We start from the raw sequence: 57,671 nt of genomic DNA, 5'->3' as shown, positions 1-57,671 counted from the left end.
AGATTAAGGTGAATGAAGTGGAGAAGAATACATCCAAGGATACGGTGTTTTTTTATTATAATAATGAATTGTATGCTCCTATTCGACTGGTAGCTGAAAGCTTAGAGGGTAAGGCAGAATATGATAAGGATAAAAACCTTCTAAATCTCGAAACAATCAAAACAGATACACATTTACCGCTTCCTCTCAGTCAAGTCACCTCCAACGGGGTGGTTGTAACTATAAAATCGTCAATGATCAGTAAGGACCAGCTTTTCCTTGATGTTCGAGTTAGTAATGGTAGTGACGTGCCAATCAATTTGGCTGCTGGTGAAGCCATTTTGGTTGCGGATAACGAACAAATCAAGGCTGATTTGTCTGGACCTAACCTTTCGTGGGTAACGACTATAGCAAAGGATGATAGCAAAGAAAACCACATTATGTTTTCAGACTTTCCCGAAGATGCACAGGACTTCACTCTATTCCTTAAAGTACGTAACAATGATGGGGTTTATAAAACGTATGATTTAAAGTACTATATAGAACTATCAAAGAGAGAGATATACTAATTAAACCTAAAACCTAGTCAGAACATCTTTTAAAGAACTCTCTTTGTAGAGTCTCTTTTTTTATGCAGATTATGTTGTTGACTTTCTGCTGAAGTGTACAAAGGAAGAAGAATCTAGTAGACTACTCTTAGATGAAGATCGATCTATTGGGGGTTCAGTATGTTACATAGGTACAGAAGGAGTATCCTTCATATACTCTGTATCAGTTTCATTTTTTCTTCATTTGAGACTTTTGCAGCTGAAGAAAAGGATCCGAATCGAAGTAAGCTCATTGAAGTCTATGATATGATTAGCCAATATCATATCAAGGAAATACCGAAGGATGAGGTCTCCACAGCGGCCATCTGGGGTATGATTGATGCATTGGGTGATCCGCATACGGCGTATTTTACGGACCGTGACTTTCAGGAATTTATAGCATCAATGGAGGGAACCTATAACGGCATTGGAGTGGTTGTAGGTCAGGAACATAATGGTTCAATTACCATCCGTCAGGTATATGAGAATTCACCTGCTAAAAGGGCAGGACTCCAGCCAGGGGATCGTTTGATGGAGATCGACGGAAAAAGGGTAATTGACCAGTCAATTGAAACGGTTTTGAATAAGTTGAGAGGAGACGCAGGCTCTAAAATTCAGATGAGATTCATGAGTACTGATCATCTCTATGAAGTAGAGCTCATTCGAGAAAGGATAGAGGTGCCAATTGTTCAATCTTCGATGTTGGAAGGACAGACCGGATACATCCAACTCTCCAGTTTTTCACAAGAATCAAGCCAGTTGTTTAAGGAGAGACTTGACAAGCTAATTCAAGAAGGAGCAAAGTCTTTTGTTATCGACCTGAGAGATAATCCAGGTGGATTTCTTGATTCCGCTGTCTCCATGTCTTCTTTCTTTATTAAAGAGGGGCCAGTACTTCATGTCAGAAATAAAAATGATAATCAAATGACTATTAGTGTTGAGAATGGTGTGGATTTCCCTTTCCCACTTGCGTTGCTGGTTAATGAGTATTCAGCAAGTGCCGCGGAGGTTTTGGCTGCGGTACTCAAGGAGTATGGCAAGGCAACCCTTATTGGAGCTCGAACATTTGGCAAGGGGACAGTGCAAGAGGTGATTCCGCTTAAATCAGGTGGCTTTCTTAAATTGACGTTGGAAGAATACTTTACGCCTAAGCGCAATAGAATGGATCACACCGGAGTATCCCCACACATTCAAGTTGGAGATACAGGAGAGCAATTTCAAGCGGCCTTGTACGTTTTAAGAGAAAGAAATGTATTAACACTTAAGTCTTCGGAGGACGTTTTGATTAATTATAAAGCAGATAGGAGTGGCACACCTGCCGCTATATATGAAGATGGCAAATGGTTTGTTTCTGCACGGAAATTAGCCTATCTGTTTCATGGTGAAATTTCTTATGATCAAGAGATACGGAAGGTACGCTTGAAAATAAGTGGAGATGAGTATTTATGGTCTTTGGAAGGACGTGCACTCGTTCGAAAAGGAACATTCTACTTGCCGATAGAGGTGGTATTAAACCACTATATTGGATTAGAAAAAATAAACGCTGGCGATCATATTACACTTCAACTAAGGAAATAAAAAGGTTTTTATGAATAGTTGAAAATTCTATTACTTGGTTTTTTAGAGTTCTACTGTGGATAAAGGCTGAGGAGAAAAGTAAGCGTGCCTAAGAAAAATTTGATTTTGAAATGATTGATAGTAAAGTGCAAATGGACATCCTAGTACATCCCTAATAACACACTTGAGCTAAATCAAAAAGCTAAGGTATGAAATGCTTTATTTTAAGCAGGTTAATAAACAATTAAATTCTGTAAATTCCCTAGATTTAATTAAAAGCTAGGGGTTTTTATTTTTAAAAGTATAGAAACACCGCTCTGTAGCTCCAAATAAACAGAACTGAAACTTTTCTTCTGTAAAGATACCAAAGGTTTGTATGTGTCTATTAAGTTTAATTTAATAAAATATTATTAGATTAGTATTGATCAGATGTCATACCACTTTTACTGTAATTATATTTTTAGTAAACTTAAGAGGAGGAAACTGAGGGAGGGCTAATGTGAGATATAATATGAAGTTTTTGTCTATTATACTTTCTCTTAATATAGGCTTTACGAGTCTAGCTTATTCTGAAGAAGGAGGAGATATGGACAAGAGGAGAATACTGGAAGTTTATGATCTTATCCAGGAGTTTCATGTCAACAATCCTTTCACTAGAGACACCGTAACTGGTGCAATTTCAGGAATGATTCAATCTATTGATGATCCTCATACTAGTTACTATACAGAGGAGAACTTACTGACTTTTATTAAATCATTAGAGGGTATTTATTCGGGTATTGGAGTTTCAATAAGGGAGAAAGATGGAGCCTTTTTTGTCCAGCAAGTTTATGGTGATTCACCAGCTATGATATCCCAACTCCAAAAAGATGATAAAATCCTTGAGATAAATGAAGAGAATGTTACAGGTCGAACATTAAATTGGTTAAAATGGAAAATTATAGATGGAGAAGGATCTGAGGTTAGATTAAAGTTGAAAAGAGGAGAAACGATTTTTAATGTGGATATTTTTAAGGGGAAGTTTCAATTGCCTACAGTTGAAGCAAGAATATTTGAAAACCAAACTGGATATATCCGTGTAGAAACGTTTTCCGAATCGTCTGTAGACCGATTTGCCAAAGAACTAGAACGCTTACGGAATATAGGGGTTAGGGCATTAATCATTGACCTGCGTGACAACCCAGGGGGGGAGTTAGAGTCTGCTAGGAAATTTGCATCCTACTTTATCTCAGAAGGGACACTCTACTACGTTCGAAATAAACATGCGTATGAACATTTTTACAAAATGGAGATGGGAAAGGATTTAGAATTACCTCTAGTTGTACTTGTTAACAAGAATTCAGCCAGCGCATCAGAGCTAGTAACTGCAGTTTTTAAGGATTACGATAAGGCGACTATAATAGGAACTCCTACTTCTGGAAAAGGAACGTTGCAGGAGTTGTTTCCCTTAAAAACTGGCGGCTATTTAAAACTAACAATTGAGGAATACTTTTCACCAAACCTCATGCCTGTTCACCGAGTAGGAGTAACACCCCATATCTTTGTCAAGGATCCGGAGGAGCAGCTCCAGGCAGCTTTATACGTTCTAAGATCAGAAAATTCCTTAAGATTTGGGTCTTCAGGTCAAATTCTAATAAACGAGAAGGAAGATCGTAGTTCCAATCCGGCTGCGATATTAGAAAACCATGAATGGTATCTCTCGATTCGCAAGTTAGCTTACCTCTTTAATGGAGAAGTTTCCTACGATAAAAGTATTAATTCAATTAGATTGAAGATTGGTGAGGATAGTCACCGTTGGAAGCCCATCGAGCATAAGGGATTGCTTATAAGGAATGGTGCCGCATATCTTTCCATTAAGGATATAGAAGAGAATTATCCTGAATTAGAGAAGAAAGAAATTGGAGAATTTATTGTGATCAAAACCAAGAAGGCTAAGAAAAAGGTAGTATTATAGGTTAAAGAAGCGGACTTTAAAACAAAAAAATGAGGGGTGTCCATTGAATGGCTTCCCCTCATGATTTGTTTTACTGTATAAAAATAGACTTATGCTCCACCGCCGCATTTATATCCCGATTAATCGCATGTCTGTCATTTTCAGTAAGCTGTCCATCTTTTCTCAACGAACCATAATATTGTTCTCCTGCCTCAACTGTTAATTTTCGAAGGTATTCGTTACTAGGCTGCTCAGATAAATTAAGCAAAAATTTGCGATAAACTTCCTTACTGTTCTCTTTCAACTTCCCTTTGCGGAAAAAGTCTTTTAATCCCATTCCTATTCCCCCTCAGTTTCTTTAGTTCTATACTAATGGAATTTCTTTTCGAGTTCCACCTGCGTTTTTTTCCACTAGTAAAAATCTTACTATTAATTGACAACCTTACCCAGAGCGAATAGGCTTAAGAGAAAGTTTATTGTTTCATATTCTGTTAAATAGGTTAAATAAGATAGAAATATAAAGGTGGTTCCCATGCTTCGAACATCCTGGCTTCTTGCCATCTGTAGCATCGTTACAATATCTACTGTCCATGCCAATCCATCTACTCTTCCATCTGATCCCTATGTTAATAGTCAACACTACCATCAACAGATTAATACGACGGCTGCTTGGCAGGAGATTCGAGAAAATACTGATATTACGATTGCTATTCTTGATACAGGGGTGGATGTGGATCATCCAGACCTTAAAGCTAACCTGGTTCAAGGCTACAATCTGGTTCAACCTGACAAGCCGCCTCATGACGATCACGGACATGGAACAGCTACCGCCGGGATCCTAGGCGCTGTGGGCGATAATGGCATTGGGGTTACAGGAGTACTGTGGAATGCGAAAATGATGCCGATTAAGATCCTAGACAATAAAGGTGGAGGAGACGCGGGTCGTGTGGCTAAGGGAATACGCTTGGCTGTGGATAAGGGGGCCAAGATCATCTTGCTATCCTTGGGTGATCCCATCTACTCTACAGAGATGGAGAAAGCGATCCAGTATGCAGAGGACAAGGGAGTTCTCCTGATTGCGGCAACGGGGAACGATTCGAGTACCGTGAGCTACCCTGCCGCTTTTCCGACCGTGTTAAGTGTGAGTGCGGTAGATGCTTACAACATTCCTCTTTCCTATGCCAATCGTGGTCCGGAAGTAGACGTGGTAGCTCCAGGCCATCATATTTACTCTACGGCTAAAGATGGGAAGTACGCCTATGTTTCAGGGACTTCTATGGCTGCTCCACAGGTAGCAGGAATGGCTGCCTTACTGTTAAAGAAGGCCCCCTCTCTAACCCCACTAGAGGTTCGCATGATCATTCGAGCTTCGACTGAGGGGGTTGACACTAAAGGCTGGAATCCTAACACTGGATATGGACTCGTGAATGTACAGAAGGCCCTATCTCTGGTGGATAGTGATCCTATTGATTTATATGAACCGAATCAAACGATAGAACAAGTGGCGTCCCTCCCCTTCGTCGGCCAGACTCAGGCGCTAATCGGAAAAACGGATCCAGTAGACTGGTATCAAATTGAGCTTCCCTATCAGGGAAAGTTCCAACTCCAGACCCGGTCATTGACAGGAAAAGAGAATGTGCTGCAAATCGAAATCTATAATGGGGAGAAGAAAAAAGTATCGTCAGGGTTAAATCGCTGGGAGGGAACTTTAAAAGGTGGGACCTATCATTTCAGAGTAATGGATACCGGCGAGACCCCTTCTTTTCCTTATCATATCGATACCTCTTTTTCCGTCGGAGCTGATCCCTACGAAGATAATGATACGAAAGCGAAAGCTTCAAAAGTACCCATAAGTCAACAACAACTTATTAGAGGGACTTTTCATAAAAGAGCGGATGTGGATTGGTTCGTTGCGGATTATCTTTGGCCTGGGAAGCTCGAGGTGGAAGTGAAGACCGATACCATTCGGATGGATTCGGTGCTCACCATTGAGCAAGTTGGGAAAACGATAGAAAAGGTCGATCATGGTTCTGTTTCAAATGGACAGTCTGAGAGATGGTCGAAGACGGTTGATCCGGGTAAATTTTATTTTGCTTTACAAGAGTATTATGGAAATGCCGTTAATGGGCAGTATGAGCTGCAGATTCGGTATGAGACGTCGGATACAAGTGCTTTCCGTGATATTCAGGACCATTGGGCTAGGACGTCTATAGAAGATTTAGTGTCTCGAAAAATGATCCAGGGTTACCCAGATTATACCTTTCGGCCTAATCATAACATTACGAGAGCGGGAGCCGCTGCTGTGCTGCAAAATGTCCTTCAGCTGCCCACTTCAAGAGCAACAAGCACTTACCAGGATCTGAAAAAAGACCATTGGGTCTATTCGGCTATTGCTTCGCTTGGAGAGAGGGGAATTTTCAAAGGCGTAGCGAGTGAACGAATCTTTCCGGACCAGCCCTTGACCCGTGCGGAGTTGGCCGTACTCTTATACCAAGCCAGATACGGAACAGAGCAACCTGAGCAGATCAAAAGTAAGCAAGAGTTTACGGATGTACTAAGAGGTCACTGGGCTTACCCTTATATCATGAAGATGGCAGAACTCCAGCATATTCAAGGATTTCAGGATGGTAGCTTTCAGCCTGAAAGACAGACGACACGTGCGGAATTCGCTGTGTTGGTCAGAAATATGTGGTACCCAGCGCAATAAAGAGTTTGAGTTTTTATACTTTGTCGTATTATGTGTTAACCCATTGACAATCTACCAAACTTTAGCTATTCTTATGCAGAACGGATTACTCTTATTCCGAGAAGGCGCGAGGGACTGGCCCGATGATGCCCGGCAACCCGCGGTAATGATTCATATTTTTTCCTTTATGGGAAAGAATAAGATCAACCGTGCAAGGTGCTAACCAGCAGGATGCTATTGTGTCCTGGAAGATAAGAGGTAAAGGAGCGGAATGCTGGCCTTTTCCTCATGGGAGAAGGTCTTTATTTTTTCACCACCTCTTGAGTTGTTCGGAAAATGTAAGACAATGAGTGCCGTATCTTATACGTTTGTGATTATTGAAGGAGGTACGTGAAACATGGCGTTGAAAAAAGGTCGTCATCTCTTCACATCTGAATCTGTAACCGAAGGACACCCGGATAAGATCTGCGATCAGATCTCCGATTCCATCTTGGATGCTATCCTTGAGCAAGATCCTAATGCTCGTGTAGCTTGCGAAACTTCAGTAACAACAGGACTTGTTCTTGTCGCTGGAGAAATTACTACTTCTTCTTATGTGGATATTCCAAAGATTGTCCGTGAAACCGTTCGTGAAATCGGGTATACCCGTGCGAAATTCGGATTCGATGCGGATACTTGTGCTGTACTTACTTCCATTGACGAACAGTCTCCTGACATTGCGATGGGGGTTGACCAAGCGTTAGAAGCTCGTGAAGGTCAAGTGACAGACGAGCAAATCGATGCGATCGGAGCAGGGGACCAAGGATTGATGTTTGGTTTCGCGACCAACGAGACTCCTGAGCTGATGCCGCTTCCGATCTCTATGGCTCATAAATTGGCTCGCCGTGTAGCAGAGGTTCGCAAGAACGGAACCCTTACCTACCTTCGTCCAGATGCGAAGACTCAGGTGACGGTTGAATATGATGGAGATAAGCCGGTTCGTATTGATACGATCGTTATTTCTACTCAGCATGACCCTGAAGCGACTCTAGAGCAAATTAAGAAAGACGTTCAAGAACATGTCATTAAGCCGATCGTACCGGCTGAATATCTTGATGCTCAAACGAAGTACTTCATTAACCCAACAGGCCGTTTCGTTATCGGAGGTCCTCAAGGGGATGCAGGATTAACAGGACGTAAGATCATTGTTGATACGTACGGTGGATATGCTCGTCATGGCGGCGGTGCTTTCTCCGGTAAGGATCCTACAAAGGTTGACCGTTCTGCTGCTTATGCTGCTCGCTATGTAGCGAAGAACATCGTAGCAGCTGGTTTGGCTGACAAGTGTGAAGTTCAAGTGGCTTATGCGATTGGGGTAGCTCAACCGGTTTCCATTAACGTAGATACGTATGGAACAGGAAAGATCGAAGAAGAGCAGATCGTAAATTTGATCCGCAAGCACTTTGATCTTCGCCCAGCGGGCATCATTAAGGAATTGGATCTTCGTCGTCCAATCTATAAAGGAACAGCTGCTTACGGTCACTTTGGACGTACTGACCTGGATTTACCATGGGAGCGTACAGATAAGGCTGAACTTTTGAAGCAAGACGCGGCAACTTTTGCTCAAGCATAGTAGGGTTATGAAAAAAGTCCTGATTTGGTCTAGAGACTAGGCTGAATTGGGGCTTTTTTTTCGTATTTGCTTGATTAGGTTTAGAATCCTTCCGATAATAGGAATAAAGACTTTAGCCTAGTGAGGGACTGACCCTTATCAGAAACTAAAGGGTTTTGCTTGAAACCAAAATGCAATGATATACGTCCAAATAGATAGATATTTTAAAATCCCATTACTTTCCGGTAGGAATTTTGCACTATTTGTCGAATTGTGTAGAAATGAGGAGATGAGGGTAAGAATGAGACTAATAATAATCCTCTTATTGGCTATTGTGATGGGTTGCAGCCAACAGGAGAATGAGTCTATAGACGCACAAGTACAACCGGAACCAGCGGTGGATGAACTAAGTTCATCAGATGCAAAAGCCTCGGATCCCATTACAGAAGAACACCCCTATCGCGTATGGTATAGAGAACAGGTGTTGGTGCTTAATTATCACCATTTGGCAGATGATTTGGAGACCCCTTTTACTATTAAGCCAGCTCACTTCGAAGAACATATGGAGTTTTTAAAAAATCATCACTTTCACCCCCTTAAAATAAAGGAGTTCTACGAATTCTTAGATACAGGACTATTGAACCAGGAGAATGCAGTGCTTATAACCTTTGACGATGGGTATGAGAGCGGTTTTACTGAGGCTTTTCCCATCCTTCAGAAGTATCAGTTTCCCGCAACGGTGTTCGTGATCTATGAAAATTTGCGGGATAGTCTAGAGAGGAAGCGTGAGGATAAAATTCCCCCGCTTACCTTCGTCCAGATGGATCAGATGAGACGAAGCGGACTCATTTCCTTTCAATCTCATACCTATGGGCTACACTTCTGGGATGAGTCGCAGCCCATAACGGCTCCAAGCTCTGCAGAAGGTGATCAAGCCTATCGGAGTAAGCTTTTTGTAGATTTTATGATGGCTCGTAAGGCGCTAGAGGATCTAGCCGAGGAACCTGTGATTGGGTTAGCCTATCCCTATGGGTATCACAATGATCGTTTAATAAAGGTTGCCAAAAAAGCCGGATACCGCTATGGATTCTTTACTCATCCAGGTGTGGTTACGGCAAATACAGACCCATTTCTCATTCCTAAGCATGACATGGGAACACCAGAAATGGATGGCCAAAGATTTGAACAGAAACTCCGGGAATTGATCTCCCAAAGCCAAAGGAAGTGAGAAGATGACAACCACCAATGCGCTTGACTTTACGCGATTGGATTCTGTGCTGAAGAAAACGATTCATGCTGTTGAAGGCAGTAAGGAACAGATTTTTGATATTGCGGAAAGTGCACGGATTGAGAGCGAAGAGATTCGAGATGAGTTGGAGAGCATTAAGAGGGAAGTAAGAGAAATTGTGGATCAGACAGATGAATTAGAGCATAAATTCAAGTCAAGTCGTCAACGGTTGGTGGAAGTCAGCCGGAACTTCCAGCGGTATGGGGAAGAGGATATCAAAAAGTCCTACGAATTGGCCAGTCAGATTCAAGTCGCGCTTTCTTTATCAAGAGAAAAGGAAGCGAACCTGAGAAATCGGCGCGATGAGCTCGAACGTCGTCTGAAGGGTCTTGCGGAGACGCTCGAAAAGGCAGATAATTTAATGACGCAAATCAGTGTCGTGTTAGGATTTTTGACTGGTGATCTAGGGAACCTTACCTCAGCCATGGAGACAGCACAACAGCGGCAGATGCTCGCACTGCAAGTCATTCAAGCCCAGGAGGAAGAGCGAAAAAGGGTGGCTCGGGATATCCATGACGGTCCGGCTCAGTCGATGGCGAATATTGTGATTCGCAGTGAGATTGCCGATCGCATTCTGGCCCAGGGAAGAGTAGATGACGCACGTGCTGAGTTGAAAGAGTTGAAGGTAACAGTGAGAAATACCTTGGCTGAAGTTCGAAAGATTATTTTTGATTTAAGGCCTATGGCTCTAGATGACCTTGGCATCGTCCCAACCCTTCGAAAGTATGTGGAAGACTTCGGACAAAGGCATCAAATTGCATCTGAACTCGTAACTCTTGGTACAGATGAAAGACTACCAACTACGGTCGAAGTCGTGATTTTTCGCTTAATACAAGAAGCATTAAATAATGCAGCGAAGCATTCGAAGGCCAGTCAGATTCAGGTCAAACTAGAATTCCTTAAAGATCAGGTGACGGTCCTGGTAAAGGATAACGGGGTAGGGTTCGACAGTTTGGAAAAGACAGAACAGCCGCAATTTGGTATTATGGGAATGAAAGAAAGAATTAACTTGCTTGACGGAAAGCTCGACCTTCAATCCGCTAAGGGACAGGGAACGCGCATCGTCTTCACGATACCAATTGAACGTTAATATATCGATATAGCTGAAGGAAGAGGGAGATTTAATATGGCGGATACGATACGCATTGCACTCATTGATGATCACCAATTATTTCGTGAAGGTATCAAGAGAATCTTGGAAATGGAGCCTAGCTTTGAAGTCGTTGGCATCGGCTCCAATGGGGAGGAAGCCTGCCACTTGGCAGAGGAATTAAAGCCAGAAATCATGCTGATGGATATTAATATGCCTAAGATGAGCGGTGTGGAGGCTACTGAGAAAATTAAAGCGTTGTCTCCGGAAACGAAGGTGATTATTCTATCGATCCATGATGACGAAAATTATGTTCACCAGGCCTTTTCCTCTGGTGCGAATGGCTATCTATTGAAAGAAATGGAATCCGATTCTCTCATTGAAGCGATTCAAGTGGTGGCGGGCGGGGAAGCTTATATTCATCCACGTGTCACAGGAAAGCTGATTACGGAGTTTCGTCGCTTAAGCTCGAAGCAAGACAACGATATCGCTCATGTAGAATTAGCGGACAATGTCAGTGCAGAACGATTCAATTCGCTTACTCCAAGGGAAAAAGAAGTATTGCAGCTGATGGCGGAAGGAAGAAGCAATAAGGCAATCGGCGATTATTTATATATTAGTGAGAAAACGGTTAAAAACCACGTGTCTAGTATCCTACAGAAACTCGACGTTCAAGACCGCACCCAAGCGGTAGTCATCTCCATCAAGAACGGCTGGGTAAAAATTAGTTAATCTTCTACTCACTTTCTCACACATCACGGAATATCCTATAGCAAAAAGGAGGGGTATCCGTGATTGCCATGTGGGTGATTTGGTTACTAGCTATTTACGGTTTATCCACAATCCTGGTCCATTTGTTCGTGAGATGGAATGAATACTTCGTACAGGGAGAGGACGAACTCCGTGTTCATCTCTTGCTTTACAATTCAGAGAAATGCTTGGAAGGCTCTATCCGTTCTCTTGTTCATCTTTCGCGTCTCAAGGGCCAGCCTCTCCAGTTAATCGTGTATGATTTCGGCTCGACGGACAACACGGTCAAAATGCTCGAAACCTTGCAGAAGGAAAATCCTTTTCTATTTGACCAAGTCGAAATCTTGAATCGAGGGCCCTTTCATTTGGTCTCGATGGAAGAAGAGCAGAGTCAAGCACGGTTGACGATCGATCTGCGCCAAGGGTTAAGAAGAGGAACGATACAACCAACATAGCTCATATTTTAATGTATGGTGCACCCTTGGGGGTGCATTTTGTGTTTTGGGACAGGGGCAGGGTAGGGGGTGGGCTGAACTTCACCTGAGTTAAGTTTTTTTCATTAAGGGTCGATTTTGAGTTGATTTTTAATAATTAATTTCAAGATCACTTCCGAGAAGAGTCGATGATGCTTCTCTATTCTTCGAAAGACTCAGTTTTTTTGTTGGGTTGGACAAATTTTTTACTCTCAACTAGCCATTCCGAAGTAAATAACGGCCATAAAGGAGAGCTTGATCTGGTACAAACTCACGAATTATCGCTAATACTCATGAAATTGATCCTTTTTCTCACGGAAAAGTTCTGATACTCCCGTAGCTGTATCCATTACAATTTAAATGCCAATTAAACTCCCAAAATAGGGCTAAGATGTCACGAAGGTGTAATGGTTGCAGATAAAACCACTGCCTAACGTCTACCACTAAGTTAAACAGGATACATACTCACAAAACTTGTTCCCATTCTCACGAACAATAGTAACGATATCACGAACCTATAATGATTACAAAATCCCCTCCAAAAACGCGATTTCAAGCTGAAAGCTCATTTGGTTAATTTCTACATCTTATGCTATCTTGGGAGAAAAGGAGGGAAGTCCATGAACATTCATATTCCGGATGGCCGAGCATTACTCGCGGAGGAGCTTCACACCTTCTGTCAGGCAGGCTGGGAGCAAGCCATGCATAGCCTTATTCGAGAAGGAAAAGCGCGAGTCCTTCCAGGGGTCTGTCTTCAAGAAAAACGGTGCAATCGCTGTGGCCAGCAGAACCTGATCTGGGCTGACTGTGCTTCATGCTGCAAGCCCTGTGCGTATTGTTCTCTTTGCCTGCAAATGGGAAGGAGTAAAGCCTGTACGCCACTCTATTATATTGGCAATTATGTAGAGCCTATGTCTTTATTGTCTGCTCCCCGCCTAAAGTGGACAGGCCAACTCACACCTGCCCAACAAGAAGCTTCTGACCAAGCGGTGAATCTTCTTCATCAAACAGGAAAAGAACTCTTAATCTGGGCGGTCTGTGGTGCCGGAAAAACGGAGGTTACCTTCCAACCGATCGAAGAGGCCTTCCAGCGAAAACAAAGAGTCCTCTTTGTCACGCCTCGAAAAGATGTCGTCCTAGAACTCTTGCCCCGTTTATCGAAGGCTTTCCCTGAAGCTAAAATCATTGCCCTCCATGGAAAAAGTAAAGAGAAGTGGGAGGAAGCCCATCTCACCTTATCCACGACCCACCAAGCCATTCGATTCTATGAAAAGTTTGATTTTATTATCATAGATGAGGTCGATGCCTTTCCTTACCATAACAACCCTATGCTCTACTATGCTGTCAACCGGGCAAAAAAGCTGCACGCAAATCTCCTTTATCTGAGTGCCACCCCACCCGAATACCTTCAAAAAAAGCCTCATGTCCGCATCCCAGCACGCTTCCATAGGCAACCACTAGCTATTCCTCAGTTGGTCATCGATGGATCCTTGTCCAAAATCCTGCAAGCTGATCAAGCCTACTCCTCTTTTCAACAAATTCTTCATTTCCTGCAGCTGCATCAGAGGCAAGCCTTTTTCTTTGTTCCTTATATTGAAGGGGTAGAGAAGCTGGTCAGCCATCTATCTCATAACTATCCTATCTCAATTCGTATGGAAGGGACTCATTCTCGTGATCCTGAGCGGGAAGAGAAAGTCAAACGATTTCGACAAGGAGATACACGCATACTGGTCACCACGACGATTATGGAAAGAGGCGTTACCGTTCCGAAGGCGGACGTCATTGTCGTTGGGGCAGATGCCCCTATTTTTGATGAGGCCTCTCTTGTGCAAATTGCAGGACGCGCGGGTCGTTCCATTGAGGATCCGATTGGACATGTGATCTTCTTTGCCTGTGAAAAAACGAGAGAGATGAAAAAGGCCGTTAAACATATCCAAGAGATGAATAAGATTGCGAAAAAGAAAGGACTACTAGATGGATGAGACTGTTAAATCTACTCTACCCGGTGTCAAAGAGGTGTGCCTTTTGTGAGCGAAGGGCTGTCAGCCATTTGATTTGTCGTTTATGCGACAAGGACATCCACAGAATCGGCGGTTTGATTTGCTCATGCTGCGGAAAAAGCGTGGAAACAGAAGGGGATTGTGAAGACTGTCAGCAGCGCCCGGAAACATTCTTTCTTAGCAACCGAAGTGCTGTTCAGTACAATGACAAGGTCAAGGAGATTATTGGACTGTATAAATACCGAGGGCGGGAATCTCTCAGTTCGGTTTTAGGAGAGTGGCTTGTAGAGGCCTATCGTAGTTACTATTCTAGCACTTCCTTCCAGGCCATAACCTTCGTCCCCATTCATGAATGGCGTCTCCAGGAAAGAGGGTTTAATCAAGCGCAGCAATTAGCCGTCTATTTGAGTTTACATACGAAAATTCCCCTCGTCTCCTTGCTCAGCCGAACCCGCTCAACAGAAAAACAGAGTAAGCAGCACCGAGCACAACGACTTCAAGCTCTTCAAGGCGCCTTCCAACTGCGGAATACTGTAAGCGCGGGGAGCAAAGTCCTTCTAGTAGATGATATTTATACGACAGGAAGCACCGTCAACGAATGTGCTAGAATCCTTGCAAAGGAAGGGGCGAAGGTGTACGCACTGACGGTGGCGAGGTAGATAAAGATGAATCTAAAATTTAACTAAAGTTTTCATGAAAACTAGTGATGAAGACATTTTGTTTAGTATAATATACCTAAAATTATATCTCTCAAAAAAGGGGATGGTTGGGAGAATAGTGCTAGGGTTAGCATCTGAGATCAATGGAGGGTTATTATGGGAAGAGGAGTCGGCAATCGAAGGTTTTTGGGAATTCATTTTAGTAAGTTTGCCATATTTCTATCTTTTTTTATTCTATTTCAAACAGTAAATATGAGTAAATTATTAGCTGCTGATTTACAGTGGTCTCCTTCTTATAGTTCATCTTCTATGAAAGGTATCAATTCAATTACCTATGGGAACAACATGTTTGTTGCCGTTGGTAGGCATGGAAGTATCATAACATCAACAGATAAAGGAGTAAATTGGATACAAAGAGCTTCAGGCATTTCTGGCGATCTTTTTGGAGTTACATATGGCGATGGAAAGTTTGTTGCTGTCGGTTCGTGGGGAACCTTGCTAACCTCAATAGATGGAATCACTTGGAGTGAAAGAAATTCGGAGACAACACGATACCTGACTAGAATTACATATGCTAATGGCATCTTTGTTGCTGGAGGGTATGGAGGTATACTTTTAACGTCCACAGATGGAATTACATGGTCCTCAAGGGATTCAGGAAGTGTAAAAGACATCGTGGGGATTACCTTTGGAAATGGTCAGTTTGTTGTTGGCTTAGCTGATGGGAATGTTATAACCTCCTCAGATGCGATCACATGGACCTCTCGAGCAACAGGTACTACGGAGTTATGGGCCATCACTTATGGCAATGGCAAATATGTTGCTAGCGGATTGTATAAAATGCTAACATCTACAGATGGTATTTCTTGGGATGTCATACCGAGTAACTCCATCCATTTTTCTCTATCTTTTGGAAATGGAACATTTGTTGCTACTAGTAATGGCAAGGTTTCAACCTCAGAGGATGGTGTCAATTGGAACGAACAGCCTTTAGGAAATGCTGAATTTTGGACTAGCTCCTATGGGGCAGGTGTATATTTAATAGGTGGATTCATTAGGACGGAGAACCCAGAGGAGCCTGGGATGGATGAGTCTTCTGCGGTCATTTATAAAACCTCTTTGCCAGAGAATGAAGCCCCCTACATTACTGAGCTTGAAGGGAATTCTTACCTTAACTTTGGAGCTAATCAATATGTTCAATACCCAGACCTAAACATCTATGCAAATTCCTTCACCTTTGAAACATGGGTTCATGCATCCAATCATCAACCATGGGCTAGGTTTTTTGATACGTCCTATGGTTCGGATAATTTTAATATGCATTTAGCCTATGAAGGCAATACAGGTAGAATGATTTTAGAGGCTTTGCCGCAAAAGGGTTTTCGAACTAATGTCTACCAGGCAAAAACAACGGAAATCTTTCCCACAAATAAATGGGTACATGTTGCAGCGGTTTATGACCATGCACAAAAGAAAGCGTTTATTTATTGGGATGGAGAACTAAAAGCAACAGGAGCGATGGATCTTACGAACATGGCTAATGCCAAAGCCCAAAATGGAGGAATTGCAAGGCCAAACAATTTTTTAGGCAAGAGTACATGGAACACTGACGGATATTTTACCGGTGATATGCGGGATGTACGCTTTTGGAATAAAGCCAAATCGCAATCTGAAATCCTAGAACAAATGAACGTGAACTTAACAAGTAATGAAGCTAATCTTGTTGCAAATTATAAATTCAACCATTCAGCAGATGGAACGATTGCCAAAGATAATTCTAGTAATCATTATCATGGTTCTATCATAGGATGTAGTTGGGTGGAAAATATGGGATTTACATCTAACCTTGTAACCACTGAAAATACTCCAGTATCCAAGACCTTTAAAGTGAATGATGATCAAGATGTTGATCAGTTAATTATTTCTGTAGAATCGGATAATCAGACACTTGTTCCTAACCAAAATATAAGTCTAGCAGGTAGTGGTCAAGACAGAACCATTACCATGAATCCAGTTAAAGGACAGTCAGGTACCGCAACGATTACTGCCACAGTAAGTGATGGCAGCCTAAGTAGTCAAAGTAGCTTTCTATTGACAGTTAATCCGAGAGTGATCATTCTACCAACTTTAACTACTGACTCATATACTGATTTAACCTCAACAACGGTAAGAATTAGTGGAAACCTAATCAGTGAAGGAAGTTCACCAGCAACTGAACGTGGAGTTGTATTTGCTACTATTGAAAATCCAACGATAGAAAGTGGAACTAAAGTAATAGGTGAGATGACTGGTGGATTAGGGGTATTTTCAACAGATATTTCAGGTCTAGAGCCAAATACAACTTATTACGCTCGTGCCTATGCAATCAGCGAGGATGGAATTGGCTACGGGGAAGATATTAGCTTTACCACACCATTGCCACTATCGGATTTAGTAGCAACCAGAGGAGACCAGGAAGTTATTCTTACTTTTAGTAAACCAATTGGTGCAGAGAGTGTTATAGTAGAGCAATCTCCGGACGGTTTAATATGGGATACTTCTGTAACGAAAGAAGGAATCACATCCAATTCTACTAGCGCCACTGTAACTGGTCTAACCAATGGAATCGAATATTCCTTCCGGATTGTGGTTTCTGAGGGAGAACGAGCAGGCATCTCCAATTTGGTGAAGGCTTCACCAAATGCCGTACCTGTTGCCCAAAATGATTATTACAACACAAATTTGAATACAACATTAACCGTAGATTCCCTAAAGGGTCTGCTGAAAAATGATAGCGATGCAGATCATGACTCATTAGCCAGCGAAATCTTAAATCAAACGGTAAATGGAAATGTCTATCTAGAGTCCGATGGCTCCTTTGCCTATTACCCCAATGAAAGGTTCCGTGGAGCAGATCAATTTACGTATCGGGTTTATGACGGATATGATTACTCGGCACCAGCTACGGTAAGCATATATGTTTATGACACACTGAGTGTTGACCGTGTGGTAGCGAAACCGAAGCAAACAGTGAATGTTCCAATCCGCTTAACGAGCCAAGGGAATGTGGCAGGATTACAGTTTGATATGAACTATGACCATACGTACTTGAAGTTTGAGAGTATGCATGCTGGTGAATTGCTTTTGACCCATCCGACGGGCTCTGTGGAGGAAAATGTGTATGTACCGTTTAATTCCCAAGTCCTTGGCGACGGACAGCTTCGGATCATCGTAGCCAACCTTAATAACGTGAGAATTGGCGGAGAAGCCGGTGTATTAGTCAATGCTCAATTTACCATAGATAAATCTGCGTATGCATTGGCTGATGGGCACCGTCTGGACATACATGTTCATGGTACAGTGATGAGTGATATGTATGGGGTAGAGCTAACCAGCCAGTTCACCAATGTTGATGGTTGGATTCAGTTGGATATTGACAAGGAAGAACCAGTGATTAATTACGAATTTGGATCTGATCAAGGTCAAGCATCTGTCCAAGTGTATGTTTATGGGGATGGAACTGGCTCAGAGATTAGCAGCCTCAAATTTGCGGAAGGGTTGCAGAATATATCATACTTTGCTGCATCGGGTAAGAATATCACTGAAGGAAAACAATTTGATCTCACATCCAATACCATCTACACCATGTATGCAAAAGATGAAGCAGGCAATGAAGCCGTTAGGCAGATTTATGTGATGGGTGATACCGATTTGAGTAAGGCTGTCGATGTGACGGATTGGGTCGCTTGTATAAATTACATTTTAGAGCGAGTCGAGCCGACTCCAATTCAACGCATGGTTGCGGATATGAATGATGACAAAAAGCTCAACGTGATCGACCCTGTCATCATAGCAAATGTGATTATGGCTGGGGGATATGAAAATTATATGAACAAGTAGTAACCTACAAACCCTTATAGGCGATTGCTTATAAGGGTTTTTTTCTATTATTAAAACTGATTCTGTTGTGACGACAGGAAGCACCGTCAACGAATGTGCTAGAATCCTTGCAAAGGAAGGGGCGAAGGTGTACGCACTGAAGGTGGCGAGATAGCTTGGGAATTAAAAAAAGAGCCGTTTCTACCCGAGAAACGACTCTTCTACCTTATGATGTTTTTCTAATAAAGCCTTGATACTGTCGCTTAATCAATTGACTATCAATTTGCTTCATGGTATCAAGTACCACCCCGATAACGATCAGAAGGGAAGTCCCTCCGATTTGAACCGATTGTGGAAGATTGCTCAGAGCCGTAAAGAAAACCGGCAAGATAGAAATGAGAGCTAGGAACACAGCCCCTACAAGGGTGAGGCGGTTCAGGGTACGAGTAAGATAATTCACCGTACTCTTCCCTGGGCGAATTCCAGGAATGTAACCGCCGTTATTTTTCATATTATCTGCCATTTGGATGGGATTGATCTGGACGAAAGTATAGAAATACGTAAATCCAATAATGAGAGCGACATAGAGGATCATCCCTAAAGGTGCCGTATAATTGAAGTTGGTCACGATCCAATCGGCTACCGTGTTGCCAGCCCAAAAGTTGGCGATCGTAGGCGGGAACATGATCAATGAAATAGCGAAAATGACGGGCATAACTCCGGCTGCATTGACCTTTAGTGGGATATGGGTTGAAGTTCCTCCGTACGATCTGCGTCCAACCACCTTCTTGGCGTACTGAACCGGAATCTTACGAATCCCTTGTTGGACAAAGATGACCCCAACGATAATGGCGATAAGAAGAGCGAAAATGACAGCTAGCTTCAAAATGTGTAAGAATAAGGCGTCTCCTGCGTTATAAAACTCAGCTGCATAGATGGCTCGAACTCCATCTGGAATGCTGGCAATAATTCCTGCAGAGATAATAATCGAGATTCCATTGCCAATTCCATATTCGGTGATCTGTTCACCGAGCCACATCAGGAAGGCTGTTCCTGCAGTCAGGGTTAAAGCGATCATCAAATAAGTAGTTACACTTGGGGCTTGTACTAACCCCGGATATAGGTTATTAAACCCAATGGACAATCCCATGGCTTGGATAAATCCTAAAATAATGGTCCCATATCGCGTGAACTGCGCGATCTTCCGACGCCCGCTATCTCCTTCTTTTGCCCACTCCGTAAATTTCGGAACGACATCCATCGAGAGGAGCTGCATGATAATGGAAGCTGTGATGTAAGGCATAATCCCCATGGCAAAAATCGAAAAGTTCTGCAAAGCTCCTCCAGAGAACGTGTTAAGGAAACCGAAAATCTGATTTTGTTCACCGAATGCCTCTAAGAGCGACACATTCATATTCGGGACAGGAATATGCACTCCGATGCGGTAAACCACAAGCATTAATAAAGTGAAAAGAATCTTGCGGCGTAGATCTCCTACTCTCATGATTTGAGAAATGGCTTGAAACATGAATATTCTCCTTTGTTTTTTTAATATAAAAAATATAATTACTTTTCGATTATATCATTGATATCAACCAAACTCTAATATAAACTTGAATTGTTTAGCAGGTTTTGCCATACCATGTAGTTTTCGTAAAGATTTTGTCTGAAAGCACTTCATTTCTGAGAGAAATCAACCGAAATATTAAATAAATAGATATGTTTTGAGGGAGAGAATGTTGTGAAAAGGAGAAGGGGTTTTTTCTTTATTTTTCTTATCTTATTTTCAACGCTGTTTTATGGATACCATGTACGAGAGTTTGGTTCGGATTCTTTAATCAGTGTGATGGCCCTAGCTAGCTGCATTTCTTTTACGTTATTTATCATCCTGTTCAACCTTGTTGGACAAGAGCCAAAAAGAGGACCCAAACTCCATCGTGAGTTTTAAGGCCTTTTTTTTTACACCTTTTGGATAAAGCGTTCCACCTCTTGGTTAAACCTCTTAGGCTGCTCTACATTTGGCAGATGCCCGCATTCCGGAAGGATTACCAACTCCGAATCGATTAAACGATGGTGAAGATCCTCTGAGCAGGCCAAAGGGATGAATCGATCCCGTTCCCCATGAAGGATAAGGGCCGGAGCGGAGATAGAAGAGAGCATGTTCCGTTGATCGTAGTCCAGGAGCAGGGTAAAGAGCTTGTACATAAAGTCTAGCTGATTGCCGAGGATGCCTTTATTAAACCCTTTCGCAATAGCTCCTTCCGGATCCAAGCCCATCTGATCAATGACGGCCCGAACCCATCGATCAACCCCGTCATGAGGCTCATAGATCAAATCAAAGATCGATTTTCTCCGTTTTTTCTCCTCTTCATCCAACCCAGCGAACGAGTCCGCAACTACTAATCCGCTCACAGAGTCTGGATATCGAGCGGCAAAATCTAAAGCCACCCGTCCACCCATGGATACGCCGCATAGTAGAATCTCATCTAACTGAAGTTCATCAAGTAGAAGTTGTTTTAGCACCACCTGATAATCATAAAAATCCAGTTCATTTCCACCGCCAGATTTTCCATGCCCGGGCATATCCACCGTTATACATTGGTACTTCTGTTTGAAATAGTTCCGCTGATAGAGCCAATTTATAGAATTACCACCAAGTCCATGCAAAAACACCAAAGGCTTACCTTCGCCTTCACGTGAATAGTGGATGGGGTAACCTTGAAAAGTAAAAGTGGCCAACCGTTATTCACCTCCATTTTCTTGTATCCTCATGATTTCTATTGTACAGATGAGAAAGAAAAAAACCAAATCGAAGAGGATATGACAGATAAGTCGAAAAATGGGTAAATAGGTCGATGCCGTTTCATCGTCTCTGTATTATAGTAGATTAATAGACTTCTAAGTATTTTCAGAGGAGACAACGATGAAAAAACGCATAATGAACCTATGTCTTTCGAGCTTGCTCGTATTTTCTCTCTGGGGAACTTCAGCTACGGCGAAAGAATACACATTCAAAGATGCCGCACAACTCTCTTGGGCTGCCCCTAGTATTGAGAAGTTATACGAAGAAGGAATTATTAAGGGTGTCAACGATAAGCAGTTTGCCCCTCACTCTCCGATTACCCGAGGCCAATTTGCCGCTTTGTTATCGAACCTGTCGGACAAGCCTCTAATCAACAAGTCATTTCCCTTTGATGATGTACATAAGAATCATTGGTTTTACGAACCCGTAAAAAAGATGTATGGTCAAGGTGTCTTAAAAGGGGTTAGTGATAACGAATTTAAACCTGACAGAAACGTCACGCGTGAGGAAGCCATGGTCATCCTCGCTCAGATGGAGAATTCCGCATTCAAAGGGTCATACAAGCTTTCCTATCGCGATCAGGACCAGATCAGCGCTTGGGCTCTAGATAGTGTGAAGGGGTTGCTTATTAGAGGTCACCTCGAGCTGTTCAAGGACCGCTTAGAACCCAAAAAGCACATCACACGAGCGGAAGTAGCGGTTATTCTTCATCACATCTTATATGGAGAACCAGAACCTTTCGTCCAACCGAAGCTTTCTTCACGTTCTGCTGAATTGCTGGATCAGCGTCTTAACCGGTCTATTCAAGAGGTACTCGGTGTCAAATACGTATATGGCGGTACCACAACCAAAGGCTTTGATTGCAGCGGCTTTACTAGTTATATCTATGGCCAGCTTGGAGTCGACCTTCCTCGAGATTCACGCAGCCAATACGGTGTTGGAGACCGTGTATCCATGGATGAGATGCAAAAGGGAGACTTGATCTTTTTTGATACCGGCGGTGGATCAATCTCTCATGTTAGTATTTACTTAGGGAATGATAAGATCGCACACGCCACGAGCACCGGCGGGAATGTCCGCATTGATGATATCGATTGGTATGTAAAGAACTACCGAGTCGTCGGCGTAAAACGAGTAATCTAGGCACACTTGGGCTCAATCTCTACTAAGGGAGATTGGGCTTTTTGAGTTTGAGATCGATTAACTTCTTTTGGGTGTGTGTTTTGTAAAGCGGCTTTTCATAAACTTCGAATAACATGATAGCCTGGTTAAACTGAGTTTGGGCAACCTCTTGGTTTCCCGTGTAATAATGACTTAATCCATTTTGGTAGGTGGCTTCGCCAATAAGTAAGGAACCCATGCTGTTTTGGGATAGATGCTTAGATTGATAAGAGTACTGAATGGATTCACGGAAGTTTTCTAGATGATAGAAAACAATGGAGAGGTTATACAGGATGCGAGTGTGGATCTGTTGAACTTGGTGGCTGTAGTTCTGAGGAAGGGTCTTGATGGCTTGTTGAGCTTCGAGTAGGGCGTTCTTAGCTTTTTCAAATTGGTGCTGGTGGATATAAAGGATGCCTATACTATTAAGAGCTTCGGCCATCTTTTCTTTTTGTCTTATTTGCTCACTGGTTTTCCTCGCGTTATTCAGGTGGTGATAGGCCTGCTCATAATCACCGTAGAGTTCCATCTGCAAAATACCTTGAACTCGTTCAAGAAAAGCTTCTTCATAAGAGTGGGTAAACAAACGAATGGAAATGGCCTGGCGATAAAAGTCGTCTAGCTTCTTAAACTCATCCTTTAAAAGTGCAGCCTCTATTTCAGCCCTTATATGCTCCTTTGTTTCAAATTGGTAAGGGTCTAGATTTTGGTTCGGCTCATTCAATACTTTTTCAATATGAAATAAAGTAAAGCCATATTTATAAGATAAGTACCGAAGATCATCTGTCGAAGGAAGGGCTTTTCCGCTTTCAATACGGCTAATTCTAGACTGAGTGATGACTCCATCTGCGTGAATATCCATTTGCTCATAACCCGCCTCAATTCGAAGCTTTCTTAAGTAATCCCCTAATAAACTCCTTTTTTTCATCTTTGCACCTCCAAAATAATAACTGAATCTTGTGTTCAATTTGAACATACGACATTTTCTAGTTTTTTTCAACATGTTTTTTAAAAAATCCAAAGAAGGATAGTACGATTGACCTAGATAGAATGTTGAAAAAAAGATAGGGTTATCCGTTCATATGCATATATGCATAGCACGTTGAAAATTATAAGTAATTTCAGTTGTCAAAAGATGTTGATTTTTTGTTTTCAGTAGATCGCCTAAAATGCCTATTTTTGTAGGAAAATAGACTTATACAAGGTTTTGCTATAGTCAAATAGTCTGATATGATCAAATTATCAAATAAAGAAAGGAGGAGCTAAGGTATGAAGAAGTGGATGATTGGATTGTTTCTATTCGGACTCTTAATCCTCGGACAAGTACAAGCTACGGATCAATTTGCTCATGATATCCCTGAAACGCTGCAACCAGAAAGTCTCCCACCCAAGCACTAAACTCCATCTCTATGAATACCCCCAGCGGAGAGACTTCAAACCTCTTCCAGCCCCATTCCGGGGACAGAAAGGGCCACCCAGTTCCTACGGGTAGGCTCTATTTTTCTTCATGGAGCTGGAAACAAAAAAGGTAGGATAAAGTCAATGATCTCACGTCTTGCTATGATAAAATAAGCATAAGAAACTGCCGGAAGGAAGGTAGTGCTGATGGAACAACATGAAGTAAATAAGCGGATATTAGAGACACTAGAGCAATTCAACGATAAGTTTGCAAATATAGATAAGCAATTTGCAAATATGGATAAGAAGTTTGAGAAGAGGTTTGAGGGAATAGACAAGAATTTTGAAGAAGTAAACAAAAGGTTTGAAGAAATAGACAAGAAGTTTGAAGGAATGGACAAGAGGTTAGAGAGTATTGACAAGCGTTTTGAGAGTATGAATGAGAAATTTGTGGGTGTCGATCAACAGCTAAAGGGTTTACAGGGTTCCGTTAATTGTATTGAAGATAAAGTTAATCGTATTGAAGATAAAGTTAACCGTGTAGAGGATAAAGTTACTCGTATAGAGGATAAAATGGATAATCACGCTCATGAGTTCCGTTCCCACCTAAAGCAGCTGGATCGTTCTCTGAAGGAACATCGGTATGTGATGGATCATACTAGTTTCGCAGTTGAAGCGGACGTGCGGAAGCTGAAAGCTCGGGTTCAAGTGGTTGAGGATGAGGTGTTTGGGGAGAAAGGTTAAGGTGGGAGGCGGCTACTTGTTTAGAGTAGCCGTCTTATAATATCATGTTAATCAGCATTCCTTTAATTTCCCCAATACTATCCAGAAGATCAATTCCTTTTTTTTCTTTCTTAAGAACGTCGTTAGTCATATCTACTAATTTTTCATCCACTTCTGTTATCATCTTATAGATTTTTGAACGACCTCTGCGTGTGAGTCCCTCTCGCTCGTCCATTCCTACACCATTCTTAACGGCTTCTTCAATAAAGGATTTGACAAGCTTCTTATACTCAGTAAGATCGCGAATGGTTTTCGACTTGGATAATCTTTCTCCGGCAGCATTAATATCCGAGAGGATCTTTGTCAATCTATCTGTAGGGGACGTTTCCTGTTGATCAGTTAGCACCTGGCGGAAGGAAATCATTTTTGAATTTCCTTTATTACTCTCCTGCACCTTTTTTTTATCTAATGGATTCATCGCTTGCTGAGGGTCAATTCTCAATGGTCTCACATCCTTAATCCGGCAGGCTAGTAACATTCATGTTAGCATAGGTATGGATGGAAAGGCTAGAAGTGAAAATTAAGAATAAATACCTAGGAAATTCATCTAAACTTTAATGTTAAAAATGCCGATATCTTATATATGAAAACGTTCGGAGACCTGAGGCTCCACTCTAGAAGCGAAAAGAGGTGTGCTTGATGAAAATACATGGAAATAATAGGTTAAACGGAATTAACCCCTACCAGAAGATGAATCCACCGGCAATGGAGAAAAGCAAGAAAGCGACCGGGGGAGCGAAGGATGAAATTCAGATTTCCACGGAGGCGCTGGAAATGCTCAACCATAGCAAAACGGACGATGCCGCAAGGAAGGCAAGGATCCAGGATTTAAAAACGCAGGTGCAAGAAGGAACTTACCGAGTGGATAGCCAAAAACTAGCCGAAAAACTATATGAAGAACTGAAGGGGAGATAAGGATGTCTACCCTTCCTTTGTTAAGGTCTTGTTTGGAGAGATTGTTGGAGGAACATAAGGAGTTACTGGAGTTGGCTGAAGAGAAGAAGCAGGTGCTAATCAACGGTTCCCTAAATGAATTGCAGATAATTGTAGCCAAAGAAAGTCAAAGAGTAAATAAAATCAAGGACTACGACGAAGAGAGACAACGCTTGGTTCAAGAGTTTCTCATCCTAAAGGGGATTAGAAGACAGGATCACTCTTTGAGAGACTGTATTCCTCTAATGGAGAGCCAAGAGGAACAGCGGATGTTTTCACAACTTCGAAATGAGCTCCGTGAATTGCTTCTGCGGTTGAATAGGATTAATGGCCTGAATCAGCAACTTCTTGAGCAATCTATGTCATTTGTTCAATATACACTGGAAGTGTTGACAGAAGATAACGCACCAACTGTCACTTATGGCAACCCGTTAAACCAAGCAACAGCGAAAAGGAGCGGAAAAGGCTTCTTCGATAGTAAGGTATAGGATCGGAAAGGGAGAAGCGGATATGGGTTCAACATTTGGAGGATTAGAGTTAGGAAAGCGTGCACTGTTTGCCCAACGGGCAGCCATGACCACGACTGGACATAATATCGCTAATGCCAATACAGAAGGGTATACAAGACAGCGAGCCGTGATGAAAGCGACCCAAGCTCTTCCGTATCCTTCTTTGCAAAATGATCAGTCCCCTGGTCAAATTGGAACGGGTGTAGAAGTAACCACGATTACAAGATTGAGGGAAGATTATCTGGATAAGCAATATCGGGCTAATAACAGTAATCATGCTTATTGGGAAGGGAAAACAAATGTGCTGGGGATGGTGGAGGATGTCTTCAACGAAACATCTGGAGAAGGCTTGCAAGCCCAGCTTGATCAATTTTGGCAGTCTTGGCAGGAGCTAACGAAGTCAGCAGATGATCCATCGGTCCGCGAAGCCCTGGTTGAAAAGGCTAGAACGGTAACGGATACATTTAAACAGATGGCTGGGGAATTGAACGGTTTAAAAGAGGATGTAAAGGGGATCGTAGATGTTAAGGTCCAGGAGGTTAATTCCATTTCTAGACAAATACGAGACCTGAACGAAAGCATTTCTCGCGTGGTTACTCAAGGCAATACGCCCAACGACTTGTATGACCAACGGGATTTACTCGTAGATAAACTGTCAAGTCTGGTAAGTGTAAAAACAGCTCCCAGCACGAATGGAATGATTAATCTTTCCATTGATAGCGGGGAGGGACAATCTTTCTCGCTCGTTAATGGAAAACAGGAGCCAGCTGCATTTACTGCGGATATTCCTGTAAGCAAAGGTGAACTGGCTGCTTTGCAGCAAGCTCTAGGAAGTGAAACGCAACCGGGTTTCATTGAAGGATACTTGGGTAAATTGGACACGCTAGCGACGGAGATGGCAAAGGAATTAAATACACTACATCGTTCGGGTATCAACTTAGACGATATCGCTAGTCAAGTTCCATATAGTGAAGGACAGAGACTTCCCTTTTTTATAGATAAAGATTGGTATGAGACCAATAAGGGGATTTTTGAAACTCAACCCATCGATTATGCCGCTATCTCTGTTGCGGAAGACCCTAAGAGTGCGGACAAAATGATCCTTAATCCGCTTCTTCAGAAGGATGTAAATAAAATAGCTGCCTCCAAACAAGGGAGGGAAACTCGCGGTGATGGGAGTAATGCTACAGACATTGCCAATCTAAAGTCGAAGTCTTTGGATGCTTTAGGCCGTAATACTTCGCTCGACCAATTTTACCGAGGCACCATAGTGAAGCTAGGAGTAGAAAAGCAGGAATCTGAGATGTTCATGGACAATGCAGATTTGACCGTACGAGCCACGGAAGTCCGACGTCAATCTATCTCTGGGGTGTCCTTAGATGAAGAAATGACGGAAATGGTAAAATACCAGCATGCCTACAATGCAGCCTCTCGGGCGATTTCAACCATCGATGAAATGCTGGATAAGCTGATTAACGGCACAGGTAGAGTAGGGCTATAGGGTAGGAGGTGAAGGAAAGTCATGAGTTTTCGCGTAACCCAATCCATATTGAGCAACAACATGCTTCGAAATATTAATAAAAGTTATAAAAAGCTGGAAACGTTGCAAGAACAAATGGCCACGAACCGCCAGTTTTCTAAGCCTTCCGATAATCCGTTAGGTGCCATGAAAAGTATGCAATACAGGACACAACTGTTTGAAAATGCGGCTTTTCAGAAAAATGCAAGTGAGGCGCTCGGTTGGATGGAGATGACGGATGGGCTTATATCAGAAGCAGGGGATTCTCTGACTAGGGTTAAAGAATTGCTAGTTCAGGCTACCAATGATACATTGGGCGAAAAGGAGAGAAAAGCAATCGCCAAAGAACTTGGTCAGATAAAAGAACATATGGGAACCGTTGCTAATGCAAACATTAATGGAAGGTACCTCTTTTCTGGCACCGCAACGGATCAGCCGCCATATTCGCCAGGTTCTGAGACAGCAGAACCTCCTTTTCAGGACGGAAGGTTTAATGGGGATGCAATTAATAATGATTTAATGGAGGTCGAGATTTCAAAAGGAATTTACATACCTATGAACGTGCCTGGAAAAGAACTGTTTGAACATGGCGAACAGGGAGTTTTTGGTGTACTGGATCAAATCATCACAGACCTGTCTGATCCAACGAAAAGAGGAGAAGAGCTTTCTGTTCATATGGCTGCCGTGGATGCCCAGAAAGAGCATTTTTCTAAGATTCAAAGCTCATTAGGCGGTCGGGTAAACCGCTTGGAGAATGCAAGCAACCGATTAGAAGAGCAAGAGGTAACGATGACGGCCATGCTATCTGAGAATGAGGATATTGACATAGCGAAAGTGATTACCCAACTGACAGCGCAAAATGCGCTACATAACGCGGCTCTGAGTACTGGAGCGCAAGTAATCCAGAAGACGCTGGTGGATTTTCTCGGATAAGGAGTAGATACTTATGATTATTATAACCCCTATGTTTGGTCAAGTGGAAGTGGAAGAAAGCAGAGTGATTTCCTTTCCCAATGGGGTGCCTGGATTTCCAGACTCCAAAACCTTCGTTTTTATGGACTTGCCTGATACTTCATTTCAGATTATGCAATCGACTGAAGATGAACTGTACTTTTTTGTCATTAATCCTTTTGAGTTTTTTAAAAAATATGAGATTGTCATCCCTGATGCTGTTATTGAATCATTGAAAATACAAAAGGAAGAGGATGTGGCGATCTACAACATTGTCACCATCAAGGATGATTTATCTCAATCCACAGCAAACATGCAGGCGCCGATTATCATAAATGCCCGCTCGTGTCAAGGAAAGCAGCATGTGCTTAGCGATTCCAAATATTCCATCAGGCAGCCCTTATTTACTCCGATAGCGGCACAAGCCGTATCCGAATAGGGGGAGACGATCATGCTGGTACTCACCCGAAAGCGCAAAGAGTCGATTATGATAGGCGATGATATTGAGATTACCATCGTGGCCGTTGATGGGGAACAGATTAAGGTTGGTATCAATGCTCCGCGACATGTGGAGATCCACCGTAAAGAAGTTTACCTGGAGATCCAGAAATCCAATCAGGAAGCGGCTCTTCAAACACGAGCTCCACTCGACATCGAGGCGCTTCTGAAACAGTTGAAAATAGAAACGGAATAGGCATCGGAAACGATGTCTTTTTTTTACGTCAAAAAAAAGACAAATTTTTTTCTTTGAAACTATTAAAAAAAGATCCAATTAGCACGATAACTATATTATAAGAGTTTTCGACAATTTACATCGCGCGAGTAAAAAAAGGAAACTCTCAAATTACTTAATCCATCCACAAGGATGTGGGTGGAGAACTTTCAAGGAGGAAGATTAAAATGAGAATTAATAACAACATCAGCTCGTTGAACACGTATCGTCAACTAAGCAATGCCCAGCAGGCTGGGGCCAAATCGATGGAGAAGCTCTCCACTGGTCAGCGTATTAACCGTGCAGGGGACGACGCTGCAGGTCTAGCTATCTCCGAGAAAATGAGATCTCAGATTCGTGGTTTGAACCAAGCATCGAGCAACGCACAGGATGGTATCTCCATGATTCAAACGGCAGAAGGTGCGATGGACGTACAACATAGCGTGCTTCAGCGTATGCGTGAGTTAGCTGTTCAAGCATCAAACGGTACAACAACAGCATCTGACCGTAAAAACATCCAGGACGAGATGAACAAACTTACGGATCAAATCGACCAGATTGCCAATGATACCGAGTTTAACGGTAAGAAGCTGTTGAATGGTAGTATGTCTGACAGCATGAGAGCATCTTCTGTGAGCAGTGGTGCACTTGCTAAGGGGATTACTAGTGTTGGTGTAAGCAATGATGCTCGTGTTGGGGATATTAAAATGAGTACCCTAACAGGTACAACATCTTCAGGAACAGCAAGTATAGTTTCTACAGGCTCGTTTAATGCTGGAGCCTCTACAGCTGCAACTTCTGGAACCAAGCTTACAGAGCTTACGGATAGCAAAGGAAATACTTTAGGTATCAAGGTTGGCGATGAAATAACGGTATCTGCCACTGTAGGCGGAGAACAAAAAGATGTAACGATTAAAGTGGCTTCCGGAAGTACCATGGGAAGCTTAGCGACAGCGATTGATAATGCTTTATTTGGTACAAACAGTTCTGGATCTGTCAGTATGGTGTCAGCTTCCAATTCCTCAAGTTATACTATTACGGGAAGCGGAGGAACAAATACAGCGGCAACAGCAGGCTCATTGGCTATTACGGGTAAGGCAGGAAGAGAGAACGCGATTACCTCATTTAGTATTACAGCGAAATCATCCAGTGGAGAAGATCTTGCAGCTTTCAATGATATCGGTCAGCAAGTTAAGTCCCATAGTATCGCCTCGGATAAGGGTGATGTAATCTTAAAACTAACAAGTGAAAACCTAGATGAGAAATCTTCGGAATATAGTATTTCTGATACCTCAACGAAGTTCAGTGCGAGCGGAGCTACTCTGCAAACGATTAACACCGCAACGAATAAAAATATTACTTCAGGCGGTACAGGGAATATCACTCAGGACACTTTTGTGGCTGTAAGTAAAAACGACGTTGTGGATGCAGGTGGATTCAAGATTACGACAGATAATAATCTAACTTCTGGTCAAGCAACGTTTGGTACGGTTTCCGTGCGTTCCGAGAACAATTCTGCGTCCTTGCAAATTGGAGCAAACAGAGGTCAGACGACAAGTATCGGAATTGAGGATCTCTCAGCAAAGGCGCTCGAATTAAAGGATCAAAACGGGAATTACCTCTCTGTAACTTCCGAAAAATCAGCTGCCAAAGCTATCGAGAAAATAGATGATGCAATTAATAAAGTAACAGGTGAACGTTCCAAGCTTGGGGCAATGCAAAACCGGTTAGAACATACTATTAACAACCTTGCAACAAGTTCTGAAAATATGACGGCTGCTGAATCTCGTATTCGCGATGTAGACATGGCGAAAGAAGTTATGAAGAACAGCAAAAACAATATCCTGGCTCAAGCTGCTCAAGCGATGCTTGCACAAGCCAACCAACAGCCTCAAGGGGTATTGCAGTTACTTGGATAATTTTAAGAACAGGGACCTTACATTCGCTAAGGTCTCTTTTCTATATTTTTTCCACGAATTCCATCGATTGCCCTCGAAATTTGTAGTAAATTAGCCGATAATGATATTAGGATAAAAAGATCGGAGGAATTTGTGTGCTCGTAAAGCTATTAGGAGAAAGTTTTATCATCCCTAATGAGGTAAAGGGGCTTGAACAGTTATTCAAAGAAATTGGTCAATTAACAAGAGACTCGAATCTCTCTCTTAGCTCAATGATTATAGATGGTATAGAGGTATTTGAGGACTATAATGGATATATTCATGAGCGGATAGAAAGCATACAAATAATTGAAGTTGTGTTGCAAACCATTGAGGAAATGGGAAATCAAATATTAAAGTCAACTGCAGATTATCTAGAACGGGCCATTCCTGAGCTTAATGGTCTAAGTGATGAATTTTATCAAGGACCTAATAATCAAACATGGGGCAAGTTTGAGCAGTTCTTAGAAGGATTGCAGTGGATAAGCGATACGTTTTCATTAATGAAGGGGAATCAAAAACTGAATGATAATTTGGAGCAAATTCTAACCATAAATCAAAAAGTGTTGAACGAGCTAGCGAAACTTGAAGAAGCGGTCAGTAGCTCTGACTTCACTCTGGTGGGGGATATCCTAACTTATGAGATTGTTCCATTATTGGAGCAACTTCTAAACAAACTAAAAACAAGTGTCGTTCAAGAGGTATAATGCGATGATATTGATTGATAATATACAAATTCTTAAACGAAATCACCCCTTGGTTTGGGAAAAGATGAAACGTTTGGAAGAAGAAGGTCTGGATAACGGGGTTAAAATTGAGGATAGCCGAAGTGGGCTTCCAACAATTTGTGTTGAACGAGATCAACAAAGCTACTTCATACATAGCAAGTATGATCCACTAAATGAAGCAGAACGGTTTGTAAATCAATATAGTGAAGAGGAACTAAGGAAATACAAACACGTATTATTTTATGGTACGGGTTTGGGTTATCACATCGAAAGGTTTGTTAAAAAGTTTAACTTACCTTTCACCATTTATGAACCAAACGGGACGATTTTCTATCATTTCTTGTCCAACCAGTCATTAAGAGAAAAATGGGGTAAACTCTTGCAAGACATATACATCGAATTGGAAAAAGGTGATCGTGCACGTTTTTTTAAGCAATTTTTGGAGCAAGTGAAAGAGAAGGTATTATTTATTCCACTACCTGGCTATGAGAGGGCATTTTCCGAAACATACGAAGACTTTACAAACGAATTCACAGAACTGCTTAGCACGAAGCAGTTTTCAATGAATGCAGATCAAGCCTTTGAAAAGCTTTGGACAATCAATAGCATGCTGAATTTTAGTCAGACAATGTTTACGCCCAATATCCTCACTGAGAAAAAAAGATATTTTGAGAAGAAGCCAGCGATTCTGGTTGCGGCGGGGCCATCACTTCAAGAAGAAATCGTAAATCTGAGATACATTAAAGAGAATGGATTGGCCTATATTTTTTCTGTTGGCTCGGCGATTAATGCTTTAGTAGAATACGGAATTTTTCCCGATGCCGCTTGTACCTATGATCCGCAGCCGCATAACTTCCATGTGTTTGAAAAAGTGGTCTCCAAAGAGATCAAATCGATACCTTTAATCTATGGGACAAGTGTTTGTTCCGAAACTGTTAAGCGCTATACGGGTCCTCTGCTTCATATGACTATGAATCAGGATACGATTACTCCATTCTATATCAATAATGTACCGTCTGATGAAGTGATATTTGATGCACCAACGATAGCTGTAGTTACCTTGCAATTGTTAATCAAAATGGAGTGCACACCTATCATATTAGTTGGACAGAACCTAGCTTTCAAAAACAATCAGTATTATGCAACGGGAATAGATTATCAACCCTACGAGCACCAGTTAAAACAAACCGATCTTGTTGAGGATGTTTACGGCAATCTAGTTAATACAAGCGAGGAATTCAACAGGATGCGTACGGAACTAGAAATGCACCTTAGTCACCATGCGGGATATGAAGTAATTAATACAACAAAGGGTGGAGCAAGGATCCGCGGAACAGCTTTTCAGCCATTGGAGGAAGTTATCTACAATAGGCTGAAAAATAAAGTGGTCGAGGAAGAGTGGTTTAAGTCGGATCTGCTTTCTGTCAAGCGAACGATCAGACAGCAAGCTGAACTTATGGAGACTGAGTATGAGGAATTACTTCAACTCTTAAACCAGGTTGATGAATTATTCATAGACATGAATCGTTTGAAGGGAAATAATAAGCTTAATAAATTAGAAAAGAAATTTACCGAGTTCGATAAAGTGATCCGTCGCATCATGAACAATTCATTTTTCTTGGTATTTTTAAAGCCGATGAATCGTGTTCAACTGGAACTTCTAACGAAACATATTACGGAAATTCGTTTTGAGAATAATCTTCCTAATAAGGTTGAAAAGGTGATAGGGGAGTTTGGGAAATTTCTTTATGGGTGTAAAAAGGATCTAGATCATGTGAATCCTATTTTTAGGGAGATGCAGGAAACAATAAAAGACAGTGTAGATATAAAAATTGTAACTGCTAATAGGTAGAAGATGGTCCCAAACTATTATAGTAATTCAAGTTGGGAGAGTGGGAAGGAGTTTATAGACAATTACTATGTATAAAAGCAAAAAGATCCTCATTATTGGTGGTTCAGGAACGATTGGCCAGTATCTGGTAAGGCGAGTTCTTCAGGAGCATCCAACTGTTGTTCGTATATTTAGCCGGGATGAGCATAAACAGTTTGAACTGCAACAGGAGATGTATGAACATCGGAACCTAAGGTATTTAATTGGGGATGTGCGCGATTATCAGAGGGTACTACGGGCGATGGAAGGAATTGATATCGTCTTTCATGCTGCAGCGATGAAGCATGTTCCGGCTTGTGAGTACAATCCTTTTGAAGCGGTTCAGACTAACGTGATCGGAACACAAAATGTCATTCAGGCAGCCATACAGGCCGGAGTAAAAAAGGTTTTGTTTACAAGTACGGATAAAGCCATATCGCCAACGAACACCTACGGAGCAACCAAATTAATGGCGGAAAGACTGATTTCTGCTGCGGAGTATCAGAAGGGACCAAAATCAACGATTTTTTCCTCTGTTCGGTTTGGGAATGTGATGGGGTCAAGGGGGTCGGTGATTCCGCTATTTAAAAAGCAAATTCTTGAAAGGCACGTAGTTACTGTAACAAGTAGGAATATTCAACGGTATATGATGACTCCCTCTCAAGCTATTTCTCTCATGCTGCACGCCAATGAGGTGGCCCAAGGGGGAGAAGTATTCGTACTGAAAATGCCGATTGTCAGAATATCTGATTTGGTGGAAGTGATGATTGAAGAGGTTTCTAAAAAATATAACATTACTGTTCCAATTCAGGTTCAAGAGATTGGGTTAAGACCTGGTGAAAAAATGTATGAGGAATTGATGACGGAGGATGAGCAAAGACATGCTCTAGAGACTCCGGATATGTTCATCATTCCATCTAGCTTTGCTGATCAAACGAGAAATTATTCTGAAGCAAAGCCAAGTCAGTCTTTTGTCCCTTCTTTATTCCAGGAGGAGTGCATTGAGAAAGAAGTGTTGAGAAAGTGGCTTTTAGAGGAAAACCTCATATAAAAGGATATATCTTTGACTTGGACGATACGTTATATTGTGAGCACGATTATGTACGGTCTGGGTTTCGAGCGGTGGCAAGGGAGTTAAGTGAAACATATAGGCGGAATTATCCTCATGAGCACTTAGAACATGCAATCTATGAAGATATGGTAGAAGAGTGGAAGCAAAACGGGCGTGGTCAAATCTTTGATGTGGTTTGTAGACGGTATGGTATTGAAAAAGATATCTCATTGCTGGTTAATACCTATCGGCAACACGTACCCGAGAATCTAAGTCTTTATCCTGATGCTGAAAGATTGCTCAACTATTTGAAGTTTAAACGTTTAAATAGAGGAATTATCACGGACGGGGATAAAGGGGTGCAATGGAGGAAGATTAAAGCTGTAGAGTTATCGAAATGGTTTGAAACGGAACATATGGTTGTAACTGATGATCTTGGTAGAGAGTGTTGGAAGCCAAGCCCCGTTCCTTATCAAATAATTGCTGAAAGAATAAACCTTGAACCTTCAGAGTGTGTTTACATCGGAGATAATCCACATAAGGATTTCGTTACGGCACGGGAATTGGGAATGTATACAATTAGAGTGGTTAGACCTACTGGAGACCATATGAAGATTCAATTAGATCGAGTGTATGAAGCAGATATAGTAGTTAATTCTTTAGATGAATTAATATAATCAGGGGTGAGCGAGAATAGTTAATCCAGTAGCTATAGTTATTTGTAATTGGAATAAACGGGATGATGTTATTAATTGTATCAATTCAGTTATTAAATCTAACTTTAATAAATTTGAAATATATGTTGTGGATAATGCATCTGAGGATGATTCAGTAGAATGGATTAATAAATTATATAAAGACTCAGTCTGCTTGATCCTAAATAGCGAGAATAAAGGTGGTTCAGGTGGATTTAATGCGGGAATAAAAATAGCAATACAGAATGGGCATAAATACATTCATTTGCTTGACAATGATGTGGAGTTAGATTTTGATGCTATTGGTTCTTCTTATGAGTATATGGAAGAGCACGATGATATAGCAGCAATAGGATCAAAGTTGTATTCATATTATCAACCTGGGTGTTTACAGGAAATGGGTTCAGATATAGATTGGAATAATTACTATATTCGGCCCCATTATAAAGGTGCTAATGACCACGGAGCTATCCCAGAGATTATTGATTGTGACTATGTCCCCGCGTGTTCTGTGATGATACGGGTCGATGCTATCGTTAATACAGGGTTGATGGATGAAGGTTATTTTATTTACTGGGATGATATCGAATTCTTTTATAAAATGAAGAGTAAGGGTCAGCGTGTTATAGCATACGGTAAATCAAAGGCTTGGCATAAGATGGGCGTAAGTGATCGTCAAACAACTTTCGGGACTTACTACTTCTGGAGAAATCGCATTCACTTCTTTGTAAAATATTTAACTAATGATCAGCTAAATGACTTTGGGCAAAAAATACTAAAAGAAGCATTCCAAGCAGTTTATTTTTCCGCCTATAAAGGTCAGTTCAAAATTGCACAAACGATAATAACCTCTTTCAGAGATAGTTTACAAGGAATCCGAGGCAAAGCACAAGAAGCGAGAATTCATCACCGTGAAAGCTATAGGAATCCCTTGGATTTAATAATTAATAATTATAAGGCTATCGAGGTTATCGAGACTAGTGAATGTGCTTTTTTGCATGTATTGATTAAATATATTAAATCACAAAGCATAGATATGATGATAACTATACGGTCTTTTCGGCATAATATAGAGGAACTCAAGCAGCAGTTTCCCACTGTTAATATCATTCCTTCTGATTACCCCCATTGTGGTAAGGATGTTTTACTTTGTCAAACTACGGATCATATTGTAAATATTAGGAATGAAATAAGGGAAGATATTGATTTCTATGTAGACAGCTACTTTAATGTTGTAAGTTCTCAGGAAGATAGAATAAATTTGAAGAATTATGACGCCGTTTATCAAGCATTTATTAATATTTGGTTTCCGGTATTACAGTTGGAGCTTAAAGAGTTTAAAAAAAAGTTAAACCTAGGAGGATAGACCTTTGAGAGCAAATGTTGGAATTGTTATATGCAATTACAATAAGAAGGAATACCTTGTTTCGTGTATTGAGTCTATACTTGAATTAGATTATCAGGATTTTGAGATTTATGTTGTTGATAATGCTTCCACTGATGGAGCGCCAGAATTAGTAACTAAACGTTTTGATAGTAAAATCAATTTACTAATTAACTCAAAAAATTTAGGCGGTGCTGGGGGATTCAATCGAGGATTAGAGGAAGCTATTAAAGGTGGGCACCGATACATATTATTACTTGATAATGATGTTCGGTTAGACAAAAGAGTATTGGACGTCCTATTGGAAAATATGGAGAGTGATGAATCAATAGCTGTAACGGGTTCAGCCATTTATAAAATGGATAGCCCTAACCAACTGCAGGAAATGGGTGCGATGATTGATTGGGAAAAGTTTGAGGTTGCTCCACTTTATAAGGATGTCATGTCTCCTTGCAACCTTCCCGAACTCATTGAATGTGACTATGTTCCAGCGTGTTGTGCTTTGGTTCGGACAGAAGCTATATTTAAAGTTGGATTAATGGATTCAAGTTTGTTTATCCACTGGGATGACATTGAGTGGTGTTACAAATTTAAGAAGTCTGGGTTTAAGGTAACTGCTTGCTCTAATGCAAAAGTGTGGCATAAGGCTGGAATTGGTTTTCATGATACTACTTTTCCGCAATACTACTTGTCTAGAAACAAAGTCAACTTTTTTATGAGATACCTGGATAAAGACAAGCTTCCAGCTTTAGCAGAATGGATGGTTACCAATTGGTCAAAAGCATTGTACTTTGGTAGTTTAAAAGGGATTCACAGCGTTGCAAATACGCTTTTTATGGCATATGAAGATGCATTGAATGGTATGCTCGGCGAAGCAACAGAAAATAGAATATTTAAGCGTGAGAGCTCTACTAAAGATCTCCTGTCTTTGTATATTAATGGAAGTACTCAAATAATTGCTATAGCGGATTGTAGTATTAATATAAATGATGATAGAATTAGAATTTATGCCCGTGATAAAGAGATTGACTATCAATTAGTATATGTTAATGTATCTGATATTAATAGACAGTTAGCTCATATTCATAAGGAAGTGAATGAAAACACTTTTATTGTTTATTTATCTACGCATATATTAGAAACTCCAGCCGAAGTTTCAGGGTTAGTTGTAGTTGATGAATATCTGAACGTTGTAGACTTAAGGGATAATAAGGATCAAATCAACCAGATTATAATCCTTTTGTCATATATGCGTTCAACAATGGGACTTTTGTATACAGAACGGCTGCTTCAGTGTAGAAGAGTTTTTGAGAATACTAAATAAGAAAGGTTATAACTTGTATTAACGTTAATATTAATTGTAGAGGAGCTTTCTAATGTTATACTATCTAATACAGGAATATTGTTTGAAAAGGCTAGTTACATTAAGAGAAAAGCAGGTTTTTGTTTTTGGTGCAGGAAAAGGTGGTAGTGAAACAATAAAGGTACTAAATAAGCTTGATGTAAAAACGGTTAATATTCTAGATAACGATCCTAATAAATGGGATGAGCTGATCGAGAATGTGAAGGTTACTTCGCCAGATATTCTAATGCAATACGATCCTTCTTGTTGTTTAGTATTAGTTTCATTAACCGACACGAAACAAGTAGCAAAACAGCTTGAAACTTATGGATTCCAGACTAAAAATTATGAACTTGTATTGGCTGATATAGATGCCCACTTAAAAATGCAATTTGAATATATTCAAAACAATTATTTTATTAGTCACTGCCAAGATATTAACATGCAGTTATACAAAATTTCATTGGAAGAGACTGCAAATTTTGTTCTAGAAAATATGATGGATGTTAGGCAGTTTGAGGATAAGTATGAACTGTTGAAAGAATCTTTAAACTGTGTTTCTCTTTCTGGAAGTTTCCTTGAATTCGGAGTATTTCAGGGAGTGTCGATAAATTTTATTTCCTCACTCAAAACGCAGGAACAAATTATAGGTTTTGATTCTTTTGAGGGATTACCTGAAACCTGGATGCCGGGATTCGAAAAAGGTACTTTTGCTTTATCTAATCTCCCAGTTGTAAATGAAAATGTTAAATTAGTAAAAGGTTGGTTTAATGACACGTTACCACTGTTTAAAGGCGACGACGTTCGTCGGTGTGCTTTTATCCATATAGACTGTGATTTATATTCTTCCACTAAGGTTATTTTCAAAGAGCTTGGAGACAGAATCGTCTCTGGCACTGTCATTCAATTTGATGAGTTTTTTAATTTTCCTAATTGGAAAAACGGTGAGTATAAAGCGTTTATAGAATTTATAGAGGAGTCTGGAAAAAGTTTTGAATTTATTGGGTATGTTAGCAAAGGCCAGCAGGTTTCTGTGAAAATTCTGTAAAAAACTTAGATCTATTTGTGTGAGGGAGGACGAATATGCAAGAGGCTATTATTTATGGTGCAGGTTATGGTGGAATAAGGGCTTACAAGGCTTTTTCAGGCTTTTAGAATATTGTTTGCTTTATAGATAAGGATCCAAATAAGGTGGGTGAACTACTAGGGATACCGGTTAAAGCGTTAATAGGGAATGAAGAACTTCTAAAAAAGTATTTAGTTATAGTAGGAACTAGTTTTGTTGATGCGCATGAATATATTTCAAGTATAGATGAGGCGAAATATATACCTTTTCAAATAATTGAACAGTTTTTAGTCGATCCAAAAGAATTAATTGATCCTGGTTATCCAACGTATAGCCTAAAAGATATACATTTGGAAGGATGTGAACCCTTAACTGATAGGTATGAATTGTTAGGAAGACTTCCTAAAAACGGTATAGTTGCAGAGGTAGGCGTTTTTTTGGGTGACTTTGCTGAGAAAATATTAGAAACCAATAATCCAAAGAAACTATATCTAATAGACTTATGGGAAAATGAAGAAGAAAAATATGTTTCTGTGTTAAACAGATTCAAGAAGCAAATTGAGGCTGGGATAATTGAAGTAATTAGAGGAGATTCAAAAGAAGTACTGAATAGCTTTAATAATGAATATTTTGATTGGGTATATATTGATACTCATCATGATTATGAAGTCCTAAAGGAGAATTAGAAGTATCCAAATCTAAAGTAAAGAAAGACGGAATAATTGCGGGGCATGATTACGCCAAATGGGATTATGTATATCATCGTCGATTTGGTGTTATTGAGGCTGTGCATGAGTTTTGTAATATAAACAAATGGAAGTTCATATTTATCACCCTGGAGGTAAACGGATTTAATAGTTATGCTTTAAAGAAAATACGATAACTTTACTGAAACAAAAGACCTATTTTCGTAACTTGAACATATTATTTCAAGTATTTTAAAAGGATTTTATGGATATATGCATAATAGAGGTTCGGAATACGAACCTCTATAGTTAATTAATTAGGACTTAGCCAAGTGAATAAACTTATTATCTTAGAAACTAAATTGGTTTTCATTTAGGAATTCTTTCATTGCCTTTTCTTGAGGGAAGAAGGAGAAATGACCAGCAAAAACGTTATGAACGAGACACATTACTCTCGAATATTCAACACATTTTCTACACAAATCCTCCTCGTCAACACCTAACATACCTTCTTGAACCGACACCTTAAAACCTCCTAATTTACTCCAATAATCACGTTTTAGTAGTATAGCTCCGATGCTGAAACGATGTGGAATTACTGAATAGGAAAAGGGTTTTTCGGTAACAATTCGTGATATCTTATTTATTGGTAAGCTATTCTTCCATATCCAACGAGCAGCCTCTGGACTATAGTGACATTTTATTCCATTTGCAGCATGACTCAATTCTTTGAAAGTTTCTTTATATTCCTTATCTAGTCCAAACATTTGTAGGAAATAAATATAACTATAACCATTAAGGTTAATTAGAGGGGCTACAAATCCTGGATTATACAATCCTTCTTGGTCAATACGCTGATAGCCTAAGAGTAAATTTTCAAAGTACTGGTTTGAAATAAATATATCTTCATCCATTTTGTAAATCCATTTTGCATCAGGATGATTTGAAATTGCTAAATTCTGTGTTAGTGAAACTTCATTTAATGTGGTGTATAAGTACGACCAATTGTTGCGTTCTGCCATGTCAGCTAATTTTTGGGAGTATAGGCCTGAAGATGTAAGACAGACGTCCAGATCTTTCGGTGCATAATGTGCAATTCGCTCTAGAGTAAATGGCCAGAGATATTCTTTGTACCCAGCTAGTACTACAAGTAATTTTTCACTTCGTTTACGTCGATCTATGAATGTGTGAATATTAAGTCCATCACATGTTTCTTTGATTCGATTTACTATAAATGTAGAACTGGTATCAAGTATCTCGTGTGAATACAACTGAATAATTTTTATTCCTTGGTTTTCAATATGTTTAATTCGCCCGTAGATTTCTTGCTCAAAGCTAGAGGAAATAACAATGGCTTTTACACCAGCTTCTATAACATATTCTAGAGAGTGAATAGGAAGATCGAATTTTAAAGTTCCAAAATAAGATGAATTCTGATCTACCAGTGCTAATAATTTTCTTGATTGTGATCCTAGCTTACTTAGTAACCACTCTGTATGGGAGCCTGTACCATAGATAGCTACTTCTTTATCGTTATATTGATTAATTACATCAATTAAGTACTGCTGACGCCAATTCCTTTCCTGCATATTGTATATATCTTTAAGAATCATGGGACTGCCCTACTTTCTAGAGGTATTTGAACATCTTCATTCTAAAAGTTTCTATAATATTATGACATCATAAATATGCAACTTATGATCTATTATATATTATACTTTATTGCTAAAATCAAAGTATGTATATTTTAAATAAAATAGTCTGACTTTCAGTTTAGGTGGTGAAAATATGATTTCCCCCCTCGTAACCATCGTCATGCTCTCCTGGAACCGCAAGGATGACGTCCGGGAAAGCCTGACCCGCATCCGGGACATTGAATATCAAAATCTGGAAATAATCGTTGTTGATAACGGTTCAACGGATGGCACGCTCGAGATGATTGAAGTAGATTTTCCAAAGGTTCGTCTTTTAAAAATGTTCAAAAACATTGGCATTGAGGCGTATAACATCGGATTTGAAAATGCTAAGGGTGAGTATCTTGTCATTATTGATGATGATTCGTTTCCTGAGAAGCATGCCATCAGCCGGATGGTAGAACGGTTTGAAAAAGATCCAGAGCTCGGTGTGGTGGCTTTTGATGTGCGAAATTACTATAATTATGATGAAATAAAAAACGAACAAGAGATTGCAGCTCCTGCAGCATCCAGTTCTTATCTAATGTCCTTTAATGGCGCCGGAGCAGGGGTTCGCAAGCAAGTGTTCAAGCGAGTGGGCTATTATCCAGAAGAATTCTTTCTATATAATAATGAGTTGGATTCCGCGTTTCGTATTTTAGATTCCGGGTATAAGATCGAATTTTTCTCGGATATCATAGCGTACCATAAGTTTTCACCGACGAACCGCGCCTCTTGGCGGGCGCCCTTCTATTATACACGCAATGCTTTCTGGCTCATTTGGAAAAACTACCCTTTAGATATGGCGGTTAAGCAGACCCTAAATTTGATTTATGACTGCTTTTACTATTCCATGGAGCAAAAAACGATGGTTTATATCAAAGCGATGTGTTCAGCGTTCTTCCATGCAGATAAGCTTAAGGAAAAGCGAAAGCCCGTTTCACGGCATATTGCAGAAAATCTAAGGGTGCCGTTTAATCTCTCGTTTACTTTTTTTAGATAAAGGTCAGGAGCCAAGAAGATGAAAGAGTTATTGATCATCCGATCTGTCAGCTTGCAGCAGCTGGATAAAAATTTACCCGTGATAAAAGAGCTGTTTCCTGATCATCGGATTAACCTTTTGGCTCATGAGCATGGGGTGAAGCTGGTGGAAAAATATAGGGACATTGACCGGGTATATGTGTACCCTTTTAAAGGGAGCTTTAGTGCCAAGCAGCCAGTAAATGAGCTAAAGTCTAAGGAGTTCGATGCAATTATCGTTCCAGTCGGTAACTTAACAGGGGCAGGCTTTCATAATGTGCTCGAATTCTCTTTGACTTTGAATGGGAAAAAGCGATGGATGTGCAACCTGGTTTCCGAATTGAGGGAATTGAGCCCCCTACAAATACAAACCCGGAGATGGAAGAATAGTTTATATGCAGGATTGTCCACTCTTCTGACATCTGTAATATCGCTGTTTCTGCTCCCCGTATTGCCTTGGCTTCTAAAGCGCTTGGAAAAAAAATAAAAAATTGATTGTGAGGGAGAACACTATGTTCGATAGTATTATTGTAGGCGCGGGATTTGCTGGCTCTGTGTTGGCGGAAAGAATGGCTAGCGAATTGAATCAAAAAGTTCTGATCATCGAGAAAAGAAGCCATATTGGCGGCAATGCCTATGATACCTACAATTCACACGGTGTACTCGTTCATGAATACGGCCCCCATATTTTCCATACGAAGGTGAAAGAGGTTTGGGAGTATCTGTCGAGGTTTACGGATTGGTATTTGTATCATCACCAAGTCCTGGGTGTGATCGATGGTAAACAAGTTCCGATTCCGTTTAATCTAGAAACGCTTTATGCCTTGTTGCCAAATTCCTTGGCTCAATCACTGGAGCAAAAGCTTATTAAGCAATTCGGGTATAATGTAAAAGTGCCCATTCTGAAGCTACGTGAAGCGGAAGATGAGGATTTGCGGTTTTTAGCCGATTATGTTTATGAGAAGGTATTTTTACATTACACCTCGAAGCAATGGGGCTGGAAGCCGGATGAGCTGGATCCGGCTGTAACAGGAAGAGTGCCTGTTTATATTTCAAAAGACCATCGTTATTTCCAGGATCCTTACCAGGGAATGCCTAAGGAGGGCTATACGAAGCTATTCCAGCGAATGCTGGGGCATCCGAATATTAAGGTATTGCTTAACACGGACTACCGCGAAGTATTGGATATTGATTACGCTACTCAATCTATTCATCTATTTGGCCAGCCTTTCTACGGTAAGCTTATCTATACCGGAAAGATTGATGAGTTCTTCGATTATCGATTTGGCGAGTTGCCGTATCGTTCCCTTCGTTTTGAATTTGAAACAGTCCAGAAGACATCCTATCAATCTGTGGGGACAGTGAACTATCCAAACGATTATTCTTTTACTCGGATTACCGAATTTAAGCATTTGACCGGGCAAGAACATCAGGCAACCACGATTGTCAGAGAGTATCCTCAGGCCTACTTAAGGGACATGCCTGGGCAAGATGTACCCTACTATCCGGTCCCACGAGAAGAAAATCAACAGTTGTATAAACAATATAAAGCATTGGCTAAGGACTTCAAACAAGTTTTGTTCGTTGGTCGACTGGCTGAATATCGCTATTATGATATGGATGCGGTGGTTGCACGGGCACTGCGGCTGTTTGAAGAAAGGGTTAAGGTGGAATTATGAAAACCATTATCATCATTCAAGCGCGCATGGGCTCAACCCGCCTGCCAGGTAAGGTACTTAGACCATTGGGAACAACCGATGTCTTGTCCTATGTGGTAGCTCGTTGTCAGGCGGTTGAAAAGGTATCTGAAGTGATTGTAGCGACCTCAACGCTGCCGGAGGATGAGGCGATTGAACAGTGGTGTAGAGAAAAAAAGGTTTCATGCTTTCGGGGCTCTCAGGATGATGTGCTTTTGAGATATATTGAATGCGCTAGAGAGAGGCAGCCAGATTATGTTATTCGCGTAACAAGCGATTGTCCTTTCATTGATTACCATCTGATGGAGCAGATTATGGAAACCATGGAGAAGCATCCTTCAGATCTCGTAAGAGTAGAGGGAGAGCTGCCGAGGGGACTCGTTTCTGAAATGTTTTCTTTCCAAGCATTGAATTATATCCACCAGCACGGCTATGAACCGCGCCACCGTGAGCACGTTACCTATTACGCTTACGAATACCCAGAGAAATTTCAAGCTGCTTCCTTCGAAGCACCCAGGTCTATGCGATATCCCCAATTCCGAATTACGCTAGATACTTCGGAGGATTATGCCATGCTGCAGGAGGTGGCCAATCATTTTGCTGATGATATGCTTGTTTGTGCGCAAAAGGTTGTCGACTTCCTGCGGGATCATCCAGAAGTGGCCAAAATCAATGTCCATATTGAGCAAAAGCCTGTGGTCTAAAGGGAGAAACGAGATGCGTTACCGATGTTTAAGCCAGCAACAATTTTCAATCGAACCTTATACAGTTGTCCCCATCCGAGAAGAAGATATTCTTCTGATTAAAGAATGGCGTAATGAACAGATGGAGGTATTAAGGCAAAATGCGAAGCTGACCGATGAAGGACAGAAAAGGTATTATGTGGAAGCGATTAAACCTTCATTTGACCACGAGAACCCACGACTGATTTTGTTTAGTTATCTGCGAGATAATCAGTGCATCGGCTATGGTGGGCTAACTAATGTGGATTGGGCAGCGAAAAGGGCGGAAATCTCCTTTCTCCTCGATACAGCACGAACTCATGCTGTAGAGCAGTATCAGGTGGATTTTGCTGTTTTTCTGGAGTTAATGAAACAGGTAGCATTTAGAGATATTGGTTTGAATCGCCTCTTTACAGAAACGTTTGATATCCGCCCGCATCATTTGGCCGTGATTGAGAAAGCAGGATTTTGTCTGGAAGGGCGAATGAAACAGCACGCTTGGGCGGATAGCAGACTGGTGGATTCGTTAATACATGGCTATTTAAAGGAGTATTACAATGCTAAAAAATAAAAGGGTTTTTGTAAGCGGAGGAGCTGGGGTTATCGGCCAAGCGTTGGTCGAGCGGCTGCACCAGCAAGGAGCGATCCTAATGGTGGGGGATCTGAAGCCCCGTCCCAGCCATTGGCCTGGGATAATCCGCTATTGGCAAGGGGATCTGAACTTTATTTCGAAGGATGAACTGGAGGATTTTGCTCCTGAGTACTTTTTTCATCTGGCGGCTACCTTTGAACGTTCGGTCGAAACCTGGGAGTTTTGGGCTGAAAATGACCACCATAACGTGCGGCTGAGCCATCACTTGATGACTTGCCTCAAGGATCGTCCTTCTTTAACGAAGGTCATTTTTGCGTCCAGCTATCTGATTTATGATCCTGAGCAGTATCAATTTCCTGACCCTGCCCAAACAGCCTATCGGCTGCAGGAGTCAGATGTGATTTATCCTCGCAACCTGTGTGGCGTGGCTAAGCTATTGCACGAAATTGAGCTCCGCTTCCTTCAGGGGTTTGATGCAACGGGATTCGATACGGTTAGTGCCCGTATTTTTCGGGTTTATGGAAAAAATTCTAAGGATGTCATCTCGCGTTGGATCCGATCCCTTCTTCAAGGCAAGGAGCTGCAGGTCTACAATAAAGAAGGAATGTTTGATTATATTTACGCCGAGGATGTAGCAGAAGGTCTCATTAGACTGGCTGAAAGCAAGGCTACAGGCGTGGTGAATTTGGGCAATGACAGGGCCCGTAGAGTAGAGGAAGTGCTCGAGGTTCTGCGCAAGCACTTCCCTGACATGAAAACGATAGAAGGAACCATGGATATTCCATATGAGGCCTCACAGGCCAATATGGAATATTTTAAAAGTCTGACGGGCTGGACTCCGACCAGACAACTAGAAAATGCCATTCCGGAAATGATTGAGTTCGAAAAGAGAAAAATGGTTCAGACGGATGAGTCGCTGCCATCTCGACATATTCTAGTAACCAGCATTTCAAAAAAAGTTCCGTTACTGCAGGCGGTGAGACACGCAAGCAAGAAACGAGGAGGCTCAGTTCAAATCTTCGGAGCGGACCTTAATGAAGACTGTATTGGTCGGCATTTTGTAGATGGATTCTGGTCTATGCCTCGTATTGAAGAGCTTTCTATTGATCACTTGGTAGAGTACTGCAAACAAAATCGAATTGGTCAGATTATCCCGACCAGGGATGGAGAACTTCCTTTCTTTGCCTGCCATAAACAGGAGCTCCTCGAGCAGGGTATCCATGTCATGATTTCAGAGGTAGAAGCAATCCAAAGTTGCTTGGACAAGTTAGCGTTCTATGAGCGGCTTCAGTCTTGCTATCCCATTATTCCTACCTCTAGGGAAATCAAAGACATGGGAGAGGAAGCCTTTGTAGTAAAGGAGAGATTTGGTGCGGGTTCTCTTAGCATAGGCCTAAATCTGACGAGAGAACAGGCACTTGAACACGCCCAAGGTTTGTCTGAACCAATTTTTCAGCCCTATATTAAGGGAGAAGAGTATAGTGTGGATCTGTATGTTGACCAGAAAAGGAAAACCAAAGGTGTTGTCGTTCGGAAACGAAAGCTTGTGGTGCAGGGGGAATCTCAAATTACTGTTACCTGCCGCCATCCTGAACTCGAAGAGCTCTGCTCCAGCTTGGTGGAGGGCCTACAGCTATACGGGCATATTGTTATGCAGGTTATGATCGACGCGGAAGGAAAGCCGCACATCATTGAAATTAATCCGCGTTTCGGCGGTGCGTCGACGTTGAGCTTGGCTGTAGGATTGGACAGTTTTACATGGTTCTTGCTCGAGGCCAATGGACAATCCTTGGATGACTATCCATTCCTCCGACAGGAAGGAGAAAAGAAGATGGTTCGATATGCGCATGATTTGCTCATGAACGTGAAAGGGGATTGAGAGATTGGAGAACAGGGAGAAAGAACTACAACAGCTGGATGCCCTCTTCGACCGATTGTTTCCGATTTGTCGAAGCATTACAGGTCCTGGGCTGCGAGAGACCCTTTCCATTCTGGGTGAGCATTTGCCGCTAGAGGTATATGGCGTCCCTTCCGGGAAAGAGGTGTTTGACTGGACGATTCCTCCGGAATGGCGGATTCGCGAGGCTTGGCTGATAGGGCCGCAGGGACAAAAAATCGTGAATTTTGGGGATAGCAATCTTCATGTGGTCAATTACAGTATTCCTGTAAATCAGAGACTTTCATTGGATGAACTGAAAGTACATTTATACACGATTCCCCACCTGCCTGAGGCTGTTCCTTACGTCACTTCCTATTATAAGCGCCGTTGGGGGTTCTGTTTGTCACATCAAGAGTACGAACGGTTAGAGTCGGGGGAATATCATGCCTATATAGATAGTGAGCTAGTCGATGGGGAATTAAATTTTGCCCATGCCATTCTTCCGGGAGAAAGCGACCAAGAAGTGCTGATTAGCAGCTATGTGTGCCACCCTTCCCTGGCGAATAACGAATTAAGCGGGCCATTGGTCGCTACTCTGCTCTATAAGCGTTTAGCTGGTTGGAAGAAGCGCCGCTATACGTACCGCTTTGTTTTTGTACCGGAAACGATCGGCAGCATTGCGTATTTAAGCGAGTTTGGAGACCAGCTCAAGGCCAAGGTGGCAGGGGGTTTTGTATTGACCTGCCTGGGAGGGGTTAAGCGACTTAGCTACAAGCTCAGTCGGCGGGAACAGTCACCAATAGACCGGGTGGTCAAGCACCTATTTGGAAGAGAAAAGGTCTTGGGATCGATTCGGCCTTTTACCCCGCTTCACGGTTCAGATGAGCGCCAATACTGTTCGCCAGGCTTTAATTTGCCTATCGGACAAATGTCGAGGATGGTCTATGGGGAGTATCCAGGATATCATAATTCATTAGACGATAAAGAGACCATGACGATTGAAGCTCTTTATCAAAGTGTAAATGAATTGGAAACGATACTCGAAGCTTTTGAATGGGAAGGAATGTATATCAATCAAAGCCCATACGGAGAGGTCAAGCTAGACAAGCACGGACTCTATCCAGATATGAATTCCCCTCTTTCCATGAGGTTGTCCAGTAACGAAAAGATCGACGGTAGAGAGCAATTGAACCGCATTTTGATGATTCTCAATTATGCTGACGGGGAGCATTCTCTTTTGGATATTGCTGAAAAGTATGGGTGCAGCTTATTGGATTTGCTGCCTATCGTGAAACTGCTTAAGAATAAGGGCCTTTTGCTTGGGCCAACCACTACATAAGGCGGATGAACATGAAAGTCATTTTATTAACCGGGTCGCATCCGCGACACTTATTTATTGCCAAAAGCTTATACAAATCAGGATTTCTTCAGGGGTTGCTCCTTGAACAGCGGGAGGATTTTACTCCAGCTCCGCCGGACGGTTTAAATGAATCCGATCGAAGAAATTTTCTTCGTCATTTTCGTGACCGAGATGAGGCAGAGTACCGTATGTTTGGAGAGCAACACGACATCGCTGCATTCCATGGCGTTCCTGTTCACGAAACATCTTCTGAACAACTCAATAGTTTGCCTGTGAGAAATTGGATTGTAGGCCAGCGAGCTGATATTGTATTGAGCTATGGCATACACAAGCTTTCCGATGATCTCCTGGAAGTGATGCCCGAGCAGGCTTGGAACATCCATGGCGGTCTCTCTCCTTGGTATAGGGGGGCGATTACGCTCTTTTGGCCGTTTTATTTTCTGCAGCCGAATTGGGCGGGGATGACCATTCATAAACTAAGCTCAAGACTGGACGCAGGGGATATCCTCCATCATTCTGTTCCCGAATTAATGCGGGGAGATGGCATTCACGATGTGGCTTGCCGGGCAGTTTGGCAGGTAGCTCAAGATTTATTGAAGATCTTGGACAAGGTGAAAGGGGGAGAAGCTGTTAAGGCAGTTCCTCAAAAATCCAGCGGAAAGCTTTTTCTCGCCCGGGATTGGACACCGCAGCATCTGCGCTTGATTTATGATACTTTTGACAATGATATCGTCGATCGGTTTCTTGACGGGGACTTGGGCTATCAAGAGCCCCCCCTTGTTCGAGCTTTTTAGGAAAGGAGGCAGGAGCTTATGAGAGAAATAAATATTGCCGGAAAAATCATTGGTTCAGGTCACAGGCCTTTTATTATTGCAGAAATGTCAGGGAACCATAATCAGTCCCTTGAACGCGCCTTGGCAATTGTTGAGGCTGCGGCTAAGGCTGGAGCTCATGCGCTGAAGCTGCAAACCTATACGGCAGACACGATGACGCTGGATATTTCCCTAGGGGAATTTTATATTGATGATGAGGACAGCCTGTGGAAGGAGCATTCCTTATATGAGCTCTACCAACAAGCCTATACTCCCTGGGAATGGCATAAGCCCATTTTCAATCGTTGCAAGGAGCTAGGGTTGATCGCCTTCAGTACTCCGTTTGACGAAACAGCTGTAGATTTCTTGGAATCCTTAGATGTGCCTTGTTATAAGATTGCTTCTTTTGAAAATGTGGATCTTCCCCTAATTCGCAAGGTTGCTTCAACCGGGAAGCCTGTGATCATCTCTACTGGGATGGCAACGGTGGCGGAGCTGGATGAAATGGTTCGAACCGTACGTGATGCAGGATGCAATCAGTTGGTCCTCCTTAAATGTACAAGCACCTATCCGGCCTCACCAGAGGATAGCAACATTTTAACGATTCCTCATTTACGAGAGTTGTTCGGTTGTCAGGTTGGATTATCTGACCACACGATGGGAGTCGGAGTTGCTGTAGCCAGTGTCGCCTTAGGGGCAACTGTGATTGAGAAGCATTTCACCCTTGCTCGGAGTGAAGGAGGGGTAGATGCTGCCTTTTCCATGGAACCGTTGGAAATGGAGGCTCTGGTAGTTGAGACGGAACGGGCCTTTCAATCGCTGGGAAGGGTAAGCTACGGCCCAGGTGAAAAGGAAAAGCCTTCTTTAAAGCATCGCCGCTCGCTATATGTGGCAAAGGACATGAAGGCAGGTGAGGTATTTACAAAAGAAAATCTTCGAAGTATCCGCCCAGGCCTCGGGCTGCCACCTAAATATTACGATAGGCTGCTAGGCAGGAAAGTCAGCCGTGATGTCTCTAAAGGAACGCCAGTGACTTGGGAATTGGTATGACTCTGATATCTAAAAAGGAGCAGGGAACATGAATGTGTTAGTAACAGGTGGAGCCGGCTTTATTGGGCGCTGGGTGGTCAAGCGCTTGTTGGATGATGGCCAAGCGGTCTGGGTGCTGGACGACTTGTCTAATGGCCGGAAAGAAAACCTAGATGAGTTTGTTGACCACCCGAATTTTAGAGAATTCATTGTAGGCGATATTAAAAACGAAAAATTGCTGGACGAGCTGTTTGAAAAGAACCAATTTCGCATTTGCTATCATCTTGGTGCTTCAATCAATGTGCAAGATTCCATTGATGATCCCCGCACGACCTTTAACAATGACACGCTGGGTACTTTTTATGTCTTGGAGCAGTGCCGTAAAAAACTGGTAAAGATCGTGTTCATGAGCACTTGTATGGTTTATGAAAGATCCATGGCAGAACAAGGAATTACTGAGCTTCATCCAACCAAACCAGCATCCCCTTATGCGGGTGCCAAGATTGCCGCTGAAAATATGGCCTTATCCTATTATTGCGCTTACGGATTGCCAGTAACCGTCGTGCGTCCATTCAACACCTATGGTCCATTTCAAAAAACGGGGGGAGAAGGTGGAGTGGTCGCTATCTTTATCCGGAATCAACTGAAAGGGGATCCGTTGAAGATCTACGGTGAAGGAACTCAAACTCGTGATTTGCTTTATGTGGAGGATTGCGCAAGGTTCGTTGTAGAGTCTGGCTATTCAGACCAGGTCAATGGAGAAATTGTCAATGCCGGCTTGGGACGGGATATCAGCGTGAACGAGCTGGCTGATTTAATCTCGGAGGGTCAAGTTCTGATTGAACATGTTCCGCACATCCATCCGCAAAGCGAAATACAGAAACTTCTATGTAACTATCAAAAGGCGGAAAAGTTGTTGGGTTGGAAGCCTACAGTGGATTTGGAAGAAGGAATTCGCCGCACAAGAGAATGGATACGCACAAGCCATCTGATGTAGATGGCTTTTTGCACAGGAGGAGTCAAACTTGGATAAATTAGCGCTTTTTGGAGGTCGTCCGGTGCGGGAGACCTTTCTGCCTTATGGAAGCCAGTGGGTGGATGAGGAGGATATCGAGGCTGTTACGAAAATCCTAAGAAGTCCTTTCCTTACGCAGGGACCAGAAATTGATAAATTTGAACAAGCCATCGCAGATATCAGTGGGGCGAGGTATGCTGTCGCTTTTTCTAACGGAACGGCTGCTTTACATGGAGCCTGCTTTGCTGCGGGAATTGAGCCAGGAGACGAGGTCATTACAAGTCCGTTGACGTTTGTGGCGAGTAGTAATTGTGTCCTTTATCAAGGAGGAACCCCTATATTTGCTGATGTCGACGAAAGAACATACTTGCTGGATATTGCAAAAGTACGAGAAAGGATTACCCCACGTACTAAGGCGTTAATCCCTGTCGATTTTGCTGGGCAGCCCGTCGATATGAGAGCGTATAAGAACTTATCTAAAGAATATAACCTAGTGTACATCCAGGATGCGGCTCATTCCTTAGGGGCTTCCTTCTCAGGTGATCCGGTGGGTGCCGTGGCGGACATGACGATGTTCAGCTTCCACCCGGTCAAACCTGTTACGACCGCGGAGGGTGGAGTGATTGTCACGAATTCTGAAGAATTCTATGAAAAGCTGCGTCTTTTCCGTTCACACGGAATCACGAGAGATGCGTCTAAGCTAGAGATGGAGGCAGAAGGCCCTTGGTATTATGAGATGCAGTCCTTAGGATACAACTACCGGATGACCGATCTACAGGCTGTTCTAGGATCCTCACAGCTAGCCAAGCTGGAACAATTTATCGAGAGAAGAAGAGAGATTGCAAAACGATACGATGAAGCATTTGTCGAGCTGGAAGAGCTAGGTCTATTACGGCGCCCTTATCAGCATCTCTATTCTAAATCAGGTTGGCATCTTTATGTTATTCAGCTAGGGTTGGATCGTCTTACAGCGGATCGGAGAACAGTGTTTGAAGCACTGCGCGCAGAAAATATTGGGGTGAATGTTCACTATATTCCGATCTATAGACAGCCTTATTACCAAAGGTTAGGGTATCCACTTGGAACCTGCCCTAAGACCGATGCCGTCTATGAAAGGATGATTACTCTCCCTCTATTTCCAAAGATGAGTAAACAAGACATTTGTGATGTAATTTTGGCCGTAAAAAAAGTGGTGGGTTATTTTTCTGAATCCAATTAAAAGAAGTCTCGCGCTGCCGTGAGGCTTTTCTTTTTTTTGCTGGTGCTAAAGATTTATTTTAATTCATCCGATACTATACCTATAGTTATATTGTACGGGGAGGTGTAATGATGTCCATTGGTCCTATAGTTTCAAACAGTAGTCATTTTCGAAGCTTACCAGAGACAGGTACTCGTATAGTCTCATCGTCAGACAACCCTCCGGCCTCCGACGCTGTCGCTTCAGGTAAGAAGGAAGAGATGGGGGGAAATGCCCTCCCACAAAAACAGAAAGAAGCGAAGTTGGAGGATGAAAAAGAACGAGAGCAAACTCAACAGTCTATTAACAAGATATTGGACGGCCTAAACACAGGATTAGCTTTAAAATTTCACGAAAAAAGCGGAGAGTGGTATGCCGTTTTGGAAAATAAGGTGACCCGGGAAGTGGTAAAGGAAGTGCCACCTAAGCATGTTTTGGACTTGGAGGCCAAATTGAAGGATATGATCGGAGTATTTTTAGATAAAAAGGTTTAGTAGAAAGTGGGTGGAGAAATGAGTACAATCAATCCTTTTTCACCGACGCGCATAACCGGTATGGCATCAGGAATGGACACGGATTCCTTGGTTCAGAAATTGATGTCTGCGGAAAGGTTGCCCGTTAATCGTCTGAAGAAGCAGCAGCAGAAGATGCTCTGGCAGAGCGAGGCCTATCGGCAGTGGAATACTGATTTATTTACGTTTAGGAGCAAGACCCTCTTTGACATGAGGCTTTCGAAGACCTTCAATACTTTTAATGTCCAATCCAGCCAGTCTGATGCTGTATCGGCTGTAGCTACCGGTGATGCTATAGCGGGAACCTATAACATGACGGTGAAAGGGTTAGCGGAATCGGCAACTTTAAAAGGTAATAAGGTAAACCTAGATCCAACCAAAAAACTATCCGACTTAGGAGCAAGAGCTCTTTCGGCAGAGACGACGCTAAAACTATCCGTAACGACCAATCCAGATGATCCGAAAACCCTTAGTGCTGATATTGCAATCAAACCAACAGATACGATAAACGATGTGGTAAGCAAGCTAAATGGAGCAAAAGATACATCGGGAAAAAGCCTTGGACTACAAGCTATATATGACAAAAATCTTCAGCAGTTCATATTAAAAACAAAGGATACTGGAGCAGCAACTAAGATTGATTTTAGCGGGAGCTCTGCGGAGGGAAAGGACTTTCTCAGTAAGACACTTGGATTCGGCTCGAGTGCGTATGTGACAGGAACCACGGTTATTGACCCGGCTTCACCGACACCTGTAACAATTGACAGTACTAATAATACCCTCACTATTGATTTGGGAGGAGGGGCTACAAATCTATCGATTCCACAGCGTACATATAATTCCACTGAAGACTTGGTGAAGGCAATGAACGAATCCATTTCAGGCTCGCCCCTCGCTAGTAAGGTTGGGGCCTTCGCTGATGAGACAGGCAGAATTGGCTTTAGATCAGAGACTACGGGTGGCTCAAGTTTCATCAAGGTCAGTGGTAATGCTTCCTTGGGCTATGGAGCAGAAGTATCCGCAAACGGGTCTGGAATCACAACGACACAGGGAAGAAATGCTCAGATCGTATTTGATGGAAATGAAATTAATACCTTTACACGTAATGATTTTAACATAATGGGCGTTAATTATACGATCAAAAAACCTACAGTTGATGCATCCGGCAATTATATATCCAGCAGTCTTACGTTTTCTCGTAATGTCGACGAAGCGGTAAAAAACGTCAAGGCTTTTGTAGATAAGTATAATGAGTTGCTAGAGAAGCTGCAGAAGACGATTTCGGAGCCTGTTAACCGATCCTATGAGCCTTTACTTGATGAGGATAAAGAAAATTTAACCGAAGACCAGATCAAAAAGTGGGAGGAAAAAGCCAAGAGCGGACTTTTGCGCAATGATCCAATTTTATCGGATATTACCAATAAACTGAGGTCTTACGTGACTTCCTCGGTAGCTAATGGTAGCTCATACAATACTCTTGCTTCAATAGGAATTAAATCAAACAGCTTAGAGGACAGAGGGAAGCTATCCATCGATGAAGATAAGTTGAAAAAGGTTCTGGAAGAAGACCCCGATGCTGTGATGAATCTATTCTCTCAATCAGGAGACAAGCTGGAGAGCAAAGGGATCGTTAATCGCTTAATGGATGATTTGGATGAGCAGTTCACTAAATTCACAAAAAAAGCGGGGGTATCCGGAAAAACGCAGTATGACCAAAGTACGATTGGTTTGCTCCTGACGCAAACACAATCCAGGATCAATGTCGAAGATAGAAACTTGACTCGGAAAGAAAGTAATTATTATAAGCAATTTGCTGCTATGGAAACAGCATTGAGCAAGTACAATTCACAATCTTCTTATTTAATGCAGCTATTTGGGGGAGGGGTTTAAAAGATGGTTATGAATCAGGCGGCATACCAATATCAACAACAAAGAATTCAAACAAGCACACCTGGGGAATTAACATTAATGCTTTACAATGGGTTAATTAAGTTTCTCAAGCTTTCCGTGATAGAGCTAGATAAAGGAAATATATCAGAGGTCAATGTAAATTTGATCAAGAGTCAGAATATCATTAATGAGCTTTTATATACACTGAAAATGGAATATGACGTTGCTAATGACATGGCAAGGCTCTACGATTATATGCTCAGAAGACTGATTGAGGCTAATATCAGTAAGGATAGAGCTATAATTGAGGAAGTAACCGGTTATGCGGAGGAGTTCCGCGATACGTGGGCCCAGGCACTTAAATTGGTTAAAGCCGGAACGGGACAGTAGGATGGTAGGTAGTCCTTTTGAGGGGAAGAAGGTTTGTTTAGAAGCTTTTAAAGAAGAGACGCAGAAACAGCTAACTTGCCTGCAAGCTGAGGATCCTGAAGGTTTTTTGGAGAGTGTGGAAAGATGTGAAGTGATCCTGGGTGAAATTGAACAATTCAACAAAAAGCCAGTCATATTAGAGGCTGAGGAGAAAAAAATTAAGTCTCTTCTTGCTGAAATACTAGAACTTCGGAAGGAAATTACTCGCCTTATCCCACCACTTCAAGAGAAGATCCGTGAGCGTTTGGGAGCGGAAAGGAAGAAAATGATGATTCAGCAGAGCTACGGAATGGATGAGAGGTATCAAGATAGTGTTTTTTTTGATAAGAAGAAATAAGGCCTACGATAGGAAAGATATTTTCTTGCCAGATTGAATTCATAGAAGGAGGGAGGGGCAGGTCTGAGTGGGGGAATAAAAATGATGTGATCCATGGACACATCGTTTTTTCTTGTCTACTTCTAATTGGGCAACACGTGGTACCTTGCCGGTATTTTATGCGAAAAAAGTTTTTTACGTACTTTTTAGTTTTAGCGTTACTCATGATAAATCTAAATCTATCTACAATTTATGCAGCAACACTTACTGTTCAAGATGCCATTAACAACAGTAAGAAAATTGATGGTGGAAGCCAACATTCATTGGCGATTAAAAAGGATGGCTCAGTGGTTGTTTGGGGAAGTAACGACAAAAATCAAAAAGAGATCCCTCTAAATTTGAGCAATGTAACGGCTATTGTGGCAGGGTTTGATCATTCCCTAGCGCTTTCGTCTGATGGAAAAGTTAAAGCGTGGGGTTCTAACTCTAATAGTCAAACTGAGGTTCCAACTGGGTTAGGGAAAGTCAAACAAATAGCAGCAGGTGCTCATCATTCTTTAGCACTATTAAGCGACGGAACGGTTAGAGCTTGGGGAAGTAATTCTTTTGGTCAAGGAGATATTCCGATTGGTTTAGACGGAGTTAACTCCATAACTGCTGGATATGCTCACTCGCTTGCTTTAAGAGCTGATGGTAGGGTCGTTGCATGGGGGAGAAATTTGGAGAATCAAGTAAGTGTTCCTAGTGATTTAACCCATGTTGTTGCTATTGCTGCAGGTAGCCATCACTCCCTAGCACTAAGGTCTGATGGAACGATAAGGGCTTGGGGTTGGAATTCTTACGGTCAAAGTACAGTACCAGCAGAGGTAAATGGGATTGTAATGATTGCAGCAGGTGCTCGTCATAGTCTTGCTTTGAAATCAGACGGAACTGTACTCGCATGGGGAGATAACACTTATAATCAATCAGATATTCCTCAAGGTTTAAAAAATGTAGTGGGAATAGCGGCTGGAACGAATCACTCTCTTGCATTGAGAGCAGATGGCACCATTGTTTCCTGGGGAAGAAATAATAGTGGACAAACCGATGTACCCATTGAATTTATAGGTAATGGTTCTAACGTAGCGTCACTCAAGGATCTGCAAGTCAAAGACCAACAATTAAATGAGACTTTTGCCGGAGACCGGATGACGTATACGCTCCACGTGGTGAAGGGAACCCCGAGTGTGGATGTCACCGCTATAGCGGAAGATCCGAAAGCAATGGTGAAGATTGGAGGTCACGATGCCCAGCCAGGCACGAGCACCCGAACGGTGCCGTTGAACACGGACGGCAGTCCGACGCCGATCGAGATTCTCGTGACGGCGGAGGATGGAAAAACGACGCAAGGCTATACCTTGACGGTATACCAAGAATCTAACCAGGCGAAGTTAAAGGACCTGCAAGTCAAAGATCGAGCATTAAATGAAACCTTTGCTGGGGATCGGATGACGTATACGCTCCACGTGG

52 protein-coding genes and 1 riboswitch (1 of these 53 running past the window's edge) are annotated in these 57,671 nt (G+C 41.9%); of the genes, 46 read left to right on the top strand and 6 right to left on the bottom strand.

Features of this window, described 5'->3' with window-relative positions:
• From EIZ39_RS19970 to EIZ39_RS19960, 3 genes are all read left to right on the top strand, one after another.
• A protein-coding gene (locus EIZ39_RS19970; protein WP_129202122.1) for a hypothetical protein crosses the window boundary here: on the top strand, positions 1 to 548 show its 3' portion. The gene continues 118 nt to the left of window position 1, outside the view; the window shows 548 of its 666 coding nt (coding positions 119-666); the start codon falls outside the window, past its left edge; its stop codon occupies positions 546 to 548.
• Positions 549 to 707: 159 nt separating this feature from the next.
• Positions 708 to 2,144 carry a S41 family peptidase gene (locus EIZ39_RS19965; RefSeq protein WP_129202120.1) on the top strand — a complete coding sequence of 479 codons (1,437 nt, stop codon included), beginning with the start codon at positions 708 to 710 and terminating at the stop codon, positions 2,142 to 2,144.
• A 478-nt stretch (positions 2,145 to 2,622) separates the two neighbouring features.
• Positions 2,623 to 4,077, top strand: coding sequence for a S41 family peptidase (locus tag EIZ39_RS19960; RefSeq protein ID WP_129202118.1), 1,455 nt, complete (start codon positions 2,623 to 2,625; stop codon positions 4,075 to 4,077).
• 70 nt (positions 4,078 to 4,147) lie between these two features.
• On the opposite strand, the gene EIZ39_RS19955 is transcribed toward EIZ39_RS19960, so the two are convergent.
• Positions 4,148 to 4,393, bottom strand: coding sequence for a hypothetical protein (locus tag EIZ39_RS19955; protein WP_129202116.1), 246 nt, complete (start codon positions 4,391 to 4,393; stop codon positions 4,148 to 4,150).
• A 195-nt stretch (positions 4,394 to 4,588) separates the two neighbouring features.
• Between EIZ39_RS19955 and EIZ39_RS19950 the strand changes: the two genes are divergently transcribed.
• The 9 genes from EIZ39_RS19950 to EIZ39_RS19910 all read left to right on the top strand — a co-directional run bounded on the left by EIZ39_RS19950 (position 4,589) and on the right by EIZ39_RS19910 (position 18,472).
• Complete coding sequence (locus EIZ39_RS19950) at positions 4,589 to 6,763, top strand: S8 family serine peptidase (protein ID WP_129202114.1); 2,175 nt, start codon at positions 4,589 to 4,591, stop codon at positions 6,761 to 6,763.
• 88 nt (positions 6,764 to 6,851) lie between these two features.
• Positions 6,852 to 7,000, top strand: a riboswitch (SAM riboswitch).
• 145 nt (positions 7,001 to 7,145) lie between these two features.
• Complete coding sequence (gene metK, locus EIZ39_RS19945; protein WP_129202301.1) at positions 7,146 to 8,354, top strand: methionine adenosyltransferase; 1,209 nt, start codon at positions 7,146 to 7,148, stop codon at positions 8,352 to 8,354.
• Positions 8,355 to 8,634: 280 nt separating this feature from the next.
• The gene (locus EIZ39_RS19940) at positions 8,635 to 9,561 is read left to right on the top strand and encodes a polysaccharide deacetylase family protein (RefSeq protein WP_164985190.1); all 927 of its coding nucleotides are present in this window, start codon (positions 8,635 to 8,637) and stop codon (positions 9,559 to 9,561) included.
• A 4-nt stretch (positions 9,562 to 9,565) separates the two neighbouring features.
• Positions 9,566 to 10,711 (top strand): sensor histidine kinase, encoded by a 1,146-nt coding sequence (locus EIZ39_RS19935; protein ID WP_129202110.1) that lies wholly within the window; start codon positions 9,566 to 9,568, stop codon positions 10,709 to 10,711.
• Positions 10,712 to 10,747: 36 nt separating this feature from the next.
• The gene (locus EIZ39_RS19930) at positions 10,748 to 11,443 is read left to right on the top strand and encodes a response regulator (RefSeq protein WP_129202108.1); all 696 of its coding nucleotides are present in this window, start codon (positions 10,748 to 10,750) and stop codon (positions 11,441 to 11,443) included.
• A 68-nt stretch (positions 11,444 to 11,511) separates the two neighbouring features.
• Complete coding sequence (locus EIZ39_RS19925) at positions 11,512 to 11,916, top strand: glycosyltransferase (protein WP_240675890.1); 405 nt, start codon at positions 11,512 to 11,514, stop codon at positions 11,914 to 11,916.
• A 638-nt stretch (positions 11,917 to 12,554) separates the two neighbouring features.
• The gene (locus EIZ39_RS19920) at positions 12,555 to 13,916 is read left to right on the top strand and encodes an ATP-dependent helicase ComFA (RefSeq protein WP_129202104.1); all 1,362 of its coding nucleotides are present in this window, start codon (positions 12,555 to 12,557) and stop codon (positions 13,914 to 13,916) included.
• The gene (locus EIZ39_RS19915; protein ID WP_129202102.1) at positions 13,913 to 14,593 is read left to right on the top strand and encodes a ComF family protein; all 681 of its coding nucleotides are present in this window, start codon (positions 13,913 to 13,915) and stop codon (positions 14,591 to 14,593) included. Before EIZ39_RS19920 ends, EIZ39_RS19915 begins: the two co-directional genes overlap by 4 nt.
• Positions 14,594 to 14,749: 156 nt before the next feature.
• Positions 14,750 to 18,472: a LamG-like jellyroll fold domain-containing protein gene (locus EIZ39_RS19910; RefSeq protein ID WP_129202100.1), complete on the top strand. Its 3,723-nt coding sequence runs from the start codon at positions 14,750 to 14,752 to the stop codon at positions 18,470 to 18,472.
• 205 nt (positions 18,473 to 18,677) lie between these two features.
• Here EIZ39_RS19910 and secY read toward each other — a convergent pair whose 3' ends face one another.
• Entirely contained in the window at positions 18,678 to 19,979 is a 1,302-nt protein-coding gene (gene secY, locus EIZ39_RS19905; protein WP_129202098.1) for a preprotein translocase subunit SecY, read from the bottom strand.
• Between the two features lie 431 nt (positions 19,980 to 20,410).
• The gene (locus EIZ39_RS19895) at positions 20,411 to 21,190 is read right to left on the bottom strand and encodes an alpha/beta fold hydrolase (protein ID WP_129202094.1); all 780 of its coding nucleotides are present in this window, start codon (positions 21,188 to 21,190) and stop codon (positions 20,411 to 20,413) included.
• Between the two features lie 184 nt (positions 21,191 to 21,374).
• Between EIZ39_RS19895 and EIZ39_RS19890 the strand changes: the two genes are divergently transcribed.
• Positions 21,375 to 22,397 (top strand): S-layer homology domain-containing protein, encoded by a 1,023-nt coding sequence (locus tag EIZ39_RS19890; protein WP_129202092.1) that lies wholly within the window; start codon positions 21,375 to 21,377, stop codon positions 22,395 to 22,397.
• A gap of 22 nt (positions 22,398 to 22,419) precedes the next feature.
• On the opposite strand, the gene EIZ39_RS19885 is transcribed toward EIZ39_RS19890, so the two are convergent.
• Positions 22,420 to 23,343 carry a helix-turn-helix domain-containing protein gene (locus tag EIZ39_RS19885; RefSeq protein WP_164985188.1) on the bottom strand — a complete coding sequence of 308 codons (924 nt, stop codon included), beginning with the start codon at positions 23,341 to 23,343 and terminating at the stop codon, positions 22,420 to 22,422.
• A gap of 341 nt (positions 23,344 to 23,684) precedes the next feature.
• Between EIZ39_RS19885 and EIZ39_RS27585 the strand changes: the two genes are divergently transcribed.
• Positions 23,685 to 23,813: a hypothetical protein gene (locus EIZ39_RS27585; protein WP_255434011.1), complete on the top strand. Its 129-nt coding sequence runs from the start codon at positions 23,685 to 23,687 to the stop codon at positions 23,811 to 23,813.
• A gap of 207 nt (positions 23,814 to 24,020) precedes the next feature.
• On the top strand, positions 24,021 to 24,557 hold the full coding sequence (locus EIZ39_RS19880; protein ID WP_129202088.1) for a methyl-accepting chemotaxis protein: 537 nt from the start codon (positions 24,021 to 24,023) through the stop codon (positions 24,555 to 24,557).
• Between the two features lie 34 nt (positions 24,558 to 24,591).
• On the opposite strand, the gene EIZ39_RS19875 is transcribed toward EIZ39_RS19880, so the two are convergent.
• The gene (locus EIZ39_RS19875; RefSeq protein WP_164985187.1) at positions 24,592 to 25,038 is read right to left on the bottom strand and encodes a YaaR family protein; all 447 of its coding nucleotides are present in this window, start codon (positions 25,036 to 25,038) and stop codon (positions 24,592 to 24,594) included.
• Positions 25,039 to 25,235: 197 nt separating this feature from the next.
• Between EIZ39_RS19875 and flgM the strand changes: the two genes are divergently transcribed.
• From flgM to EIZ39_RS27120, 15 genes are all read left to right on the top strand, one after another.
• Positions 25,236 to 25,511, top strand: a complete 276-nt coding sequence (flgM, locus tag EIZ39_RS19870; protein WP_129202084.1) for a flagellar biosynthesis anti-sigma factor FlgM — start codon at positions 25,236 to 25,238, stop codon at positions 25,509 to 25,511.
• A 2-nt stretch (positions 25,512 to 25,513) separates the two neighbouring features.
• Positions 25,514 to 26,017: a flagellar export chaperone FlgN gene (gene flgN, locus EIZ39_RS19865; protein WP_129202082.1), complete on the top strand. Its 504-nt coding sequence runs from the start codon at positions 25,514 to 25,516 to the stop codon at positions 26,015 to 26,017.
• Positions 26,018 to 26,039: 22 nt separating this feature from the next.
• Entirely contained in the window at positions 26,040 to 27,539 is a 1,500-nt protein-coding gene (gene flgK, locus EIZ39_RS19860; protein ID WP_129202080.1) for a flagellar hook-associated protein FlgK, read from the top strand.
• 21 nt (positions 27,540 to 27,560) lie between these two features.
• Positions 27,561 to 28,490, top strand: coding sequence for a flagellar hook-associated protein FlgL (flgL, locus tag EIZ39_RS19855; RefSeq protein ID WP_129202078.1), 930 nt, complete (start codon positions 27,561 to 27,563; stop codon positions 28,488 to 28,490).
• 13 nt (positions 28,491 to 28,503) lie between these two features.
• Positions 28,504 to 28,947 carry a flagellar assembly protein FliW gene (fliW, locus tag EIZ39_RS19850; protein WP_129202076.1) on the top strand — a complete coding sequence of 148 codons (444 nt, stop codon included), beginning with the start codon at positions 28,504 to 28,506 and terminating at the stop codon, positions 28,945 to 28,947.
• A gap of 12 nt (positions 28,948 to 28,959) precedes the next feature.
• On the top strand, positions 28,960 to 29,202 hold the full coding sequence (gene csrA, locus EIZ39_RS19845; protein ID WP_129202074.1) for a carbon storage regulator CsrA: 243 nt from the start codon (positions 28,960 to 28,962) through the stop codon (positions 29,200 to 29,202).
• A 206-nt stretch (positions 29,203 to 29,408) separates the two neighbouring features.
• Positions 29,409 to 31,139, top strand: coding sequence for a flagellin N-terminal helical domain-containing protein (locus tag EIZ39_RS27670; protein WP_129202072.1), 1,731 nt, complete (start codon positions 29,409 to 29,411; stop codon positions 31,137 to 31,139).
• Positions 31,140 to 31,273: 134 nt separating this feature from the next.
• Complete coding sequence (locus EIZ39_RS19835; RefSeq protein WP_129202070.1) at positions 31,274 to 31,864, top strand: DUF8042 domain-containing protein; 591 nt, start codon at positions 31,274 to 31,276, stop codon at positions 31,862 to 31,864.
• A gap of 4 nt (positions 31,865 to 31,868) precedes the next feature.
• The gene (locus tag EIZ39_RS19830; RefSeq protein WP_129202068.1) at positions 31,869 to 33,737 is read left to right on the top strand and encodes a motility associated factor glycosyltransferase family protein; all 1,869 of its coding nucleotides are present in this window, start codon (positions 31,869 to 31,871) and stop codon (positions 33,735 to 33,737) included.
• 67 nt (positions 33,738 to 33,804) lie between these two features.
• Positions 33,805 to 34,806 (top strand): SDR family NAD(P)-dependent oxidoreductase, encoded by a 1,002-nt coding sequence (locus tag EIZ39_RS19825; RefSeq protein WP_205668601.1) that lies wholly within the window; start codon positions 33,805 to 33,807, stop codon positions 34,804 to 34,806.
• A gap of 17 nt (positions 34,807 to 34,823) precedes the next feature.
• The gene (locus tag EIZ39_RS19820) at positions 34,824 to 35,483 is read left to right on the top strand and encodes an HAD family hydrolase (RefSeq protein ID WP_240675885.1); all 660 of its coding nucleotides are present in this window, start codon (positions 34,824 to 34,826) and stop codon (positions 35,481 to 35,483) included.
• A 16-nt stretch (positions 35,484 to 35,499) separates the two neighbouring features.
• Positions 35,500 to 36,867, top strand: coding sequence for a glycosyltransferase family 2 protein (locus tag EIZ39_RS19815; protein ID WP_129202064.1), 1,368 nt, complete (start codon positions 35,500 to 35,502; stop codon positions 36,865 to 36,867).
• A gap of 4 nt (positions 36,868 to 36,871) precedes the next feature.
• A complete protein-coding gene (locus tag EIZ39_RS19810) occupies positions 36,872 to 38,209 on the top strand; it encodes a glycosyltransferase family 2 protein (RefSeq protein WP_129202062.1) in 1,338 nt (445 codons plus the stop codon).
• A 52-nt stretch (positions 38,210 to 38,261) separates the two neighbouring features.
• Positions 38,262 to 39,275 (top strand): TylF/MycF/NovP-related O-methyltransferase, encoded by a 1,014-nt coding sequence (locus EIZ39_RS19805; protein WP_129202060.1) that lies wholly within the window; start codon positions 38,262 to 38,264, stop codon positions 39,273 to 39,275.
• 143 nt (positions 39,276 to 39,418) lie between these two features.
• Positions 39,419 to 39,979, top strand: coding sequence for a class I SAM-dependent methyltransferase (locus EIZ39_RS27120; protein ID WP_205668600.1), 561 nt, complete (start codon positions 39,419 to 39,421; stop codon positions 39,977 to 39,979).
• 350 nt (positions 39,980 to 40,329) lie between these two features.
• Here EIZ39_RS27120 and EIZ39_RS19795 read toward each other — a convergent pair whose 3' ends face one another.
• Complete coding sequence (locus tag EIZ39_RS19795; RefSeq protein ID WP_240675884.1) at positions 40,330 to 41,592, bottom strand: hypothetical protein; 1,263 nt, start codon at positions 41,590 to 41,592, stop codon at positions 40,330 to 40,332.
• Between the two features lie 175 nt (positions 41,593 to 41,767).
• On the opposite strand from EIZ39_RS19795, the gene EIZ39_RS19790 reads away from it, so the two are divergent.
• The 16 genes from EIZ39_RS19790 to EIZ39_RS19715 form a co-directional block, all read left to right on the top strand.
• Entirely contained in the window at positions 41,768 to 42,655 is an 888-nt protein-coding gene (locus tag EIZ39_RS19790; RefSeq protein WP_129202058.1) for a glycosyltransferase family 2 protein, read from the top strand.
• An 18-nt stretch (positions 42,656 to 42,673) separates the two neighbouring features.
• Positions 42,674 to 43,159 (top strand): glycosyltransferase family 9 protein, encoded by a 486-nt coding sequence (locus EIZ39_RS19785; RefSeq protein ID WP_129202056.1) that lies wholly within the window; start codon positions 42,674 to 42,676, stop codon positions 43,157 to 43,159.
• Between the two features lie 25 nt (positions 43,160 to 43,184).
• Positions 43,185 to 44,351, top strand: coding sequence for a UDP-galactopyranose mutase (glf, locus tag EIZ39_RS19780; protein WP_129202054.1), 1,167 nt, complete (start codon positions 43,185 to 43,187; stop codon positions 44,349 to 44,351).
• Positions 44,348 to 45,073: a cytidylyltransferase domain-containing protein gene (locus tag EIZ39_RS19775; RefSeq protein ID WP_129202052.1), complete on the top strand. Its 726-nt coding sequence runs from the start codon at positions 44,348 to 44,350 to the stop codon at positions 45,071 to 45,073. Before glf ends, EIZ39_RS19775 begins: the two co-directional genes overlap by 4 nt.
• A 13-nt stretch (positions 45,074 to 45,086) precedes the next feature.
• Positions 45,087 to 45,662: a GNAT family N-acetyltransferase gene (locus tag EIZ39_RS19770; RefSeq protein WP_164985186.1), complete on the top strand. Its 576-nt coding sequence runs from the start codon at positions 45,087 to 45,089 to the stop codon at positions 45,660 to 45,662.
• Entirely contained in the window at positions 45,649 to 47,562 is a 1,914-nt protein-coding gene (locus tag EIZ39_RS19765; protein WP_129202048.1) for an NAD-dependent epimerase/dehydratase family protein, read from the top strand. Before EIZ39_RS19770 ends, EIZ39_RS19765 begins: the two co-directional genes overlap by 14 nt.
• 4 nt (positions 47,563 to 47,566) lie before the next feature.
• Positions 47,567 to 48,901 carry a DUF4910 domain-containing protein gene (locus tag EIZ39_RS19760; RefSeq protein ID WP_205668599.1) on the top strand — a complete coding sequence of 445 codons (1,335 nt, stop codon included), beginning with the start codon at positions 47,567 to 47,569 and terminating at the stop codon, positions 48,899 to 48,901.
• A gap of 11 nt (positions 48,902 to 48,912) precedes the next feature.
• Positions 48,913 to 49,716: a formyltransferase family protein gene (locus tag EIZ39_RS19755; RefSeq protein WP_129202046.1), complete on the top strand. Its 804-nt coding sequence runs from the start codon at positions 48,913 to 48,915 to the stop codon at positions 49,714 to 49,716.
• Between the two features lie 18 nt (positions 49,717 to 49,734).
• Positions 49,735 to 50,784: a pseudaminic acid synthase gene (pseI, locus tag EIZ39_RS19750; RefSeq protein ID WP_129202044.1), complete on the top strand. Its 1,050-nt coding sequence runs from the start codon at positions 49,735 to 49,737 to the stop codon at positions 50,782 to 50,784.
• A 28-nt stretch (positions 50,785 to 50,812) separates the two neighbouring features.
• Positions 50,813 to 51,760 (top strand): dTDP-glucose 4,6-dehydratase, encoded by a 948-nt coding sequence (locus EIZ39_RS19745; protein WP_129202042.1) that lies wholly within the window; start codon positions 50,813 to 50,815, stop codon positions 51,758 to 51,760.
• A 28-nt stretch (positions 51,761 to 51,788) separates the two neighbouring features.
• Entirely contained in the window at positions 51,789 to 52,997 is a 1,209-nt protein-coding gene (gene pseC / locus EIZ39_RS19740; protein WP_129202040.1) for a UDP-4-amino-4,6-dideoxy-N-acetyl-beta-L-altrosamine transaminase, read from the top strand.
• 107 nt (positions 52,998 to 53,104) lie between these two features.
• Positions 53,105 to 53,509 (top strand): flagellar protein FlaG, encoded by a 405-nt coding sequence (locus EIZ39_RS19735; RefSeq protein ID WP_129202038.1) that lies wholly within the window; start codon positions 53,105 to 53,107, stop codon positions 53,507 to 53,509.
• A gap of 18 nt (positions 53,510 to 53,527) precedes the next feature.
• Positions 53,528 to 55,417 carry a flagellar filament capping protein FliD gene (fliD, locus tag EIZ39_RS19730; protein ID WP_129202036.1) on the top strand — a complete coding sequence of 630 codons (1,890 nt, stop codon included), beginning with the start codon at positions 53,528 to 53,530 and terminating at the stop codon, positions 55,415 to 55,417.
• A 3-nt stretch (positions 55,418 to 55,420) separates the two neighbouring features.
• Positions 55,421 to 55,807: a flagellar export chaperone FliS gene (fliS, locus tag EIZ39_RS19725; protein ID WP_129202034.1), complete on the top strand. Its 387-nt coding sequence runs from the start codon at positions 55,421 to 55,423 to the stop codon at positions 55,805 to 55,807.
• 1 nt (position 55,808) lies between these two features.
• Entirely contained in the window at positions 55,809 to 56,183 is a 375-nt protein-coding gene (locus tag EIZ39_RS19720; RefSeq protein WP_129202032.1) for a flagellar protein FliT, read from the top strand.
• Positions 56,184 to 56,341: 158 nt separating this feature from the next.
• Positions 56,342 to 57,671: cadherin-like beta sandwich domain-containing protein (locus EIZ39_RS19715; RefSeq protein WP_205668598.1), on the top strand; the 1,330-nt coding region annotated here is incomplete at its 3' end.

This window comes from Ammoniphilus sp. CFH 90114, from assembly GCF_004123195.1.
Taxonomy (GTDB): Bacteria; Bacillota; Bacilli; order Aneurinibacillales; family RAOX-1; genus YIM-78166.
This window is presented reverse-complemented; position numbering and strand designations above follow the sequence as displayed.

Coding starts and splice junctions, on each gene's coding strand:
- EIZ39_RS19965 (WP_129202120.1), top strand. CDS start 708: ATGTTACATAGGTACAGAAGGAGTATCCTTCATATACTCTGTATCAGT.
- EIZ39_RS19955 (WP_129202116.1), bottom strand. CDS start 4,393: ATGGGATTAAAAGACTTTTTCCGCAAAGGGAAGTTGAAAGAGAACAGT.
- EIZ39_RS19950 (WP_129202114.1), top strand. CDS start 4,589: ATGCTTCGAACATCCTGGCTTCTTGCCATCTGTAGCATCGTTACAATA.
- EIZ39_RS19940 (WP_164985190.1), top strand. CDS start 8,635: ATGAGACTAATAATAATCCTCTTATTGGCTATTGTGATGGGTTGCAGC.
- EIZ39_RS19935 (WP_129202110.1), top strand. CDS start 9,566: ATGACAACCACCAATGCGCTTGACTTTACGCGATTGGATTCTGTGCTG.
- EIZ39_RS19930 (WP_129202108.1), top strand. CDS start 10,748: ATGGCGGATACGATACGCATTGCACTCATTGATGATCACCAATTATTT.
- EIZ39_RS19925 (WP_240675890.1), top strand. CDS start 11,512: ATGTGGGTGATTTGGTTACTAGCTATTTACGGTTTATCCACAATCCTG.
- EIZ39_RS19920 (WP_129202104.1), top strand. CDS start 12,555: ATGAACATTCATATTCCGGATGGCCGAGCATTACTCGCGGAGGAGCTT.
- EIZ39_RS19915 (WP_129202102.1), top strand. CDS start 13,913: ATGAGACTGTTAAATCTACTCTACCCGGTGTCAAAGAGGTGTGCCTTT.
- EIZ39_RS19910 (WP_129202100.1), top strand. CDS start 14,750: ATGGGAAGAGGAGTCGGCAATCGAAGGTTTTTGGGAATTCATTTTAGT.
- secY (WP_129202098.1), bottom strand. CDS start 19,979: ATGTTTCAAGCCATTTCTCAAATCATGAGAGTAGGAGATCTACGCCGC.
- EIZ39_RS19890 (WP_129202092.1), top strand. CDS start 21,375: ATGAAAAAACGCATAATGAACCTATGTCTTTCGAGCTTGCTCGTATTT.
- EIZ39_RS19885 (WP_164985188.1), bottom strand. CDS start 23,343: ATGAAAAAAAGGAGTTTATTAGGGGATTACTTAAGAAAGCTTCGAATT.
- EIZ39_RS27585 (WP_255434011.1), top strand. CDS start 23,685: ATGAAGAAGTGGATGATTGGATTGTTTCTATTCGGACTCTTAATCCTC.
- EIZ39_RS19880 (WP_129202088.1), top strand. CDS start 24,021: ATGGAACAACATGAAGTAAATAAGCGGATATTAGAGACACTAGAGCAA.
- flgM (WP_129202084.1), top strand. CDS start 25,236: ATGAAAATACATGGAAATAATAGGTTAAACGGAATTAACCCCTACCAG.
- flgN (WP_129202082.1), top strand. CDS start 25,514: ATGTCTACCCTTCCTTTGTTAAGGTCTTGTTTGGAGAGATTGTTGGAG.
- flgK (WP_129202080.1), top strand. CDS start 26,040: ATGGGTTCAACATTTGGAGGATTAGAGTTAGGAAAGCGTGCACTGTTT.
- flgL (WP_129202078.1), top strand. CDS start 27,561: ATGAGTTTTCGCGTAACCCAATCCATATTGAGCAACAACATGCTTCGA.
- fliW (WP_129202076.1), top strand. CDS start 28,504: ATGATTATTATAACCCCTATGTTTGGTCAAGTGGAAGTGGAAGAAAGC.
- csrA (WP_129202074.1), top strand. CDS start 28,960: ATGCTGGTACTCACCCGAAAGCGCAAAGAGTCGATTATGATAGGCGAT.
- EIZ39_RS27670 (WP_129202072.1), top strand. CDS start 29,409: ATGAGAATTAATAACAACATCAGCTCGTTGAACACGTATCGTCAACTA.
- EIZ39_RS19830 (WP_129202068.1), top strand. CDS start 31,869: ATGATATTGATTGATAATATACAAATTCTTAAACGAAATCACCCCTTG.
- EIZ39_RS19825 (WP_205668601.1), top strand. CDS start 33,805: ATGTATAAAAGCAAAAAGATCCTCATTATTGGTGGTTCAGGAACGATT.
- EIZ39_RS19805 (WP_129202060.1), top strand. CDS start 38,262: ATGTTATACTATCTAATACAGGAATATTGTTTGAAAAGGCTAGTTACA.
- EIZ39_RS19795 (WP_240675884.1), bottom strand. CDS start 41,592: ATGATTCTTAAAGATATATACAATATGCAGGAAAGGAATTGGCGTCAG.
- EIZ39_RS19790 (WP_129202058.1), top strand. CDS start 41,768: ATGATTTCCCCCCTCGTAACCATCGTCATGCTCTCCTGGAACCGCAAG.
- EIZ39_RS19785 (WP_129202056.1), top strand. CDS start 42,674: ATGAAAGAGTTATTGATCATCCGATCTGTCAGCTTGCAGCAGCTGGAT.
- glf (WP_129202054.1), top strand. CDS start 43,185: ATGTTCGATAGTATTATTGTAGGCGCGGGATTTGCTGGCTCTGTGTTG.
- EIZ39_RS19775 (WP_129202052.1), top strand. CDS start 44,348: ATGAAAACCATTATCATCATTCAAGCGCGCATGGGCTCAACCCGCCTG.
- EIZ39_RS19770 (WP_164985186.1), top strand. CDS start 45,087: ATGCGTTACCGATGTTTAAGCCAGCAACAATTTTCAATCGAACCTTAT.
- EIZ39_RS19765 (WP_129202048.1), top strand. CDS start 45,649: ATGCTAAAAAATAAAAGGGTTTTTGTAAGCGGAGGAGCTGGGGTTATC.
- EIZ39_RS19755 (WP_129202046.1), top strand. CDS start 48,913: ATGAAAGTCATTTTATTAACCGGGTCGCATCCGCGACACTTATTTATT.
- pseI (WP_129202044.1), top strand. CDS start 49,735: ATGAGAGAAATAAATATTGCCGGAAAAATCATTGGTTCAGGTCACAGG.
- EIZ39_RS19745 (WP_129202042.1), top strand. CDS start 50,813: ATGAATGTGTTAGTAACAGGTGGAGCCGGCTTTATTGGGCGCTGGGTG.
- EIZ39_RS19735 (WP_129202038.1), top strand. CDS start 53,105: ATGATGTCCATTGGTCCTATAGTTTCAAACAGTAGTCATTTTCGAAGC.
- fliD (WP_129202036.1), top strand. CDS start 53,528: ATGAGTACAATCAATCCTTTTTCACCGACGCGCATAACCGGTATGGCA.
- fliS (WP_129202034.1), top strand. CDS start 55,421: ATGGTTATGAATCAGGCGGCATACCAATATCAACAACAAAGAATTCAA.
- EIZ39_RS19720 (WP_129202032.1), top strand. CDS start 55,809: ATGGTAGGTAGTCCTTTTGAGGGGAAGAAGGTTTGTTTAGAAGCTTTT.